Origin of the sequence: Planotetraspora kaengkrachanensis (assembly GCF_016862895.1) — a bacterium.
Lineage (GTDB): Bacteria > Actinomycetota > Actinomycetes > Streptosporangiales > Streptosporangiaceae > Planotetraspora > Planotetraspora kaengkrachanensis.
In genome coordinates this window covers 1-57671 of record NZ_BONV01000047.1, presented here as the reverse complement: position 1 = coordinate 57671, position 57671 = coordinate 1, and the positions used below count along the sequence as shown (strand labels likewise).

At 69.0% G+C, this 57671-nt stretch carries 46 protein-coding genes (1 of these 46 running past the window's edge); 27 read left to right on the top strand and 19 right to left on the bottom strand.

Annotated features, from left to right (window positions below; genetic code table 11):
* The 3 genes from Pka01_RS35455 to Pka01_RS35445 form a co-directional block, all read left to right on the top strand.
* Positions 1 to 222: the 3' portion of a TetR family transcriptional regulator gene (locus Pka01_RS35455; protein WP_203887361.1), read on the top strand. 444 nt of this gene lie to the left of the window's left edge; 222 of the gene's 666 nt are visible here — the last part of the coding sequence; its start codon lies beyond the left edge, outside the window; it ends in the stop codon at positions 220 to 222.
* A 360-nt stretch (positions 223 to 582) separates the two neighbouring features.
* The gene (locus Pka01_RS35450; protein ID WP_203887360.1) at positions 583 to 1881 is read left to right on the top strand and encodes an acetyl-CoA hydrolase/transferase family protein; all 1299 of its coding nucleotides are present in this window, start codon (positions 583 to 585) and stop codon (positions 1879 to 1881) included.
* Positions 1882 to 1908: 27 nt separating this feature from the next.
* Entirely contained in the window at positions 1909 to 3099 is a 1191-nt protein-coding gene (locus Pka01_RS35445; protein WP_203887359.1) for an acyl-CoA dehydrogenase family protein, read from the top strand.
* A gap of 319 nt (positions 3100 to 3418) precedes the next feature.
* On the opposite strand, the gene Pka01_RS35440 is transcribed toward Pka01_RS35445, so the two are convergent.
* The 3 genes from Pka01_RS35440 to Pka01_RS35430 all read right to left on the bottom strand — a co-directional run bounded on the left by Pka01_RS35440 (position 3419) and on the right by Pka01_RS35430 (position 7066).
* A complete protein-coding gene (locus Pka01_RS35440; RefSeq protein ID WP_203887358.1) occupies positions 3419 to 4762 on the bottom strand; it encodes an FAD-binding oxidoreductase in 1344 nt (447 codons plus the stop codon).
* 408 nt (positions 4763 to 5170) lie between these two features.
* Positions 5171 to 6166, bottom strand: coding sequence for an alpha/beta fold hydrolase (locus tag Pka01_RS35435; RefSeq protein WP_203887357.1), 996 nt, complete (start codon positions 6164 to 6166; stop codon positions 5171 to 5173).
* A 102-nt stretch (positions 6167 to 6268) separates the two neighbouring features.
* On the bottom strand, positions 6269 to 7066 hold the full coding sequence (locus Pka01_RS35430; protein ID WP_203887356.1) for an alpha/beta hydrolase: 798 nt from the start codon (positions 7064 to 7066) through the stop codon (positions 6269 to 6271).
* A gap of 192 nt (positions 7067 to 7258) precedes the next feature.
* Here Pka01_RS35430 and Pka01_RS35425 point away from each other — a divergent pair, with 192 nt between their 5' ends.
* From Pka01_RS35425 to Pka01_RS35395, 7 genes are all read left to right on the top strand, one after another.
* Positions 7259 to 10090, top strand: coding sequence for a helix-turn-helix transcriptional regulator (locus tag Pka01_RS35425; protein ID WP_203887355.1), 2832 nt, complete (start codon positions 7259 to 7261; stop codon positions 10088 to 10090).
* A gap of 145 nt (positions 10091 to 10235) precedes the next feature.
* Positions 10236 to 12521, top strand: a complete 2286-nt coding sequence (locus tag Pka01_RS35420) for an ATP-binding protein (protein ID WP_203887354.1) — start codon at positions 10236 to 10238, stop codon at positions 12519 to 12521.
* Positions 12522 to 12632: 111 nt separating this feature from the next.
* Entirely contained in the window at positions 12633 to 13313 is a 681-nt protein-coding gene (locus tag Pka01_RS35415; protein ID WP_203887353.1) for an alpha/beta fold hydrolase, read from the top strand.
* A complete protein-coding gene (locus Pka01_RS35410) occupies positions 13313 to 16153 on the top strand; it encodes an ATP-binding protein (protein WP_203887352.1) in 2841 nt (946 codons plus the stop codon). Before Pka01_RS35415 ends, Pka01_RS35410 begins: the two co-directional genes overlap by 1 nt.
* A 273-nt stretch (positions 16154 to 16426) precedes the next feature.
* Positions 16427 to 17230, top strand: a complete 804-nt coding sequence (locus Pka01_RS35405) for an alpha/beta fold hydrolase (protein ID WP_239115899.1) — start codon at positions 16427 to 16429, stop codon at positions 17228 to 17230.
* 55 nt (positions 17231 to 17285) lie between these two features.
* Positions 17286 to 18074, top strand: a complete 789-nt coding sequence (locus tag Pka01_RS35400) for an oxidoreductase (RefSeq protein ID WP_203887351.1) — start codon at positions 17286 to 17288, stop codon at positions 18072 to 18074.
* A gap of 159 nt (positions 18075 to 18233) precedes the next feature.
* Complete coding sequence (locus Pka01_RS35395; RefSeq protein ID WP_203887350.1) at positions 18234 to 18959, top strand: alpha/beta fold hydrolase; 726 nt, start codon at positions 18234 to 18236, stop codon at positions 18957 to 18959.
* Positions 18960 to 19289: 330 nt separating this feature from the next.
* Here Pka01_RS35395 and Pka01_RS35390 read toward each other — a convergent pair whose 3' ends face one another.
* Positions 19290 to 20087, bottom strand: coding sequence for an MBL fold metallo-hydrolase (locus Pka01_RS35390; RefSeq protein ID WP_203887349.1), 798 nt, complete (start codon positions 20085 to 20087; stop codon positions 19290 to 19292).
* 96 nt (positions 20088 to 20183) lie between these two features.
* Here Pka01_RS35390 and Pka01_RS35385 point away from each other — a divergent pair, with 96 nt between their 5' ends.
* Positions 20184 to 20792, top strand: a complete 609-nt coding sequence (locus Pka01_RS35385; protein ID WP_203887348.1) for an ABATE domain-containing protein — start codon at positions 20184 to 20186, stop codon at positions 20790 to 20792.
* Positions 20793 to 21031: 239 nt separating this feature from the next.
* On the opposite strand, the gene Pka01_RS35380 is transcribed toward Pka01_RS35385, so the two are convergent.
* Together Pka01_RS35380 and Pka01_RS35375 are read right to left on the bottom strand one after the other, a co-directional pair.
* Positions 21032 to 21670: a hypothetical protein gene (locus tag Pka01_RS35380; protein WP_203887347.1), complete on the bottom strand. Its 639-nt coding sequence runs from the start codon at positions 21668 to 21670 to the stop codon at positions 21032 to 21034.
* A gap of 43 nt (positions 21671 to 21713) precedes the next feature.
* A complete protein-coding gene (locus tag Pka01_RS35375; RefSeq protein WP_203887346.1) occupies positions 21714 to 22547 on the bottom strand; it encodes an NAD(P)H-binding protein in 834 nt (277 codons plus the stop codon).
* A 124-nt stretch (positions 22548 to 22671) separates the two neighbouring features.
* Between Pka01_RS35375 and Pka01_RS35370 the strand changes: the two genes are divergently transcribed.
* A complete protein-coding gene (locus Pka01_RS35370) occupies positions 22672 to 23694 on the top strand; it encodes a helix-turn-helix transcriptional regulator (RefSeq protein WP_203887345.1) in 1023 nt (340 codons plus the stop codon).
* Here the strand turns inward: Pka01_RS35370 and Pka01_RS35365 are convergent.
* Complete coding sequence (locus Pka01_RS35365) at positions 23691 to 24197, bottom strand: monooxygenase family protein (RefSeq protein ID WP_203887344.1); 507 nt, start codon at positions 24195 to 24197, stop codon at positions 23691 to 23693. The two genes, Pka01_RS35370 and Pka01_RS35365, sit on opposite strands and share 4 nt — an antisense overlap.
* Before the next feature lie 458 nt (positions 24198 to 24655).
* Between Pka01_RS35365 and Pka01_RS35360 the strand changes: the two genes are divergently transcribed.
* Positions 24656 to 27859, top strand: coding sequence for an ATP-binding protein (locus tag Pka01_RS35360; protein WP_203887343.1), 3204 nt, complete (start codon positions 24656 to 24658; stop codon positions 27857 to 27859).
* An 85-nt stretch (positions 27860 to 27944) separates the two neighbouring features.
* Here Pka01_RS35360 and Pka01_RS35355 read toward each other — a convergent pair whose 3' ends face one another.
* From Pka01_RS35355 to Pka01_RS35345, 3 genes are all read right to left on the bottom strand, one after another.
* Positions 27945 to 28820 carry a bile acid:sodium symporter family protein gene (locus Pka01_RS35355; RefSeq protein ID WP_203887342.1) on the bottom strand — a complete coding sequence of 292 codons (876 nt, stop codon included), beginning with the start codon at positions 28818 to 28820 and terminating at the stop codon, positions 27945 to 27947.
* A 74-nt stretch (positions 28821 to 28894) separates the two neighbouring features.
* Positions 28895 to 29473 (bottom strand): class I SAM-dependent methyltransferase, encoded by a 579-nt coding sequence (locus Pka01_RS35350; RefSeq protein ID WP_239115897.1) that lies wholly within the window; start codon positions 29471 to 29473, stop codon positions 28895 to 28897.
* Positions 29474 to 29476: 3 nt separating this feature from the next.
* On the bottom strand, positions 29477 to 29692 hold the full coding sequence (locus Pka01_RS35345) for a 2TM domain-containing protein (protein WP_203887341.1): 216 nt from the start codon (positions 29690 to 29692) through the stop codon (positions 29477 to 29479).
* Between the two features lie 109 nt (positions 29693 to 29801).
* On the opposite strand from Pka01_RS35345, the gene Pka01_RS35340 reads away from it, so the two are divergent.
* A complete protein-coding gene (locus tag Pka01_RS35340; protein WP_203887340.1) occupies positions 29802 to 30599 on the top strand; it encodes an alpha/beta fold hydrolase in 798 nt (265 codons plus the stop codon).
* A gap of 2 nt (positions 30600 to 30601) precedes the next feature.
* Complete coding sequence (locus tag Pka01_RS35335; RefSeq protein ID WP_203887339.1) at positions 30602 to 33421, top strand: MFS transporter; 2820 nt, start codon at positions 30602 to 30604, stop codon at positions 33419 to 33421.
* A 127-nt stretch (positions 33422 to 33548) separates the two neighbouring features.
* On the opposite strand, the gene Pka01_RS35330 is transcribed toward Pka01_RS35335, so the two are convergent.
* Entirely contained in the window at positions 33549 to 34118 is a 570-nt protein-coding gene (locus Pka01_RS35330; RefSeq protein ID WP_203887338.1) for a dihydrofolate reductase family protein, read from the bottom strand.
* A 222-nt stretch (positions 34119 to 34340) separates the two neighbouring features.
* On the opposite strand from Pka01_RS35330, the gene Pka01_RS35325 reads away from it, so the two are divergent.
* The 5 genes from Pka01_RS35325 (at position 34341) to Pka01_RS35305 (ending at position 40507) form a co-directional block, all read left to right on the top strand.
* Positions 34341 to 34814, top strand: a complete 474-nt coding sequence (locus tag Pka01_RS35325) for a carboxymuconolactone decarboxylase family protein (protein WP_203887337.1) — start codon at positions 34341 to 34343, stop codon at positions 34812 to 34814.
* Positions 34815 to 34970: 156 nt separating this feature from the next.
* Complete coding sequence (locus Pka01_RS35320; protein WP_203887336.1) at positions 34971 to 35894, top strand: RNA polymerase sigma-70 factor; 924 nt, start codon at positions 34971 to 34973, stop codon at positions 35892 to 35894.
* A gap of 142 nt (positions 35895 to 36036) precedes the next feature.
* Positions 36037 to 38334 carry an esterase-like activity of phytase family protein gene (locus Pka01_RS35315; protein ID WP_203887335.1) on the top strand — a complete coding sequence of 766 codons (2298 nt, stop codon included), beginning with the start codon at positions 36037 to 36039 and terminating at the stop codon, positions 38332 to 38334.
* A 209-nt stretch (positions 38335 to 38543) separates the two neighbouring features.
* Positions 38544 to 39818 carry an SMI1/KNR4 family protein gene (locus tag Pka01_RS35310; RefSeq protein ID WP_203887334.1) on the top strand — a complete coding sequence of 425 codons (1275 nt, stop codon included), beginning with the start codon at positions 38544 to 38546 and terminating at the stop codon, positions 39816 to 39818.
* A 116-nt stretch (positions 39819 to 39934) separates the two neighbouring features.
* Positions 39935 to 40507 (top strand): flavoprotein, encoded by a 573-nt coding sequence (locus tag Pka01_RS35305; protein ID WP_203887333.1) that lies wholly within the window; start codon positions 39935 to 39937, stop codon positions 40505 to 40507.
* Between the two features lie 55 nt (positions 40508 to 40562).
* On the opposite strand, the gene Pka01_RS35300 is transcribed toward Pka01_RS35305, so the two are convergent.
* Both Pka01_RS35300 and Pka01_RS35295 read right to left on the bottom strand, forming a co-directional pair.
* Positions 40563 to 41513, bottom strand: a complete 951-nt coding sequence (locus Pka01_RS35300) for an AraC-like ligand-binding domain-containing protein (protein WP_203887332.1) — start codon at positions 41511 to 41513, stop codon at positions 40563 to 40565.
* A 200-nt stretch (positions 41514 to 41713) separates the two neighbouring features.
* The gene (locus tag Pka01_RS35295) at positions 41714 to 41911 is read right to left on the bottom strand and encodes a hypothetical protein (RefSeq protein ID WP_203887331.1); all 198 of its coding nucleotides are present in this window, start codon (positions 41909 to 41911) and stop codon (positions 41714 to 41716) included.
* 446 nt (positions 41912 to 42357) lie between these two features.
* On the opposite strand from Pka01_RS35295, the gene Pka01_RS35290 reads away from it, so the two are divergent.
* Positions 42358 to 43743, top strand: a complete 1386-nt coding sequence (locus tag Pka01_RS35290; protein WP_203887330.1) for a DUF4241 domain-containing protein — start codon at positions 42358 to 42360, stop codon at positions 43741 to 43743.
* Positions 43744 to 43964: 221 nt separating this feature from the next.
* Here the strand turns inward: Pka01_RS35290 and Pka01_RS35285 are convergent, their stop codons facing one another.
* The 3 genes from Pka01_RS35285 to Pka01_RS35275 form a co-directional block, all read right to left on the bottom strand.
* Positions 43965 to 44381 carry an SbtR family transcriptional regulator gene (locus tag Pka01_RS35285; protein WP_203887329.1) on the bottom strand — a complete coding sequence of 139 codons (417 nt, stop codon included), beginning with the start codon at positions 44379 to 44381 and terminating at the stop codon, positions 43965 to 43967.
* A 102-nt stretch (positions 44382 to 44483) separates the two neighbouring features.
* Positions 44484 to 47537, bottom strand: coding sequence for an ExeM/NucH family extracellular endonuclease (locus Pka01_RS35280; protein WP_203887328.1), 3054 nt, complete (start codon positions 47535 to 47537; stop codon positions 44484 to 44486).
* Between the two features lie 432 nt (positions 47538 to 47969).
* The gene (locus tag Pka01_RS35275; RefSeq protein ID WP_275414529.1) at positions 47970 to 48605 is read right to left on the bottom strand and encodes a cysteine hydrolase family protein; all 636 of its coding nucleotides are present in this window, start codon (positions 48603 to 48605) and stop codon (positions 47970 to 47972) included.
* Here Pka01_RS35275 and Pka01_RS35270 point away from each other — a divergent pair.
* The 5 genes from Pka01_RS35270 (at position 48592) to Pka01_RS35245 (ending at position 52892) form a co-directional block, all read left to right on the top strand.
* On the top strand, positions 48592 to 48939 hold the full coding sequence (locus Pka01_RS35270; RefSeq protein WP_203887326.1) for a hypothetical protein: 348 nt from the start codon (positions 48592 to 48594) through the stop codon (positions 48937 to 48939). The two genes, Pka01_RS35275 and Pka01_RS35270, sit on opposite strands and share 14 nt — an antisense overlap.
* Positions 48940 to 49045: 106 nt before the next feature.
* Entirely contained in the window at positions 49046 to 49822 is a 777-nt protein-coding gene (locus Pka01_RS35265) for an LLM class F420-dependent oxidoreductase (protein WP_239115915.1), read from the top strand.
* 228 nt (positions 49823 to 50050) lie between these two features.
* Entirely contained in the window at positions 50051 to 50977 is a 927-nt protein-coding gene (locus tag Pka01_RS35255) for a helix-turn-helix domain-containing protein (RefSeq protein ID WP_308442314.1), read from the top strand.
* Between the two features lie 2 nt (positions 50978 to 50979).
* Entirely contained in the window at positions 50980 to 52002 is a 1023-nt protein-coding gene (locus Pka01_RS35250; RefSeq protein WP_203887323.1) for a helix-turn-helix domain-containing protein, read from the top strand.
* Between the two features lie 185 nt (positions 52003 to 52187).
* Positions 52188 to 52892 carry an alpha/beta hydrolase gene (locus tag Pka01_RS35245; RefSeq protein WP_203887322.1) on the top strand — a complete coding sequence of 235 codons (705 nt, stop codon included), beginning with the start codon at positions 52188 to 52190 and terminating at the stop codon, positions 52890 to 52892.
* A gap of 451 nt (positions 52893 to 53343) precedes the next feature.
* Here the strand turns inward: Pka01_RS35245 and Pka01_RS35240 are convergent, their stop codons facing one another.
* From Pka01_RS35240 to Pka01_RS35230, 3 genes are all read right to left on the bottom strand, one after another.
* Positions 53344 to 53724, bottom strand: a complete 381-nt coding sequence (locus Pka01_RS35240) for a VOC family protein (protein WP_203887321.1) — start codon at positions 53722 to 53724, stop codon at positions 53344 to 53346.
* Between the two features lie 80 nt (positions 53725 to 53804).
* Positions 53805 to 54860 carry a methyltransferase gene (locus tag Pka01_RS35235; RefSeq protein ID WP_203887320.1) on the bottom strand — a complete coding sequence of 352 codons (1056 nt, stop codon included), beginning with the start codon at positions 54858 to 54860 and terminating at the stop codon, positions 53805 to 53807.
* 156 nt (positions 54861 to 55016) lie between these two features.
* Positions 55017 to 55937: an NADP-dependent oxidoreductase gene (locus Pka01_RS35230; RefSeq protein ID WP_203887319.1), complete on the bottom strand. Its 921-nt coding sequence runs from the start codon at positions 55935 to 55937 to the stop codon at positions 55017 to 55019.
* Positions 55938 to 56333: 396 nt separating this feature from the next.
* Here Pka01_RS35230 and Pka01_RS35225 point away from each other — a divergent pair, with 396 nt between their 5' ends.
* The gene (locus Pka01_RS35225; RefSeq protein ID WP_239115894.1) at positions 56334 to 57308 is read left to right on the top strand and encodes a GlxA family transcriptional regulator; all 975 of its coding nucleotides are present in this window, start codon (positions 56334 to 56336) and stop codon (positions 57306 to 57308) included.
* Positions 57309 to 57671: the final 363 nt, after the last annotated feature.

Here is a 57671-nt window from a genome sequence, read left to right as displayed (position 1 = left end):
ACGATGTCGGCGAGCCAGTTGCAGTCGATGATCGCGGCCACGCTTCCGCTCGCCAGCGGGTTCTGGCAGGTCTCCCATCCGACGCCAACCCTGGCCAAGCTGTACGAGCAGGTTCCCTCCTGGGGGCACATCGCGCTCGACTTCGAACCCCGCCTCAAGCTCCTGCTCCGCGCGATGGCCGTGGGGCTCGCCGAAACGCTGCCCGTTTCCGACGCTGATTGAGCGGAAGACCCGGATCTCCTTCCGAACGGCCCTCGGCTTGCCACTGGATAGCCGCGCGGAGGTGACGGCAACAGTGACGGCAACGTCGGCCACCATAGGCACACGCTGGGCACCGTGGAGCACTGGAGTGCGGCTTCGCCTTCGCCCAGTAGGCGGTTCTGGAGAACGGAGCAAGCTCATACTGACGCTTGATGAGGGTTTGCCGTGACCCGCCATAGCCTGAAAAGAGGTAGATCTGCCCCGACCGCGATCGAGGTGGACCACTGAGGCGCCAGATAACCGGACTTGGACGTCCGGCATGGAGGATGACGCATCTTCGCGGTGGGCGATACCCGTGCGGTCTTTGCCAAAAGGGGGCGCATGATGGGGGAGCGCGGGCGGGCCGTGACGATGCGGCCGGGACGTCAGGAGGACGTGCTGGCGCTGGTGACACCAGGCGCCGACCTCATCGTGCCCTCGTATAGCGGTGAGCCGCAGACGGTGATCGACACTCTGGAAACGCACGCGAGCGATCTCGAAGGCGTACGGGTGCATCAGATGGATGCGCCGCGCCGGCGCCGCTACATCGACGGGGCCTATCCGGGCCGGCTGGAGCACGTCAGCTACTTCCTCGGACCGGGATCGCGTGACGGGTACGCGGCCGGCACGGTCGAGCTGGTCCCCGCGCACTTCAGCGAGGTGCCACTGCTGCTACGCCAGACGACCAAGCACGTGATCGTCCTAGCTGCGGCCAGCCCACCTGACCAGCACGGATACTTCAGCCTCGGCACAAACGCCGACTACGTCGCCTCGTTCATCGGTGAAGTCCCGTTCTTCCTCGAAGCGAACCCCCAGATGCCGCGCACCTACGGCGGCAACCAGGTGCACATCTCCCAGGTCGCCGGCTGGTGCACGGCGGACTACCCGCTGCCCGAGGTGAGATCGGCCGCCCCAGACGAACGAGACCGGCGGATCGCCGAGTTCATCGCCGAGCGGGTCCCCGACGGGGCCTGCCTGCAGATCGGAATCGGCAGCGTTCCCAACGCCCTGCTGCCCACGCTGCGCGACCATCGTCATCTCGGCGTCCACAGCGAACTGCTAGTCGACGGGATGGTGGATCTCGCGGAGGCGGGCGTGCTGACCGGTGGACACAAGCACCGGCGGGCTCGTAACAAGCACGTGGCCACACTCTGCCTGGGGACACGTCGCCTGTTCGACTGGATCGACGGCAACCTGTCCGTGGCGCTGCTGCCGGTCGAATGGGTCAACGACCCGCGCGTCATCGCCGGGGAGCCCAACATGATCTCGATCAGCGCCACCAGTGAGGTGGATCTGATGGGGCAGGCGGCGAGCGAGACGATCGCCGGGCGGTACTGGTCGGGGTCCGGCGGCCAGGCCGACTTCGCACGCGGCGCGCTGTATTCCGAAGGCGGCATGGGCTTCCTGGTGACGCACGCGAGCACCAGCAGCGGTGTCAGCCGGATCACCGCCACCCTCACTCCGGGCAGCGCGGTGACCAGCCTGAAGAACACCGTCGACCACGTCGTCACCGAGTACGGCGTGGCCTGCCTGCGAGGACGCAGCCTCTCCCAGCGCGCCGATGCGCTGATCCGGATCGCCCATCCCGACCACCGCGACCGTCTCCGCTGTGACGCCCGCTCCGCCGGGTTCCTGCACTGAGGAGCGACACACGGGAAGGAGGCCGATATGCCTGATCTGTCAGTGGATTACCTCGATCTCGACAGCCTGCTATCGGCGGAGGAGCTCAAGCTGCGAGACCACGTCCGCGAATTCGTACGCGCCCGGATCACGCCGAACATCGCGCGCTGGTATGAAGACGCGTACTTCCCGAAGGAGATCGCGCCCGACATGGGCGCGCTCGGCCTGCTCGGCATGCACCTGACCGGCTACGGCTGCCCCGGGCACAGCGCCGTCGAGTACGGCCTGGCCTGCATGGAGCTGGAAGCCGGCGACTCCGGCATGCGCACGTTCTCCAGCGTCCAGGGGTCGCTCACCATGACGGCGATCCACATGTTCGGCTCGGAGGAGCAGAAGCAGCGGTGGCTGCCCGGCATGGCCGCCGGTGACCTGATCGGCTGCTTCGGCCTCACCGAACCGACTGCGGGCAGCGACCCCGCCGAGATGCGCACCACGGCCGTACGGGACGGCGACGGCTGGGTGCTCAACGGCGGCAAACGGTGGATCGGGCTGGCCACGATCGCCGACGTCGCGGTCATCTGGGCCAAGACCGCCGACGGAATCAGCGGCTTCCTCGTTCCCACCGGCACCGCCGGGTTCACCGCAACGCCGATCCAGCCTAAGTTGGGCATGCGCGCCTCGATCCAGGCTGACATCACCCTGACCGGCGTACTCGTTGGCAACGAGGCCGTCCTGCCGGACGCCCACGGCCTTCGAGCCCCCTTCACCTGCCTCAACGAGGCGCGATACGGGATCATGTGGGGGGCGATGGGCGCGGCCCGCGACGCGTACGAGGCGGCGCTCAAGTACGCCTTGGAACGCCACCAGTTCGGCGCGCCGATCGCCGCGTACCAGCTCACCCAGCAGAAGCTCGTCGACATGGTGCTGGAGATCCAGAAAGGGACGCTGGTGGCGTTGCACACCGGCCGCTTGAAGGACGCCGGCATGCTGCGGCATGAGCAGGTCTCGTTCGGCAAGTTGAACAACGTCCGGCAGGCCATCGAGATCTGCAGGCAGGCCCGCACGATCTTCGGCGGCAACGGCATCACGCTCGACCACTCACCGCTGCGGCACGCGAACAATCTTGAGGCCGTACGGACGTACGAAGGCACCGACGAGATCCACGCCCTCATCATGGGCCAGGCGATCACCGGGCTGCCCGCGTTCGTCACCGCGCCCTGCCAGTCTGCAACCACATGAACACCGGCTGTTGTTGAGTTTGGAGCCTGCTGACGAAGGCCACTCCAAAGCTCTGCCGATCCCTGAGCAGAGCTGTTGCGCATCGGCCAGGTCGAACCGCCTCGTCACCCCTAACGGTGACCACGAGGTCTCCGGTGTTCGGTTTGTCTCGGTCGACCAACCACACCGGAGACCTCGCTCATTGTCGATCTATGACACGTCCGTAACCATCAGGCCGACCACTCACGCGCACGGACGCGAACTTCGATATCGGCCCTAACTGACGACGAGCCGCTCGACTCCGAGCACCGCATTAGCGTCTCGGCATCCGCAGCTCTCGTCAGTTCGTGGGCGGGATGTTGTGGTTGATCCGGAACAGGTTCGCTGGGTCGTACCGTCGCTTGATGTCGCGGAGCCGCGGGTAGGCCTCCTCCGACCAGCCCAGCGCCGCGGTCTGCGGTTCCGCGTCGCCCGCGAACATGAAGTTCAGATACCGGCGGCCGGTCGACCACGGTGCCAGGGCGTCGATCAGCGTCTGCTCGTAGGCGCGCAGGGCTTTGGCGTCGGGCGGGCCGCCCGCCGCCACGAGGAAGACGTTGTAGAGCGTCGCGTCGCGGTTGCCGACCGCGTTCGGCACCGCCGGCGGCCGGGCCAGCGCACCGCCCATGTGACGGATCTCGGCCAGGACCAGCGGCGAGGCCGCGTCCGGGCCGGCCAGCCGGAGGAACTCGTCCACCGCCTTGGCCGGCAACTCGCTCAGGAGGGCACCATGCTCGAACAACGGCAGCGGGTCGACCGGGTCGTTGTGTACCGCCGCGACCGCCGAGTACGGCATCTCTCCGACCGCGTCGATGATCGGCTCGCCCAGTGCCCGGAACGGCGCGACCAGCCGTTCGCCTTCCGCCGGGTCTCCGAGGTATGTGATCCGCAGATGGGCCACCAGCCGGTCGCGCAGCGGTTCCGGCACGAACGGCAACGCAGGGAGGTGCAACAACCCAACTGAGCCTGACATCTCCTCCGGCACGTCGGCCGTCCACTCGCGGAACAGGTGCAGCACCTTCCCGGACAGCTCGCCCGGGAAGAAGATGCCGCCGCCGTAGAAGCTGCGGATCGGGAACAGGTCGAACTCGATCGCCACCACGACCCCGAAGTTGCCTTTCCCGCCGCGCACCGCCCAGAACAGGTCGGGCTCGGATTCCGCGGTGACGCGCCGCAACTGGCCGTCCGCGGTCACGACCTCCAAAGCGGTGACGTGGTCGGCGGCGTACCCGTGTTTGCGGCCGAACGGTCCCAGACCTCCGCCCAGCGTGTAGGAGACGACTGTCACCGTCGGCGACGAACCGTTCAGCCCCGCCAGGCCCACCTTGCCTGCCTGCTCGATGAAGTCGGCCCACCGGACGCCCGCCTCGACTCGGGCCGTGCGAGCACCCTCGTCGATCGCCAGCGCGGTCAGGCGCCGCGTCGTGATCAGGACCGAGCCCGTCGACGGTACCGAGCTGCCGTGACCCGCGCCCAGCACCGCGACCGGCAGGTCATGAGCCGCGGCGAACTTCACTGCGGCCTGAACGTCGGCCGCGTTCTCGGCGCCGACCACGACGGACGGCTCGTGCACCACTGTCAGGTTGTAGGTGCGAAGCTCCCCCGCGTAGCCCTCGTCCTCCGGTAGGAGGACGGGACCGGTCACGTTCGCTCGAAGGTCACCAATGGGCAATTGCGTACTCATGGGAAAGCGGCCTTTCTGAGTGATACCGGACTGCTGGACCATCGAGCCCGGCACCCAATGAACAAGATGGGCAAAAGGTGCGCCGACCGCGCCTCTGGCGACGTCCTCCGGGGGCGGTCGCTCACATCGCCGACGTTTCGGCCACCCCGCCGGCGCCCAGCCACAGATCGGTCTCCACGGGTCCGAGCTGACCGTGTGGATCCGTACGCCGTGCGGACCGACCTCTTTCGACAGTGCTTCGCAGATGTCCGGCCGGCCACCGAGCAAAGCGGTCCGGCCACGACGAGGGTGGCCGGACCGTCCGGGGTGCTCAGGTCGGGGGTGACCCGGGAGTTCCTCCGAGGGCGAGGGACACCTGGCGATCGGCGGTTACTTGAAGAAGGTGAGCAGGCGCTGGGTCATCTCGTCGGGATGTTCTTCGTAGATCCAGTGGCCGGAATCGGGGACGACGAAGCCGGTGACGTTCTTCGCGTACCGCTTCACCTGGTCGGGCACGGAGGAGCCGAGGCTCCCGGAAGCGCCGATCGCGAGCACGGGCATGGTGAGCTTGTGCTTGCGGTAGACGGCGTTGTCCACCATGTCCTGCGGCAGTGTGCGGAACCACGCGAAGCTCGCTTCCAGGTGCGCCTTGTCCCGCAGATAACCGGCGAAGACCGAAACATCGTCCGAAGTGACGGCGCCCTTCTGGACCTCGAGATTATCGATGAATTTGCCGGTCCACGCGGTCTCGCGGCCGACGATGAGGTCTTCGGGCAGACCGTTGGCGAGTGCGAAGAAGCCGAAGTGCCACGCGCCGGGACCGTCCGCGGTCAGTGACGGGAAGGAGTAGATGCTGGAGTCGGGGATCGGTGCCTCGCTGAGCACCAGTTTGCGCACGTCCGCCGGATGTGCGGCGGCATAGGAGTACGCGACCATCGTGCCGATGTCGTGCCCGACGATGCGGAGATCCTTGTCCCGTCCGAGTCGCACCAGCAGCGCGTGTAGTTCCGCGGCCATCGTCTTCTTGTCGTAGCCGGCCGCCGGGGCGTCGCTGCGTCCGGCGCCGGGCAGGTCGGGGGCGATGACCGTGTAATGCTCGGCCAGTGCCGGCATGATGTGCCGCCACTCGTACCAGGTCTGCGGGTATCCGTGGATCAGGACCAGAGTCGGTCCGTGGCCGCCGATCACGTAGTCGATGCCGACCGAGCCGGCCTGCACCTTGTGCTCTGAGAATCCAGCGGGCAGCTGCTCTTTCACGGAGTGGGCGGACGTCGGCGAAGCGGCGCTCACCGGCCCGGTGGCGACGACGGATGTCAGTCCGACGGCCGCGGCCACGGCGAGCAGCGTCAGACGGCGCGGTTTGGACAAGCTAAGGGAAGGACGCATCGATGGCTCCAGGGTGAAGAGATATGGCGGTCGACGTCAGAGTGTGCTGACGAGACCGCCGTCGCGAGTCGCGCGGACGGCCGCCGGAAAGTTGGGACCGTCCTACAGGGACTGCCGACGCAGCCAGGTCAGCGTGGTGTCGGCGACGTCGCGCCAGCCCGCGTCGATGGTCAGCGAGTGGCCCCGGTCGGGGAACGCGGTGATGTCGGTGACGGCGTCAGAGTGCCGGTACTGCTTGAGCGTCGCGCGGACGACGGTCTCCGGGACGGTGTGGTCCTTGCCGCCGGTCATCAGCAGCAGCGGGCCGCGTGCCTGGTTGTCAGTGTCGACCTTGGCCGGCGAGTGCGGGTTGAAGTTGGCGGCGGCCGCCTCGAACAGCGGCTTGCCAGGTGCGGGGATCGTCCATCTCTCAAACAGCGCATCCGACTCGGCCTCGGAGATGGCGTTGCCGAACGCGAACTGGAACTGCTCGGCGGTCAGCGAGACCGCACGGTGCTTGTTGGCGGGGTTCTTGAACACCGGCAGAGTGGCGCGCAGCGCGGACAGTGGGAGCGGCAGGACGCCCTTGATCTGCGCGGCGTCGATCGCGACGGCGGCGCGGGCCAGGTCCTGTCCGAGCAGCTTCTGCGCGATCATTCCACCGAAGGAGTGGCCGACGAGGATGGGCGGGGTGTCCAGAGCGCGGATGATCCCGGCGAAGTGTTCCACGACGTCGTCGATGCCATGGTCGGCGATGCTTTCGGGGTTCTCGCGTGCCTCGGCCACGGTATCGGGGTCACCCGGCCAGCCGGGGGCGGACGGCGCGTAGCCCGCGTCGCCGAACATCTCGATCCAGGGGGTCCACGACGTGGCGTGCAGCCATAGGCCGTGAATGAAGATGACGGGGATCGGTGTCGTCATGGTGCCCTCCAAATGTGTTCTTGTCTGTCGCAGCAGGAGAACACCGGAACCGGAGGCTTCGTATCAGGGAAAGACCACAGTCCCTCCGCGTCGCTTGCCACAGGCGGTGTGGTTTCCTTACTTCGGAGCGCATGAGACCTTCCGCCCGTTTTCCGGCGGAATGCTCATGTCGGAGGCGACAAGCAGCGCTCCGTGACGACTGGCACTGGGGGGTTCGGGCACGTGGACCCTGATGCGGTGGACGAGTTGTTCGTCGGCCGTGCGCGTGAGTCCGACCGGCTTCGGTACTGTGCGGGCAAGGTCAGGGAAGGTGACTCCTGGCTGGCCGTCGTCGAGGGTGAGGCCGGGATCGGCAAGAGCGCCCTCGTACGCAGGTTCGCCGCGTCACTGGACGACTTCACGATCCTCCGGGCGATCGGCGACCCATCGGAGGCCGACCTGCCCTATGGCGTGATCGAACAGCTGACCCGGCATGTGGACCGAGCGGTGCTGGAACAGTTCCCCTTGCTGGCCGAAAGTCCGCCCGCGGGGACGAATCCGCACGTGGTCGGCGGGCAGTTGCTGCTCCTGTTGGGCGCGTTGCAGGAGGCCGGGAACCCCGTCGCTGTGATCGTGGACGACGTCCAGTGGGCGGACCGGTTGTCGGTCCAGATGCTGGGCTTCGTTCTGCGCCGTCTCTGGGCGGACCGGGTCCTGACGATTCTGGTGACCCGGCCGGAATCGGAGGCGTCCGGCGAAACGCTGGACAGGCTGCTGCGCTCGTCGGAGCGGACGGTGAAGGTCGATCTGGGCGGGCTCGGCGGCGGCGAGATCGAGCAGCTGGCGCAGTCCCTGATCGAAGGCCGGTTGGCGCCGGGCCTGGCCGACCGGCTGTACGCCTACACCCGGGGGCACCCGCTGTACGTCCGGACGGTGCTGGCGGAGATTCCCGCCGACGTGCTGCGAGACGGCATGCTGGAGCGCTGGCCCGTCCCGCGGTCGCTTCAGGTCGGGATCCGGGCGCAACTGGACCGTCTCCCACAGGAGTCCCGCGATCTCCTGGAGGCGATGGCGGTGCTGGACGCGCAGGTTCCGCTGTCGGCGGCCGGTCGGCTCGCCGACCTCCCGGACCCGGCGCGCGCACTCGGACCTGCTCTGGCCGCCGGGCTCGCGCTGTGGTGGCCCAAGGAACCTCAGAGCCCCGTCGCCCTGGTGCACGCGCTCCAGCGCGACACGATCTATGACTCGCTCGCCCCTGAACGGCGTCGCTTCCTGCACGCCGGGGCGGCTGCGCTCGTGGGCACGGCCGCCAGTTGGGCCCATCGGGTCGCGGCCGCCGCGACCACCGACGCCCGGCTCTCCGACGAGCTCGACCGGTCCGGAATGGAAGAGGCGGCGAGCGGACGCAACGCCGTGGCCGCCACCCGCCTCCTGTGGGCCTCGTCTCTGTCGGCCGACCGCGCGGATCGCGAACGACGGCTGCTCACCGCCTGTGCCCAGTCGCTGCTCACCATGCAGCCCGGCTGGGCCGCGAACCTGCGGCAGCAGGTGGAGGACTGCTCGCCGGGGCCGCTGCGCAGCTGCGTCCTGGGGACCCTGGACATGATGGCGGGCCGGTTCGCCACCGCCGAAGCGCACCTCACCCGGGCATGGCAGGAGGCCCTGTCACTCCCGGAGCCCGGCTGGGTCGCCGTACTGGCCGGCACCTTCCTGACCAACATCATGCTCTGGGGCGGGCGGGGCGCCGAGACGGTGGAGATCGCCCGCCGCACCCTGGCGATAGGCGATCTCGACCCGGCGACGACCGACTTCACCCGCGCGGCCCTGGCGACCGGCCGGCTCTGGCACGAAGGTCCGCGCGCGGCATTGCGGGACCTCGCGCATCTGCCGGTCCAGGGCACCACGGTGGGCAACCACAATCTCGACACGCTGGCCACGCGCGGCGTCCTGCGTCTGTTCCTGGGCGAGCTCTCCGCGGCGCGCGCTGATCTCCAGATCGTGGCGCAACGCGACCAGCAGGGAGCCGGATCCAAGTTCGGCCCCCTGACGATCTCCCTTCTGTCCGTCGTCCACTACGTCGCCGGTGACTGGGACGAGAGCGAGTCCACCGCGGAGCGGGCTCTGGCCGTCGCGTCGTCCCAGGACCATCTGGCGGGCGAGGCCCCGGCCCGTTTCGCGGCCATCTGCGTCAAGGCCGGCCGGGGCGAGTGGGACATCGCACAGCGACACCTCGACGACCTGGCGCGGATCGCGCAGTCCCTCGACTCGGCAGCCGAGATCGTCTACTCGTCTCTGGCGGCTGCGACCGTGGCACAGGCCAGGGCCGACTACCAGGCCTTGCTGCGCTCGCTCCGGCCGCTGCTCGACGGGACGGCGGAAGACGGCGGGTTCCGCCTGGTGGACAAGCCCTTCTGGCTGTGGCAGCAGTCGCTGCTCATCGAGGCGCTGACCGGCACCGGACGGGTGGACGCCGCAGCGGTGGCACTGCGTGAACTGCGGGCGGCCTACGACGGCGACGGCTATCTCGGGGTCGTCATCGCCAGACTCGGCGGTCAGCTCGCCGAAGCCCAGGGCCGTCCGCACGACGCCCTCGCGATCTATGAGCAGGCCGTCGCCGTCGCCGTCGCCGTCGCCGCCGACACCGACACCGACACCGCGCCCCTTTACCGGGCCATCGTGGAACAGGCCTACGGAAGGCTTCTCCTGGCCACTGGTTCCACGTCGCGACGGGAAGCGGCAGCGTGGCTCCACAAGGCTCACGGCCGTTTCAGCACGCTGCGCGCCGTGCCGTTCGTCCGGCGGTGCGAGGCCGATATGTCCGCGAGCGGGCTCACGGCCTTCGAACGGGATCCCAGCCGGCTGTCAGCGCTGACGGAACGCGAGCTCTCTGTGGCACACATCATCGCGAGCGGACGGACGAACCAGGCAGCCGCGGCGGAGCTCTACGTCAGCCAGAAGACGGTCGAATACCACCTGTCCCATATCTACGCCAAGCTCGGCATCTCCTCCCGCCACCAGCTCGCCGAGGCCCTTCGCTCTCTGTGAGCCTCGACCGGCCCAACCCTGGGATCGACGACTAGGGGCCGTCCCTAGTGTCCCGGTCGGGCACCGGTGCTTCCCTTGACCGAGGAGGTCACCCGCCTCAGCGGGCTCGCGAGTGGTTTCCGCTCGGACCGCAAGGGGGAAGGGAGTGGTCCCCATCACCGATCCACTCAGCTTCGCGGAGGTGCTGCGCCGCCATCGGCACGCGGCGCGTCTCACGTTGGAACAGCTCGCCGAAGCCTCGGGGGTGAGTGCTCGAAGTCTGTCCAACATGGAGCGGGGACGCAGCAGAGGACCTCAGCAGCGGACCGTCACCGCCATCGCCGACGCACTCGCTCTCGACGAGATTGTCCGCAAGCAGTTCGTCGGACTGGCGCGGGACGGCCGCCTGCGGGATCACTGGACCCGCCCGACCGGGCTGTGCGCGCTGCCCCGATCCGTCGGCGACTTCACCGGCCGGTCCGCCGAGCTGGCCTGGACGAACGATCTGGTGCACGCGGGCGCCTCGCCGGGTGCGGCCGGCGTCGGACTGATCACCGGCCCCGCCGGTCTGGGGAAGACCACGTTCGCCGTTCGCGCCGCCCATACCCTGCGGCCGGATTTCCCGGACGGGGTGTTCTTCCTCGATCTGTTCGGCATGTCCTCGCAGCCCGTCGGCGGCGGGGAGGCTCTGGCGCTGCTGCTTCGTGCGCTCGGCGTCGCGGATCACGAAATACCCAATGACGTCCCCGATCGTGCCTCCTTGTACCGGTCGTTGCTTGAGGGAAAGCGCGTTCTGGTCGTGCTCGACAATGCCGCCTCCGAGGAGCAGATCCGGCCGTTGTTGCCGAGCGGTGGCCACGGCCGGGTCCTGATCACCAGCCGTCGGCTGCTGGCCGGCCTGGAGGGGGTGCGCAGGCTCAGCCTGGGACCACTGCCCGTGGCGGAGGCCACCGAACTGCTGACCGGGATTGTGGGCGATCGCTCCGAATCGGACGGCGAACCGGCGCTGACGCAGCTCGCGCAGCTGTGCGGCGGCTTGCCTCTCGCGTTGCGGATCATCGGGAACCGGCTGGTCAGCCGTCCCGGCTGGAGCGCCGCCGAGCTCGCCGCCCGGCTGGCGAACGAGGAACGCCGGCTTGAGCAGCTCAGTGCCGGTGACCTCAAGATCGCCAATGCGTTCGGGATGTCGTATGAGCAGCTCGCGGCGTCCGCGCGACAGGTCTTCCGCCGGCTCGCCCTTGTGCCGGGCCGGGACTTCGACGCCGCTCTGGCCGCGGTCGCCGGTGGGATCTCGGCCGAGGACGCCTGGGACGCCCTCGACGAACTCGTCGACCTCGGTCTGCTGCAGGACGGCGCGTCGGGCCGGTATCGCTTCCACGACCTGGTCCGGCTGTTCGCCCGCGACAGGCTTCAGGCGGAGGACACCGCGGCCGAGCGCGATGCTCTGATCGAGACGGTGACGTCGTGGCTGTTGCGGATGGCCACCACCGCCGGGCGGTGGTTCGAACCCGCCTACGGCCGTCCCGACCGGCCTGACGCCGACCTCGCCGACCTGTCCTCCCCGGAGCAGGCTGACCGCTGGCTGCGCGTGAACGTGGACAACTGGCTGGGCGCGCTGCGCCACGCGGCGAGCGGTGGCCTGCACTCCGCCGTCCTCGACTGCGCCGAGTCGATGTACTGGTTCTCCGACCGGTGGATGCACGCGCCGTACTGGCAGGAGGTCTTCACCCTCGGCGCGGAGGCCGCCGCCGCCCTGGGCGATCCGGCCCGCCAGGCCACGCAGATGAACTTGCTGGCCTGGGTCCATCTGGTGCCGCGAGACGACCCGGAGACCACACTGCGGTACACAGCCCGGGCGATCGACCTGGCTACCCGCAGTGGCGCCACGACGCAGATCGCCTCGGCCCACCACCACGCGGGAGGCGCGCTCCGACGGCTCAGGCGGCTCGATGAGGCCATCGCGGCGGAAACCCAGGCGGCGCAGATCCACAAGGCCAACGGCGACATGGACCGGTACTGCCACTCTCTCGCCAGTCTCGGCACCTGCCTTCTCGACGCCGGAGATCACACCAAGGCACTGGAGCAGTACCTCGACGTGCTGACCCTGCTGAACGACGACCGCTCGGGGATAACGCCGAGCGTCGCGGCGTTCAACCGGCCGATCGTGCTTGCCCGCGTCGGGGAGTGTCTGGGACTGCTCGGCCACCGGGCCGAAGCGATCACCAAGCTCACCGAGGCGATCGGCCTCATGGAGCAGGCAAAGCTGCCCGTCCCGCAGGCACGCTCCCTGAAGACACTGGCGGCCCTGCTGGCCGACGAGGGCCGGACCGGCGAGAGCCGCGATGCCTACGCGCGGGCGGCCGAGGTGTACGAGGCCATCGGCGACGCCGAGGCGAGCAGCCGCTGCCGCGAGCTTGCGGCCGCTTCTTCTCAGCCGCCGAGAGCCGGTTGAGGGCGGAACTTCTTCGTGCTGTTGTGCGTGGTCTGGTTCCTTCCACGCGACTTGGATTGAAGGCACAGGACAGGTGTTAAGCCTGTCCGTTTATCAAGGTCAGGAGCGACCATGACGACAATCGAGAACGTCGTGCTGGTGCATGGCGCCTTCGTGGACGGATCCGGCTGGCAGGGCGTCTACGACGAGCTCGCGAGAGACGGTTTCCGCGTCCGGGTCGTGCAGAACCCGACGGTGTCGCTCGCTGGTGACGTCGCCGCGACCCGCCACGTGCTCGACGCCCTCGACGGCCCGGCCGTCCTGGTCGGCCACTCCTACGGTGGGGCCGTCATCAGCGAGGCCGGCACGCACGCCAACGTGGCGGCGTTGGTGTATGTCGCCGCTTTCGCCCCTGACAAGGGCGAGTCGGTCGGCACCCTCATCGCCGACCCGCCGCCCGGGGCGCCGGTGCCGCCGATCCTGCCGCCGCGCGACGGTTTCCTCCATCTCGACCGGGACAGGTTCCACGGCGCGTTCGCCGCCGATCTGCCCGCACAGTTGGCCGCGTTCATGGCCGACGCCCAGGTCCCCTGGGGTGTGGACGCCCTCGCCGGGGCGGTCACGGAACCAGCCTGGCGGCACAGGCCCAGCTGGTACCTCGTCGCCACCGAGGACCGCATGATCCCGCCACCGGCCCAGCGCGCCATGGCCGAACGCGCCGGATCGTTCGTCGTGGAGGCGATCGGCAGCCACGCCGTCCACGTCTCCCAGCCCGCCGCGGTCGCCGAGCTCATCCGCCAGGCAGCCGCCTGATGACGGTCGCAACGCACGACGTGCTCGCGCTTGTCACGGAGGGCCTGTCCGACCGTCCCGTCACGGCGCGGCCGACCACCGCCGAGCACCTGCCGGTCGGCGCCGGCGACCGGCCTCTCATCGGCCGCATCGAGGAACAACGCGTCCTGGCCGGCCTTCTGGCAGGCGTCCAGGAAGGGCTGAGCGGCGTGCTGGTGCTGGTCGGTGAACCCGGGACCGGCAAGACCCGGCTTCTTGACCAGGCCGTGACGGGCTGTCCGGAAGTCCGCGTCGTCAGGATCGTCGGTGTGGAGTCCGAGGCGCATCTCGGCTTCGCGGCGCTGCACCGCCTGCTGCGCCCGTGGTCGCCTCGTATCGAGAGCCTTCCCACCCCGCAGCGCGACGCGTTGCGCTCGGCGTTCGGCCAGGTGGCCGGAGTCGCGGCCGACCGGTACCTCGTCGGCATGGCGGCTCTGACGCTTCTCGCAGATGCCGCCTTGGTCCAGCCCCTGTTGTGCGTGGTGGAGGACGTGCAGTGGCTGGACCGGGAATCGGCCGAAGCCCTGGCGTTCGTCGCTCGCCGCCTCCATGCCGAAGCCGTGGGGCTCCTGTTCGCCACTCGTCCGCGCTCTGACGGTTCGGCCCTCTTCGACGGGCTACCCGTGATGACGGTGTCCGGGCTGCCCGACCGCGATGCCGGGAGGCTGCTGTCGACGAGCGTCGCCGGACGTCTCGACGACGCGGTGGCCACGAAGATCGTCACCGGCACCGGCGGCAACCCGCTGGCGTTGATCGAGATCGCCCGCACGCTCACCGCTGAGCAGTTGTCGGGCCGCGCCCCCTTGCCCAGCCCTCTCCCGGTCGGCCGGCTCCTCGAAACGCATTTCCTGCAGCAGATCCAGGCCCTCCCCGCGGACACCCGGACCCTGCTTCTCGTCGTCGCCGCCGCGCCGCCTGGAGACCAGTCGCTGCTCTGGCGGGCCGCCGGTCACCTGGGGATCGCCGCGAGCGCGGCGGACACCGCGCTGGCCGCGGGCGTTCTGACCCACCACGGCTCCCTGGACTTCCGGCATCCGTTGATCCGCTCCGCCGTCTACCGGGGCGCCGACGCGGTGGAGCGGCGCAGCGTCCACGCCGCCCTCGCCGCCGTGAGCGATCCGGATCGAGACCGGGACCTCCGCGCGTGGCATCGCGCGCACGCCACGATCGGCCTCGACGAAGAGGTCGCGGCGGAGCTCGAACGAGCCTCGGAGCACGCACGTGCCCGCGGCGGCCACGCGGAACAGGCCGCCTTCCTGTCCCGCGCGGCGGAGCTCACTCCCGATGCCCGCGATCAGGCCGCTCGGCTCGTCGCGGCCGCACAGGCCTACGTCATGGTCGGGGAGTCGGTCGCGGCGCGGAAGATGCTCGGCCGTGCCGAGCTGGGCCTGGACCGTCCCGTGCTGCGCGCCCGTGCGCGGCAGATCGGGGCGACGGCCGAGCTGTACCTCGGTCAAGTCGCCGCCGCCCCGGCGACTCTCCTGGAGGCCGCCGAGTCGATCGCGGACCTGGATCCCCGCCTGTCGCGGAAAATGATGTTCGAAGCACTCCAGGTGGCTCTGATCACCTACGACCGCTCCGTCGGAGTCACCCCACAGGGCCTCGCTCGCGCGGTGCTGGCGTCACCTGCGATGGAGTCGACGGAATCGACCTTCTCCGACCTGCTGCTCGAGGCCTACGCCACACGCATCGCCGTCGGCCACCGGCCTGCCGTGCCGTTGCTGCGCGGCGCGCTGGAAGCCCTGCACACGGACGCAAGTCTCGCCGAGGACGGCCTTCCGCTGGCGGCCGTCAGCATGTTCGCGTCCGAAGACGTGTGGGACGACGAGGGAGGATGGCGGGCCTGGAAGCGGCTCGAAGCCTTCGATCGCGAGAACGGAGCACTGGGCGCTCTGCGGACCACACTCATGGTCGGATCCATGTGGGAACTTCGCGCGGGCCGGTTCTCAGCGGCGGGCGCGCTCCAGGACGAGCTCGCTGATCTGTCCAGCATGATCGGACAACCGTCCTCCGGGGACATCCAACGGATCGAGCTCCTGGCATGGAGTGGTGAAGAGGCCGAGACACGGGCGCTGGCGGGCGCCGCGCGGACCGGCTCGACCGTCGGTCTCGTCGACTTCGCCAGGAACAGCCTGGCGGTGCTGGAGCTGAGCCTCGGCCGCTACGCCGATGCACTGGCCTGCGTCCTTCCGTCATTCGAGGCCGACAGGCCGGGCACGGGCACCAGGTCGTTGCCCGAGATCGTCGAGGCAGGAATGCGGAGCGGCGACCACGTCGCCGCGAAGGCGGCCCTCACCCGTCTGGAGGAGCGCGCCCTGGCCGCCGGCACCGCCTGGGGCCTCGGCCTGCTCACCCGCTGCAGGGCGCTGATGGTCGACGACGAGCACGCCGAGCGGCGCTACCGCGAGTCGATCGAGCTGCTCGGCCAAACGCGGATCACGACCGAGATCGCGCGAAGCCACCTCCTGCTCGGCGAATGGCTCCTGCGGCACAAGCGCCGCAGCGACGCGCGCCTTGAGCTGCGAAGGGCCTACGAGATGTTCACGGGAATGGGCGCCGGGGCGTTCGCCGAACGAGCCCGAGCCGAACTGTCGGCGACCGGCGAGCACCTCCGCAAACGAACCGCACCCGACGCCAACGCCCTGACCCCCCGCGAAAAGCAGATCGCGACCCTCGCCGCTTCCGGAGCCACCAACGGCGAAATCGCCGCCCGCCTGTTCCTCAGCACCTCGACCGTCGAATACCACCTCAACAAGATCTTCCGAAAACTCGACATCACCTCCCGCCGCAAACTCGCTCCTCTTTTGGAAGATGCGTCCTGACCAGCCTGAACGCCCCCGCACGTTCCTCGATCGGGACCCGGGGTGATGCTCCGGGAGGCGTGGAGACCACCATCGTTGCGCCCGCCGTCTGACCCCCGGCCTGTGGACACACTGGGGTGTTTCCCTGATTCGGCGACCCGCCTCGGCGCGGTTCCATGAGGACGACCGGTCAAGGCGACGTGATCGCGGACTCCGGCCACTGGATCTCGAAGAACATCCGGCCGAACTCACCCGACGCCTGCTCGCCCTCCTCGACTGAGAGCTGGATCCATCATGATGAACCCCCTCCGCCGGCGCGGTGCGATGATCGCGCTGGCCGTTCTCGCCCTGTTCGCGCTCGTCGCCCCGGCGTCGGCCGCCAGCCGTCCCGATCACCCGAAGCCGACCATCGTTCTCGTGCACGGCGCCTGGGCCGACGCGTCGAGCTGGTCGGACGTGACCGGCCGGCTGCAACGGCTCGGGTACACCGTGCTCGCCGCGCCCAACCCACTGCGCGGGCTCAGCGGCGACGCCGCGTACCTGTCGGCGTTCCTCGCCCAGCGGACCAGCGGTCCGGTCGTCCTGGTCGGCCACTCCTACGGCGGAGCGGTCGTGACCAACGCGGCCGGCACCGACCCCGACGTGAAGGCGCTCGTCTACGTCAACGCGTTCGCGCCCGACGAGGGCGAGACGGTCCTCGGGCTGCAGGGCGGTGGCGACCCCAGCGCGCTGTTCGACGTCGTGGCCTACCCTGGGGCGCCGGCCGGAGACGTCGACCTCTACATCAAGCAGGCGGTGTTCCCGCAGGCGTTCGCCGGTGATCTGCCGGCCGCCACGGCCGCCCGGCTGGCCGCCGAGCAGCGCCCGATCGCACTGAGCGCGCTGCAGGAGCCGTCCGGGCCGCCCGCCTGGAAGAAGCTGCCGAGCTGGTACCTGGTGGGCACGAAGGACGGCATCCTGCCGCCGTCGCTGCAGGTCACCATGGCGAAGCGGGCGCACAGCCACGTCACCGAGGTCGCCGCGTCGCACCTGTCGATGTTGTCCCGGCCGCAGGCCGTGGTGGACGTCATCGTCGCCGCCGCCAAGTCCATCCGCTGAACCCGCACGCGGCCCCGTCGCGGGGGCGGGGCCGCGTGCCGCAGAAAGGTCCGTCATGGAGCTGAACCTGTCAGGCAAGACAGCCGTGGTCACCGGCGCGAGCAAGGGCATCGGGCTGGCGATCACCCGGGCGCTCGCCGCGGAGGGCGTCAGCGTGACCGCCGGAGCGCGGCACGTCAGCGCCGAGCTGTCCGAGCTGGCGGCGGGGGGCCGCGTCCGCCCGGTCGCGGTGGACCTCGCCACCCCGGACGGCCCGGCCGAGCTGGTCGAGGCAGCAGGCGCCGCCTTCGGCGGCCTGGACATCCTGGTCAACAACGTCGGCGCGGTAAGCCCGCGCCCCGGCGGCTTCGCGTCCGTCACCGACGTGGACTGGCTCGCCACCCTGACCGTCAACTTCCTGTCCGCGGTGCGGGCCACCCGCGAGGCGCTGCCGCTCATGCTCGGCCGCGGCGCCGGCACGATCGTGTCCGTCAGCTCGGTCAACGCGTCGCTGCCGGACCCGCTGGTGATCGACTACAGCGCCGCGAAGGCGGCTCTGGCCAGTTTCAGCAAGTCCCTGTCGAAGGAGCTGGGCCCGCACGGGATCCGGGTCAACACCGTCAGCCCCGGGCCGGTCGCCACCGACCTGTGGCTCGGCGCGGACGGCGTCGCCGCCACGCTCGCCCGCCACAACGGCGGCGAGTCGCAAGCGGTGGCGAAGCAGGCCGCCGCCGACTCGGTCACCGGCCGGTTCACCCGCCCGGACGAGGTCGCCGACCTCGTGGTCCTGCTCGCCAGCGAGCGCGCCGGCAACGTCACCGGCGCGGACTTCGTCATCGACGGCGGCCTGATCGGCACCCTGTGACCCGGGCGGACTGCGGCGCTCACCTCAGCGTCCGCTACAACGGCACCTGCACGACTTCATGATGCTCAACCCCGTCCGCTCGACCGCGGCGGCAGGCGCCGCCGTCATCCAGGCCATCGAGGTACTCGAGGCCGCCCTGACCTCCGGAAAGGCGAACTCATGACCACCACAGAACAGCCCGCCGTCGTCCTCGTCCACGGCGCCTTCGCCGAGTCGGCGAGCTGGAACCGCGTCATCCAGCGCCTGCACGGCCGCGGGCTGACCGCCGTCGCGGCGGCCAACCCGCTGCGGAGCGTGGAGGGCGACGCCGCCTACGTGCGCGACGTGATCGCCGGCATCGGACGGCCGGTCGTCCTGGTCGGCCACTCCTATGGCGGCATGGTGATCAGCCAGGCGGCGTCCGGCAACGACGCCGTGCAGGCACTCGTGTACGTCGCCGCCTTCGCACCCGAGCTCGGAGAGAGCGCACTGGTGCTGTCCGGCAAGTTCGAGGGCAGCAGCCTGGGTGGCGCACTGGTCGCCTACCCGGTCTCCTCCGGCGGCAACGAGTTCCGGATCGCCGAGGACAGGTTCCACCACCAGTTCTGCGCCGATCTCGACGCTGATGAGGCCGCCCTGATGGCGGCGACCCAGCGCCCGGTCACCGAGCAGGCGCTGACCGACGGGCTGACGGTGAGCGAGCCGGGTTGGCGTGCCAAGCCGTCCTGGTTCGTCCACGGTGATGGCGACCTCAACATTCCGGCCGAGGCGCTGAGGTTCATGGCCGAACGCGCGGGCTCGCGCGGAACCCGCGAGATCGCGGGCGCCTCCCACGCCGTCGGGGCGTCCCAGCCCGACGCCGTGACCGCCTCCATCCTCGACGCCGTCGGCCACGTACAGGCCTGACCGAAGGCGGGCGTGGTCGGGCACGCGGCGAATGAGAACCTGCCCGACCACGGCTGCTCGCGCTCGCGGTTCATGGCGCTGGACGATCGCTGACGCGGCCCCCCTCCGTCAGGCCTTGCCACTGGACAGCCGCGCGAGGTGACGACAACGCTGACCACAATGTCGACCACCACGGCCACACGCTGGGCACCGTAGAGCACCGTCCAGCCCGAGGTCATGGGCGGTCAGCTCAAGGGCCTGGTAGAAGCAGGGCACGAGGCCGGCATCGGTTCCGGTGGACATGTGATCGGCTCGTTCTCTGTCGTTCTGGCACGGCGCCGTGGCGGCGGTTCAGGCTGAGGAGCGCTGCGTCCAGTCCTGGTCCAGGCGGTCGGCCAGGCCCGCGGCGGTGAAGGCGGCCTCCAGGTCCTCGCGGCCCTCGGTGAAGTGGGCCCAGCTGTCGTGGTGGGCCGGGACGACACGGCGGGCGTCGAGGATCCGGGCGGCCTCGGCGGCCTGCGCGCTGTCCAGGACGATCAGGTTGCCGTCGAAAAGCGTGGGAAAACGAGGTGCGCCGGCGAACAGGATGGCGGTGTCCACCGGGGCGAAGCGCTCGGCGATCTCCCTGACGGCGTCGAGGGAGGCGTTGTCGCCGCTGACGTAGACCGTCGGCAGGCCCTCTCCGGTCAGGACGAAGCCGACGACCTGGCCGGTGAAGGGCTCAACCTCCGCGCGCGGGCCGGGGCCGTGGATGGCGGGAACACCGGTGACGGTGACAGTGCCGCCGCCTGGGCGCTCCAACTCGACCGTCTCCCAGTCGGCCAGGCCCTTGACCTTCTGCCCGAGGCGCTCGCCGCCGCTGGGGGTGGTCAGGGTGAGGGGGACGTCGGCGAGTAGGGCACGGCCGGAGGTGTCGAGATTGTCGGCGTGCTCGTCGTGGGAGAGCAGGACCACGTCGATGGGGCCGAGATCGGCGGGGGTGCCGGTGGAGGGGGCGGTCTTGGTCAGGACCGGACGACCGGGCCGGCCGTAATCGCCGGGGCCGTCGAACGTCGGGTCGGTCAAAAACCGCAGGCCGCCGTACTCGAACAAGGCGGTCGGGCCGCCGTACGTGCGGACCGGGAACTGATCGGCATTGAGCTGGGACATCACGTCTCCCTCATTTCTCACGAAAAAAATCTGTGTTTAACGTGACACCAGCCTAGGCGGGCATCACGGAAAAATGCAATCGCTACCATGAGAGGCATGGACGACACCCTGGCCACCGACACGGCGCAGACCGCTCTGCCCCCAGCTCCAGGTGCCGACCAGTACCGCTCCCTGGACTTCGCCGACACCGCCGCGACCCTGCCCGCCGGCCAGAGCTACGACCTGCTCGCCACCCCCGGATCCGCCATGCGCTGGCTCGCCGCCCACGACCTGACCACCCCGGACGTGCAGCTGTACGAGGTGTGCGCACAGCGGATGCGCGCGCTTCGCGCGCACGTACGCGTCCTGTTCGCCGCCCGAGTCGACGGCACCACCCCGCCCGAAGACTCCCTGCGCGCGGTGAACGAGGCACTCACGGCTGTACCCACCGCACCCCTCCTCGCCTGGGACGGGGCCCAGGGACTGCGCCGCATCCAGGCACACCCCATCGACCGGGCCGTCAACCACGCACTGGCGACCCTCGCCGCCGACGCCGCCGACCTGCTCACCGGTCCCGACGCCGGCATCCTCGCCGCCTGCGGCTCCGCCCCCTGCGACCGGTTCCTCATACGCACCCATGGCCGGCGCCACTGGTGCTCCACCCGCTGCGGCGACCGCGCCCGCGCCGCCCGTGCCTACGCCCGGCGCAGCGGGAGCACTGGTTAGGTCGACCCTGCCCCTGACCACAGCACCTGAACAGCCCGAACGCCCCGAGCCGATCACGGCCGGGGCGTTTTGTTTGGTTTGACGACAACGTCCGTGAGAGATGGGCACAGGCGGCGCCCTCGGTGCCGTTCGGCCTGTTCAGCCACATCGAGGCGATTGCGACCTTGTTGGATCAGTGGCGAGGCCGCACCCATGATGTGCGGCCGGATTCTCGCGCTGACGATGATCGTTTTCCCAGTTCACTGGGACTTGTCTTGGATCTCCCAGACGTGGTCGAGGACGTGCCAGGCGAAGCGGCGGGCGGCGTAGGCCGGCGGCCAGCCTCCTGCGGCGAGTGGCATGCCGTCGGCGGGGTTGCCGAGGATGTCGATGACGGCGTCGCGGAGGGCTGCCACGGCGTCATGGTCGTCGGAAGTGAACGGCCTGTGGCGGATGCCGATCTTGCGGGCGTAGACGCGTTCGGTGTCGATGACATGGGTGACGATCTCGTCGCGGTCGCGTCCTCCGCCGCGGGGACCCTTGCGCAAGACGGGAGAGGCGGATACGGCCAGGTGGTCGAGGCAGGCCCAGGCGGCGCGCAGGATCGCGGCGGTCCGCGCGGCGGCCTGGGTGGTGTAGGGCTTCGCGTCCTCGTCGACGGCGACGGCGGGGGCGCCCCAGTCGGTGGTGTTGACACCCGCCACTCGCGCGACGACCTCCGGGGTGCCGGGGTCGAAGGACAGCCCGGCCTGTTCGGTGATGAGCCGGTAGCGGTCGGCGTAGGCGGTCAGCGTAGCCACCGCGTTGTCCTCGGTGGTGCCGATCCGTGCCCAGCCGGGCCAGTCCAGCGAGCAGGCGACGATCTTCTTGGTGCCTTTTTCCACGTAGATGCGGGTCATGGGGAGGCTGTCTCCTTGGTTCCGGGGCGGCGGGTCAGGGGTCTTAGAAGGCGGTCGCGCGGTCGAGCACCCATTCGCGGTAGCTGCGCGCCGGGCGGCCGGTGACCTTCTCGACGTCGGTGGTGGTCGGCGCGGCGCGGCCGACGGATTCCGACCAGACTTTGAAGATCCCGTCGAGGATCGGGGCCGGAACGTGCGCGCTCATCGCCTGCCGCACCGTCTCGGCGGGCAGTTCGGCGAACCGGATCGGCCGGCCGAGCACCTCGCCGAGGATCCGGGCCTGCTCGGCATGGGTCAGCGACTCCGGCCCGGTCAGCTCGTAGACGCGGCCCGCATGCCCGTCCTGGGTCAGTGCCGCGGCGGCGACGGCGGCGATGTCGGCCTCGTGGACCGGCGCGGCTGCCGCCTCGGCGTAGGCGCCGCGCACCACGTCGCCGGACTTGGTCTGCCCGGCCCACATCAGGGTGTTGGCGGCGAAGACGTCCGGCCGCAGGAAGGTCCACTCCAGGCCGGAGGCTCGCAGGGCCTGCTCGATCTCGGCGTGGTACGAGGCGATCGGCCCGTCCTGGACCTCATCGTCGTCGGAGACGGCGCCGGAGGACAGCAGCACCACGCGGCGCACTCCGGCCTGTCGCGCGGCGGCGACGAAACCCGGTCCGCTGCCGGGGACGGCGAACAAGAACACTGTGTCCGCGCCGGCCAAAGCCGTGCCCAGCGACGCGGCGTCGGCCAGGTCACCGGCGACGACGTCGACTTCGGCCGGCCATACCGCGTTCTGCGGGCGACGGGTCAGCACACGGACCGCGCGGCCGTCCTCGACCAGCAGGTCCAGCACGTGGCGGCCGACGTTTCCGGTGGCTCCGGTGACGAGGATCATGACGTTCTCCCTTGGCTTGCGCGGTTCTGCCATGGCCTGTTCGGGCCGGCAAGGGAGACACTAGGAAACCCTGAGGACAGGTTCTGTCCTCGATTGACGGCGATTCCCAAGGAGTTTTCCGCGAATGCTGGAGACCTCGGCGCGGCTGCTACGCCTGCTGTCCATGCTGCAGTCCCGGCCCGACTGGCCTGGTCCGGAACTGGCCGACCGGTTGGGAGTGACGACGCGCACGGTTCGGCGGGACGTCGATCGGCTGCGCGAACTGGGTTATCCGGTCGAGTCCGCCACCGGTACGGCGGGCGGCTACCGTCTCGGCGTCGGCGCTGCCCTCCCACCGCTGCTCCTGGAGGACGAGGAGGCCGTTGCCGTGGCCGTCGGGCTCCGTGCCGCCGTCACCGGCTCGGTCTCGGGGATCGAGGAGACGTCGCTGCGCGCGCTGGCCAAACTCGAACAGGTCCTGCCCTCGCGCCTGCGCCACCGGGTGGCGGCGATGCAGTCCGCGATCCTGCCGCTGACCGGCCCTGGACCGGCGGTGGACGCGAACCTGCTGGCAGCCTTGGCCGCCTCCTGCCGCGCCCATGAGGGGATCCGTTTCGGCTACCGGCAAAGCACGCGCCGCGTCGAGCCCTACCGTCTGGTCCACACCGGCCGCCGCTGGTACCTGCTGGCCTTCGACCTGGACCGCGATGACTGGCGCACCTTCCGTGTCGACCGCATCGACGCCGCACCACAACCCGGTCCACGCTTCGCCCCCAGACCGGAGCCGGGCACGGACCTGGTCGCCTTCGTCTCCGATGCCCTGTCCTCAGCCCCCTACCGCTTCCAGGCGAAGATCTTGTTCCACGCTCCGATCGAAGTTGTCGCCGAGCACACCTCACCCACCGCCGGGCGCCTGGAGAAACACGACGACCGCTCCTGCCTTTTCTACGCCGGCGCCGCCTCATTGGACCAGATCGCTGTCTACGTGGCGCTCAAAGGCATCGATTTCCAGGTCCTGGAGCCGCCCGAACTCAGAGACCATGTTCGGACGCTGGCAGCGCGTCTGAGCCGCGCCGGCGAAGAACTCTCAGTCGACGATGTACCGGATCTCCGGCAGGAGAGTGACTCATCCGCTGTGAAAGAAAAGCCCTGTATGAGACACAGCTAGGACTCGTAGAGGTCGGTCTCGCTCAGGACCGGGCTGCCGTGCTCGGTGCGTCCCAGGCGAGCCGCGGAACCGAACATGGGTCCACGAGCGCGCCGGATCCCGGCGAACCGTCCGAACCCGAGCGGCTTGGGCACGTCGTCGTAGACGGCCTCCATGCCGCCCCTGATCGAGTACGTCTCGTGCCAGAAACCGGTCCCGCCCGAGTCCCGCAGGAAGTCCAGCCACCACTCCCGATGCGGCTCGGACCGGGCAAAGGCGAGCAGCGACGGCAGGTCCCGCCAGTACTGGCGCATCCCCATGTTCATCGGGAAGAACGAGTAGTACACGGGCTCGTGCAGCAGCAGCCCGTCCGGCTTGCCCGCGACCGACTCACTGATCTTCCGGCCGAAGCTGAAGAAGGTCCTGATCCCGTACAGACGATTCACCCGCATGCCGAGGTACAGGACAATGAGGTCGGGATAGGCGGATAGATCGACGGTCTGCCGGTTCACGCGAGTCGGCATCCAACGCTCCTTATGGCTCGGTTACGCAGGGGCTGGTGTGGGAGGCAGGTCATGTACCTGCGCGGACGGGTCGTCGCTTTCAAGGAGGTCACGGCGAGCGTAGGACCGCCTCATCGGCGCCCCAGCCTCAACATACGAATGCGGACTTGACTACTACTGAACGAATATCGGAAGTAGTGAACGGCGACTTCCCTGTCGCCCGAACGGCCGCCCGGGTCGCAGCCGTTGCCGCCCACAAACGTACGCATCTAAAGGTCGGCACCACCTGGTGCTCGCCGCGACAGACGTGCTCGATCACGCCTTTCCGGCAGTTCCGCTCGTGCCTTCAACCCGGCCTGGGTGGCGTGTCCGCCGCCCCTTCTGCGACCAATCCTGGACCAGTAGACTCGGTGCGCACTGCGGTCCGAAGCGGGTCGCAGGCGGACAAATTTGTACTGCCCATCCGGGAGTCGACAGACGTGACTGGGCCGGCCCGTCCCGTTAGGCCCGACGGCGAAGGTCTGTTGGTCGGCGCCGGTTCGCTGCGCCTGCAGATCCTCGGTCCGTTGCGGTTGTGGCGCGATGGCGTCGAACTGGACGCCGGCCCCCGACAGCAGGCGCAGCTGTTGGCCCTGCTCCTGGCGCGCGTGGGCCGTCCCGTCAGCACGAGAGAATTGATCGACCTGATCTGGGCCGAGGACGCCCCCGCCAGCGCGCTCAACATCATCCAGAAGTACGTCGGGGCGTTGCGGCGGGTGCTCGAACCCGCGGTCCCCGCCCGGGCAGCCGGTACGTACCTGCACCGCCGCGGCGACGCGTACGTGTTCAGCGCCGGACCCGGCACGCTCGACCTCGTCACGTTCCGGGAACTCCTCGAAGCCGCCCAGGCCGCCCTCGCCGAGCAAGCTCGCGAAGTGGCGCTCGACCACTACGTCACAGCGCTCGGCCTCTGGCAGGGACCCGCGGGGGACGGACTTTCCTATGGATCGATCGCGATGCCGGTCTTGGCCGCCCTCGACGACGAGTTCCACGTCGCCTGCGCGGCAGCGGCCGAACTGGCCGTGGCGTTACATCGACCGGAGCGAGTGATCCCGCCGTTGCAGTTGGCCGCGTCGATGGCGCTGTTCCACGAACCCGTACATGCCGGCCTCATCACCACCCTCGGCGCAGCTGGACGGCAGGCGGAGGCGCTGTCAGCGTTTCACGCGGTCCGTGACCGCCTCGCCGAGGAGCTCGGCATCGACCCCGGCCCGGCGCTGCAGGCCGCGCACCTGCGTGTGCTGACGCAGGCCTCAAGTCCGCCGGTGGCGACGAGCACGGAGAATGACGGTGACCGGGCGCCGGCGAGGCAGGCGGCCGGACTGGTCGGCAGGGGCGAGGAACTCGGCGTACTGCGGCAGGCCATCGAGGCGGCGCTCACCGGCCGGACCGGGCTCGCCATCGTCGAAGGCGAACCGGGCTCGGGGAAGACGCGCCTGCTGGAAGAGGCCGCCGCCGTCGCGGACCGGCGCGGCGCGCTCGTCGTCTGGGCTTCCTGTTTGGAGGGCGACGGAACACCGTCGATGTGGCCATGGGAGCAGGCACTCACCGTTGTCGTCGACAGCCTGCCCGCGTCGGCGCGTGAGAAGTGGCGGGCCGGCGAACTCGGTCGTCTCCTCGAATCCGGAGACGATGACGCCGCGCCGCCGGTTGCCGGCAGCCGTGCCCAGTTCCGCCTGTTCGAGCAGGTCGTCACTGTCATCGGCCAGGCTTCGGCCGAACAGCCGATGCTACTGGTCATGGACGATCTTCAATGGATCGATGCCGCCTCGCTCCAGCTGTTCAGCCACATGGTGGGCCGGCTACCCACCGGCACCGCGATCATCGGCGCCCTTCGCGACCGCGCACCGACACCCGGCTCCGACCTTTCGCGGGCACTGGCCGCCGCCAGCCGGCTGCCCAGCCACCGCAGGATCCGGCTCGGCCCGCTCGGTCTGACCGCCGTGGCCGAACTCATCCGCCGCGAGACCGGCCACGAACCCAGCACGGACATCGCCCACAACATCCACGTCCGCACCGCCGGCAATCCCTTCTTCGTCCGCGAACTGGCGCGGCTTCTCAGCGACCGTGGCGCGCTCGGTGACGGTGACGCGTCGGCCCGTGCCGGGGTGCCGTCCACCGTGCGAGACGTCGTCCGCGATCGCATGGCCGGCCTCGACGACAACGCTCGCGACCTCTTGCAGGTCGCGGCGCTGATCGGCCGCGACGTCGACCTCGGCTTACTCGCCCGAGCCGCCGGCGCCGACGTCGCGGACTGTCTCGAACGCCTCGAACCGCTGCGCGCGCTCGGCCTGCTCGAATCGGAGCCGGAGGACCCGTTCGCGTGGCGCTTCGCGCACGACCTGGTTCGCGAATCGGTCACGGAGACCACGGCGCACGGGCGGGCAATCCGGCTGCACCTGCGGGTCGCGGACGCGCTCGAAGAAGGCCAGGCGGACGACGAGTCCATCACCGAACGCCTCGCCTTCCACCTGTGGGCCGCCAGGCCCCTCGCCGACCCGGTTCGTACCGCGGAGGCGCTGAAGCGCGCAGGTCGCCGCGCGGCGGCCAAGCTCGCTTTCGCCGCCGCAGATCGGCACCTGGAATCAGCCGCCCAGATCGCGCGGACCGCCGGGCTCCCGGAACTCGAGCTCTCCGCCCTCTCGCTCCTCGCCATCGCCCCGCGTCGGCAGGCCGGGTTCGGCGGCACGACTTTCGATCTGCTGGAGCGAGCGGAACTTCTGGCCCGCCAACTCGGCCGGGAGGTAGACGCCGCGGGCCTCCTGTTCGCTCGCCTGTTCGGGGCCTACACCTTCCTCGAGTGGGACCGGGTTCGTCTGGTCCGCCGGCTGTACGACCAAGGGGAGGCGTCCTCCGATCCGGTCGTCCGGGTGTACGGCCGGCAAGCCTGGGGCCTGCATCAGTGGGACATCGGCAACATCGGCGTGGCATACCGGTGCTTCAGCGAGAACGACCCCGCCCTTCTCGACGGGGTCGTCTCCTCGCACAGCGAGACCCCGATCCGGCGTGACGTCTCGGGTGAGTGGCCCGGCTGGCTGGCCGTCGTGACGGCGCTACACGGTGACGTCGAGACGGCGGGGGCCATGATCGACGAGTGGAACGGCCCCGACGACTCGTATGCGGTCGCGACCTGGGCCTACTACATCACCATCATCGCCTCGATGGCCGGTGACGCGGGCTGGGTGATACGCACGATCGACCGGTGGACGGCCGTGGGCACCGGCCGCGCCGCCATTCAGCAGGAGCACTACATCCGGCTGAACTGGTACTGGGCCCGTGCCCTCGCCGGTGACGACCCGGCCGGTATCGCGGCGGAGGCCGAACAGCTCGTGGCCGGGACGCTGGTCGACCCGCCGCGGTGGGGCGTCGCGTACCACCACGGACTGCTCGCCGAGATGTGGTTGGCCGCCGGTAGGCCGGACAAGGCGGCCATCGCCCTCGACCGAGCGGACCAGGCACTGGAGGCCTACGGCCAACGCTACGCCGAAGGACTTGTCCTGCTGCTGCGGGCGCGCCTGCTCCACGCCCGCGGCGAACCCGCCGAAGTCGTACGAGCCGCTGCCGAAAAAGCCCGCGACCAGTCCAGCGAACGCGGGTCTCACCTCTTCGCCCGCCGCGCAGAGAGGTTCCTTGCCGAGCTTTGATCGCACTGATCAGCACGAGCGACACCGTCGGCGGAGCCGCCTTCGGTGTCGGATCACGACATCAGGCCACACGGGCCGAGAAGGGTCACAGGGCGGACCTCGTTCGCGTTCGACGGCTGATCAACCAGCCGAACCCGGGCGCCGTGAAGAACATGACAATGCCGTACACCGCGCCCGGGATGGCGATCTCGGCACTGTTCAACAGCGCCGGGCTCAGCGCGATCGTGATGGCGAGCGCGGTGTTGTGGATGCCGATCTCGAACCCGGCCGCGGTGGCCGCGCCGTGGTCGACGCCGGCCAGGCGCGGCACGCCGTAGCCGATCAGCAGGCTCACGATGTTGAAAGCCAGCACGGCCAGCCCCACCGAGACGAAATAGTCGACGAGGTTCTCCCGCTCCCCGTACAGCACTGCGGAGATGACCGTGACGAGGACCACGACTGACAGCACCCGGACGGGGAGGTTGAGCCGCTGCGCCACCCGCGGTGCCAGCGCGCGCACGAGCATCCCGATCGCGACCGGCCCGAGCACCATCACGAAGACCTGCTGCAACTTGTCGAACTGCAGCCCGAGGGTGGCCCCGCCGGGGAGGAAGTACCCGGCCGAGAGGTTCACCACGATCGGCAGGGTGACCACGACCAGCACCGAGTTGACCGCGGTGAGCGTGACGTTCAGCGCGACGTTCCCGCCGAACAGGTGACTGAACAGGTTGGCCGTGGGGCCACCGGGCGACGCCGCGACCACCATCATCCCGACCGCCAGTTCCGGCGGGAGCCGGAACGCCACCACCAGGCCGAAGCAGATCGCCGGCAGCAGCACGACCTGGCACAGCAGCGCGACCACGGCCGCCTTCGGATACTGGCCCACCCGCCGGAAGTCGTCCAGAGTCAGGCCGAGACCCAGGCCGAGCATGACGATGCCGAGGGCGAAAGGCAGACTGGCCAGGACCAAGGGGGAATCCATGGCGGACATTCTGGGGCCTACCGACAAGTTCTGGCAGTCTGTGCGGAAGAGCGACTGCTCGCCGACCTGACCGTTCAGCGGGTGTTGGGGCGACGGCAGTAGTAGACCAGCGCGGGCGGGAGGTTGGCCCACACCGTCCGGCTGACGACGACCTCGTCGAAGCGTGACCGCAGTGATCGCAGCAGCACCCGCGCGGGTGGTGCCCATCGGGCGTGCACGTACGCGAAGGTGGTGAACACGCCGTGCGGCGGCAGCGCGGCGGACACCGAGGACAGCACGTCACGCTGCCTCTTCTCGGAGAACGCCGCCCACGGAAGGCCGCTGACCACGACATCGGCCTCGTTGAGCCCGCGCTGCGTGAGCACCGTGGCAAGGCCGGCCGCGTCCGCGGTCACGACGTCGACCGCCGGATGGAGTTCGGCCAGCCGCCATGCGAACCGCGGGTTGATCTCGACGGCGATGTGCCGGCCGCGACCCGCGAGGCGCCGCTGGATGGCGCCGGTGAAGGCGCCGGTGCCCGGACCGAGTTCCACCACGACCGGGGAACCGGTCCGGGGCACCACCGCCGTCGCGGCCATGGCCAGCGCCGGACCGCTCGGCGCGACCGCACCGACCGTCATGGGGGCGCGCACGAACTCGGCGAAGAACGACACGGCTCAGTACTCGGTTCTGGATTTGGGCGGCGAGTAGACACCCCAGAAATGGAAGGCCAGCCCGATGCCCCAGAAGACGATCGACCACAGGGGCCAGAAAAAGTGGTCGGGGTCGTAGACCCACCACACGATGACCTGAGCCAGATTGCTCAGGACGTAGAAGAGCAGGTGGAACCGCAGGCCCCAGATCCGGGTGCTTTCACTTTTCGCCGATTTCATGGCCGCAGGCTAAATCGGCGTACTGGACGACGATTGAATCGCTCGTTCAGTGATCGTCAAGTGCCTGGAATCAACATTGACCGCAATTCGAGGTGAAAGGTACAACATCATGACGACGACTCGCCGAGCTGTGCTGGCCGGATCCGCCGCGGTCGCGACCGGCGCGCTGCTGGGAACGTCCGAGGCGCAGGCGCATTCCCGGACGGAAGCCAAGCCCAAACCCACGGTGGTCCTCGTGCACGGCGCGTTCGCCGACGCCTCCGGGTGGAACGACGTCGCCGCCAAGCTCATCCGCGACGGCCATCCGGTCATCGCGCCCGCGAACCCGCTGCGCAGCGTGGCCACCGACTCGGCCTACCTGGCCAGTGTTCTCGCCACCCTCAGCGGCCCGATCGTCGTGGCCGCTCACTCCTACGGCGGGATCGTCGCCACGAACGCCGCAGCCGACAACCCGAACGTGAAGGCACTGGTCTACGTGGCCGCGTTCGCCCCCGACGAGGGTGAGTCGCTGCTGGAACTGCAGACGAGGTTCCCGGGCAGCAAGCTCAACGAGGCGGCGCTGGACTTCCGCCCCTACGGTGGGGGCCTCGTCGACGGCTACATAAAGAAGGAGTTCTTCCACGACGTCTTCGCCGGTGACGTACCGAAATCCACCACCGACCTGATGCACGCCGGCCAGCGGCCCGCCGACGCCCGCACCCTCGGGGAGCCCTCCGGAGCCCCGGCGTGGAAGACCGTTCCCTCCTACTACCTCGTCGCCAGGAACGACCAGGTGCTGCCCGCCGAGGCGCAGCGGTTCATGGCGCGGCGGGCCGGGTCGCAGGTGCGCGAGGTAGGTGCCTCGCACGTCGCGATGATCTCCCAACCCGCCGTGGCCGCCGACCTCATCAAGCACGCGGCCCGCTGACCATGTTCGTCCGCGCGTACGAAGGTCAGTGCGCTGCCGAGGAGAAGCGGCACACCTCCGCCGAGAAGCCCGCCGTCAACCCCAGGCTCGCTCTGTTCGCGCTGGCGCTGGGCACCTTCGCGATCGGCACCGGCGAGTTCGGCAGCAACGGCATCATCCAGCTCTTCGCCGCCGACCTGGACGTGTCGATCCCGGTCGCCACGTATGCGATCACCGCCTACGCCTTCGGGGTGGTGATCGGTTCTCCGCTGATCACTCTGCTCGCCGCCCGGGTCAACCGGCGCACGCTGTTGCTCGGCCTTGTCGTGCTCTTCCTGGTGGGCAATGGGCTGTCCGCGCTGGCGCCGAATGTCGTGCTGCTCGTCGTCTTCCGCTTCGTCGCGGGCAGCGTGCAGGGGGCGTTCTTCGGCGCCGGGTCGGTCGTCGCCGCTTACGTGTACGGGCCGGGCAAGGGCGGCAAGGCGTTCGCCACCGTGATGGGGGGACTCACCGTCGCCACCATCGCCGGGTCGCCGCTCGGCACCTTCGTCGGCCAGCACGCCGGGTGGCGTGTCATGTACTGGACCGTGGTCGCCGTCGGCCTGCTGGCCGGCATCGCCCTGGTGGCCTGGTTGCCCCGTACCGACGACCTGCACGGCAGCCCCGTCAGTAGCGAGCTGAACGGCCTGCGCCGGATCAACGTCTGGCTGATGGTCGCCGTCGCCTCGCTCGGCATCTCCAGCATCTTCGCCGTCTACACGTTCATCGGCCCCTTCGTCACCGACGCGGCGCGGCGGGACGCCGCGCTCATCCCGGTCGCCCTGGCCGTCTTCGGCCTCGGCATGGCGGTCGGCAACCACCTCGGCGGGCGCGTCGCGGACCGGTACGAGCACCGGGGCCTGATCTGGGGGTACGGCGGTGTCCTGGCGCTGTTGGTGCTGATCGGCGTGGCGGGCGGCGATTTGCTGGTCCTGCTGCCGTGCCTTTTCGGCGTCGGCGTGACCATGATGTTCGCGATCCCCACCATCCAGGTCAGGCTGACCGGCTTCGCGCCGGACGCCCCGACCCTGATGGGCGCGCTCAACCTGGCCGCCCTCAACCTCGCCAACTCCCTCGGCGCGATCGGCGGCGCGGTCACCCTGGAGGCCGGTTGGGGCACCTTGTCCACTGTCTGGGCCGGTTTCGTCCTCACGTCGGCGGGTTTGCTCTTGTACGTCGTGACCGTCGCCCGGCCGAAGCGCCGCCGTCCGACCGGACCGGCCCTCGACGACGAGCAGTTCCGCCGCCTTGCCGGATACGGCGAGGAGGAGCATGTCGAGGCCGGCCGGAACCTGTACACCTCCGGCGACGACTCCTACGACTTCTTCCTGCTCCGGACGGCGACGGTGGACATTGTCCGGGACGCGACGGCGATCGAGCCGGAACGCCTGATCTACCGAGGCGGCCCCGGAGACTTCCTCGGCGAGCTCAACCTTCTGACCGGACAGCAGGTCTACCTGACCGCCCGGGTGACGTCCGCGGGGGCGGTCATCCGGATCGGGGCGGCGCGACTGCGCCGGGCCCTTGCTGAGCAGGACGACATCGCCGGACTGCTGCTCGCGGCGTTCCAGGAGCGGCGCGAGGTCTTCCGCGCGGCGGCGGGCGGCGCTCTGGAGATCGTCGGCCGGCCGGACTCCGCGGAGACCCTGGAACTGCGCGGCTACGTGACGCAGATGCTGCTGCCCCACACCTGGCGCAGCGCCACCTCACCCACCGGGCGCTCCCTGATGACCTCGGCCGGGCTGACGGAGGCCGACCTCCCGGCGGCCGTCGCCAACGGATCGGTGGTGCGGCGCGCGACGCCGGGAACGGTCGCGCAGACGCTCGGCCTCACGTACCGGGACGGCGGAGGACCGGTCGACCTCGTCGTCGTGGGTGCCGGTCCCGCGGGCCTGGCCGCCGCCGTGTACGGGGCGTCCGAGGGCCTGGTCACCGTGCTGCTGGACCGGAGCGGGCTCGGCGGCCAGGCCGCCACGAGCGCCCGCATCGAGAACTACCTGGGCTTCCCGGACGGGGTCAGCGGCGTGAACCTGACCCACCTGGCCATGGTCCAGGCCCTCAAGTTCGGTGTACGCATCCACTCGCCCTGCGCTGCGAAGGGCCTCGACCTCTCCGACGAGCGGCGGCCGGTCGTCGTCCTGGAGGACGGGGTCCGCGTCGAGTGCCGCGCGGTGATCGCCGCCACCGGCGCCCGATACCGGCGTCTGGACATCCCCGGATGGGCGGCGTTCGAGCAGTCCGGCTGCATCCGGTACGCCGCGACCGAGCCGGACGTCCGGGGCTACGAGGGCCGGCCGGTGACCGTCGTCGGCGGCGCCAACTCGGCCGGGCAGGCGGCCCTGTCCCTCGCCGCCCGCGGCGCGACGGTCGATCTGGTCGTCCGCGGCCACGACCTCGCAGCCCGCATGTCGTCCTACCTGACCGACCGGATCCAGGCCCATTCCCGGATCCGAGTCCACACCGGCAGCACGGTCAGCGAACTGGCCGGCGGCGACACCCTCACGTCGGTCGTCGTCGAACGGCCCGGCGAGCGGCCGCAACGGCTGGCCAGCCGTGCGCTGTTCTGCTTCGTCGGCGCCGACCCGGTGTCGGGCTGGCTGACCGGAGTGGCCAAGGCAGAGGACGGGTTCGTGCTCACCGACGTCGGACTGCCCGCCGGATCGGCCTTGCCGTACCAGACGAGCGCACCCCGGGTCTTCGCGGTCGGCGACCTGCGCTCGGGTTCGACGAAACGCGTGGCCACGGCCGTCGGCGACGGCGCGAGCGCGGTCTCGTCCGTCCACGCTGCGCTCGCGGGAGATTGACGTACGCAGCTGCCACACCAGACACCGGTGACCGAACTCATCCAACATCCCCTCGACGGAGGCGACAGGCCTCGTTGGAAATGAAATCAGGGCAGTGTCCGCTCCGCATACGCCGTGCCGCAGGCCGTTACTTCACGATCCGGAACCGCAGGTGCGTGACCGCGTCGGAGGCGACCACCTGCGTGCGCATCAACTCGATGTGGCCAAGGTCTTCCAGCAGCCGGCTTCCAGAGCCCAGCACGACCGGTACCAGGTTGATCAGCAACTCATCCAGCAGTCCGCCACGCAGGAACTGCCGTCCTGTCTGGGCACCCATCACGATCACGTCCTTGTCGCCGGCAGCGTCCCGTGCGGTCTTCAGGGCAGCCTCGATGCCGTCGGTGACGAAGGTGAACGTCGCGCTCCTCATGACGAGTTCGTCGCGGGACCGGTGGGTGAGCACGACGGTCGGTGCCGGATAAGGGGTGTCCTGCCAGTGCGGCAGGCCGACGTCGAACGTGCGCCTGCCGACCACTACCGCGCCGACCGAAGCGGACATCGAAGCGAGGACCTCCTTGTCTCGCGGGTCGGGCTGGTCGGTGAACATCCACTCGTGCAGTCGCATGCCGCCCTTACCCATGGGATGCTCCGCACCGATGTCTGGACCGGCGACGAATCCGTCCAACGACATGCTCTTGTACAGCACCACGGCGCCCATTGAGACCTCCTGAACGTTGTCCTCAGGAGTTGGACCACCCGGCCTCCCACAACTCATCGGCGCAGAGTGGGAGCGGACTCCGCAATCCGGAATCCGCAAAGTCCGCCCCTGCCGGCCGGGCTCGGCGGCCGGGAGACGCAGGTCGTATTTCGTCCATGTCACAGGGGGGCGGGCTACCCCGTCTCAGGGGTGTAGCCACCGACGACCACAAAGGAGCACACCATGGACGCGCGACTGAACTACTTCGCCGACCCGACCGCCGGCAAGGCCCTCAAGCACTTCATGTCGGCAGGCAGGGCGCTCAAGGACTCGACGCTGCCGGCCGCCACTCAGGAGCTGGTGGCGCTTCGCGTCAGTCAGATCAACGGCTGCGCCGTCTGCATCGACATGCACACCAAAGAGGCCGCCGCTGCCGGCGAGACCCCGGTGCGGCTGAACCTGGTCGCGGCGTGGCGGGAGGCCACGGTCTTCACCGCGGCCGAGCGTGCCGCGCTGGAGCTGGCGGAAAAGGGAACCCGGGTCGCGGACGCGGCCGGTGGGGTCAGCGACGAGGTGTGGGCGTACGCCGCCAAGCACTACAACGAGGAGCAGCTCACCGCCCTGGTGATCCTGATCTCCTTCATGAACACGGTGAACCGGCTGAACATCATCACCCGTCAGCCGGCCGGCGACTACGAGCCCGGGCAGTTCCACTGAACGGCATCAGCGACTGGCTCGGGATCCGGACGCGGGCTCCGGGCCCCCGGGCTCGGGGGCGTTACTGTGGCCTGCCGATGGTCCGGATGATCACAGGAGATGCCTGCGCCGGCACGTACGGCCGGGTGGGCGGGCTTCAAGGGGAGGGGACTGGGCGTGAGCAAGGTCGAGGAGTTCGAGGAGCTGCGCCCGCTGCTGTTTTCGATCGCCTATCGGATTTTGGGCAGTGTGGGTGAGGCCGAGGACGCGGTCCAGGAGACATGGCTGCGCTTTGACGGCTCGGCGACTCAGCCCACGTCGACCAAGGCTCTTCTGTCGGCCGCGGTGACGCGGATCTCGATCGATGTGCTGCGCTCCGCGCGGGTGCGGCGGGAGCAGTACGTGGGCCCGTGGTTTCCCGAGCCGCTGCTGAGCGATCCGTATCAGGATCCGGCGCGGTCGGTGGAGCTGGCCGACTCGGTGTCGATGGCGGCGCTGCTGCTGCTGGAGCGGCTCAGCCCGCTGGAGCGGGCGGTTTTTGTGCTGCGGGAGGTGTTCGGCTTCGGGTTCGACGAGGTCGCCGCGGCGGTCGGGCGGTCGGAGGCGGCGTGCCGGCAGCTGCTGGTTCGGGCCCGGCGGCATATGGAGGCCGGGCGGCCGCGCTTCGAGGCGGTCCGCGAAGAGCGGGAGGAACTGGCGTCGCGGTTCTTCGACGCCCTCCGCGAAGGCGATGTCGCCGGCCTGCGGGAACTGCTCGCCGCCGACGTATCGATGGTCGGCGACGGCGGCGGCAAGGCCCCGCAACTGGCCAGGGCTGTCATCGGCGCCGAGAACGTGGCCCGGCTGCTTGCCTCCGTCTTCCCCCAGATGGCCCGGATCGACGTGACGTTCGAGCCGCACGAGGTGAACGGCCAGCCGGGCGCGATCTTCCGCGACCGGGATGGCAAGGTGCTCCACACCCTGGCGCTCGATGTACTCGACGGGCAGATCCAGACGATCCGCTCGGTGATCAACCCGGACAAGCTTCGGCACGTGGGCCCAGTAGCGGACGCCTGGGCAATCGACCGCGAAGTACGACGGGCACGCAGGCCCACGGAATGACCGCAACAGCCGACCAGAAGCCGCCGCTCAGGGACGCCCCGATGACGGGGATGATCTTCGGCGACTGTTCACCTGGGTGCCGCATGGAGATTGCCCGCAGATGTGACGATCGTGTCTCCCATGTGAGCGTAACGGAGAGTCGATGTCACCCAAGAGAACCTACGCCGCGCTGTCGGCTGCGGCCGTCGCTGCCGTCACGCTGGTCGGTACGAGTCCGGCGAGTGCCCACTCGCATGTGCCGCCGGCCTTCCAGCGCACGGCCACGTATCCGGTCTTCCAGAACCGGCCGGCCGGTGAGGGCCCTGCCTCGGCGACCGTCGCCGAGATCTCGGCAGTCAGCGAGGACGGCCGGACCCTGATCTACACCGACGCGCTGGCCCGGCGGATCGGCTTCCTCGACATCAGCAAGCCCGGCAGCCCGCGTGGGCTCGGCACGCTGTCGCTGGCCGCGCTCGGCGACGCCGAGGACGAGCCGACCTCGGTGGCCGTGTTCGGCCAGTACGTCCTGGTCGTGGTGAACACCAGCGCCGGCTACTCCACCCCGTCGGGGCGGCTCGACGTCATATCGCTGCGCGACCGCAAGCGGGTCACCAGCTTCGACCTCGGCGGTCAGCCGGACTCCATCACGATCTCCAAGGACAAGCGGTACGCCGCCATCGCGATCGAGAACGAGCGCGACGAGGAAGCGACCCCGCCCGGGGGCGAGGAGGGCGACCTGCCTCAGGCCCCGGCCGGTTTCGTGCAGATCGTCGACTTCAAGGGCTCGTCGCCGCAGCAGTGGCGCACCCGGGCCGTGCCGCTGACCCGGTCCAACGGCACCGCGCTGCCCGTGCTGGCCGACGGCGGAATCGTCGAGCCCACCGACCCGGAGCCGGAGTACGTCTCCATCAGCAGCGGCAACCAGTTGGCCGTGACGCTGCAGGAGAACAACGGCATCGTCCTGGTGGACCTGCCGACGGGCCGGATCACCAAGGCCTTCAGCGCCGGCACGGACACGGTCCACGGCATCGACACCGTCGATGACGGCGTGATCGACCAGACGGGCTCGATCACCGACGTGCGGCGCGAGCCCGACGCCATCAGCTGGATCGACGACCGCTACCTCGCCACCGCCAACGAGGGCGACTGGAAGGGCGGCACCCGGGGCTGGTCCATCTTCGACAGCCGCACCGGCAAGGTCGCCTGGGACGCGGGCAACAGCTTCGAGCGGATCGCCGTCCGCTATGGCCTGCACAACGAGGACCGCGCGGGCAAGAAGGGCACCGAGCCGGAGGGTGTGGTCGTCGCCACCTTCCACGGTGTGCGGTACGCCTTCGTCGGCTCCGAGCGGAGCAACTTCGTCGCGGTCTACGACCTGAGCCGGCCGACCAGCCCGGTTTTCCGCCAGGTGCTGGCCACCACCAACGGCCCCGAGGGACTGCTGCCGATCCCGTCGCGCGACCTGCTCGCGGTCTCCAGCGAGGAGGATGACGCCACGGTCAACGTGCGGGCCTCGGTGAGCCTGTTCCAGTTGGGCAAGGGCACCCCCTCGTTCCCGAGCATCGTGTCGGCCTCGGACTCCTCCGGCGCGCCGATCGGCTGGGGCGCGCTCGGCGCGCTGTCCGCCGTCCCCGGCGAGTCGCACGAGCTGTACACCGTCACCGACGCGGCGTACTCCGTCACCAAGATCATGACCATCGACACCTCGCGCCAGCCGGCGGTCATCACTCGGGCGCTCACCGTCAAGGACGCCGGCGGCAAGCCGGTCGGCTACGACGCCGAAGGCATCTTCGGCCGGCCCCAGGGCGGCTTCTGGCTCGCCGTCGAGGGTGCCACCGGCGCCGGCAACGAGCTGGTCAGGCTCGACCGCGATGGCGTGACCCGGCAAGTCGTCCCGCTCCCGGCGGACGTCGCCGCGGGCCTGGCCAAGCAGGGCTTCGAAGGCGTCACCGCCACCACCGACCGCAACGGCCGTGAGATCGTCTGGGCCACCCTGCAGCGCGAGGTCACGGGCGACCCGGCCGGGATCGTCCGGCTCGGCCGCTACGACGTGCAGGCCGGCACCTGGAGCTGGTACGGCTACCAGATCGGCACCACCGACACCCCCGGCGACTGGATCGGCCTGTCCGAGATCACCGCGGTCGGCGACAAGCTCGCCCTCATCGAGCGGGACAAGCTGAACGGCCCGGCCGCCAAGATCAAGCGTGTGTACACGGTCGACATGCCGAAGTCCGCCGCCCCGTCAGGCTCGCTGCAGGTCCTGCCCAAGCGGCTCGCCCACGACGTGCTCCCCGACCTGCGCGCGACGGACGGCTGGACCCAGGAGAAGCTCGAAGGGCTGACCGTGGGCGGCGACGGCCAGGTCTACGCCGTGACGGACAACGACGCCCTGACTGACGCGACCGGCGAGACGGTCTTCCTCCGCCTCGGCTCCAGCAAGAAGATGTTCGGCCACCACTGAACCATCGCGGCGCTCGCCCGAGCAGCCGCAGACAGCTGAATCCCGAACGGCCGCCGGCACATCGCCGGCGGCCGTCCGCATGCCGTCCGCATGCCATCCGCGGCGTGCGTCGAGGAGCGGCCGGGGCCCGATCGGCGGGCCGGCGCTACCGCTGGTGCGCGGGCAGGATCTTCCTGAAACGTCGTAGGGCGATGGCAAACTCACCAGTCATGGACGCGAATGCTCACCTCGGCCTCCTTTCTCGTGTGGAAGCCGACCCGATCGAGGTTGATTGGGAGGTGGTGGAGTCTCACGTCGGCATCGCGCTGCCCTCGGACTACAAGGCTCTCGCTGCCTACGGCCCGCTCGACATCGGCGACTTCGTCTGGCTGTACACGCCATGCGTTCAGGAGTACGAGTTCAACCGGCTCGGCGCCTTTGACTACGTCGGGTGGTTGCAGGAGACGCACCGCCACTGCCGCATCGCCGCGCGAGACGTACCGCCGCACGCGCCGCCGCCATTCCACCCCCTGGAAGGTGGGCTGCTCGCCTGGGGAAGTACGCGACGCAGCTCTTACCTGTTCTGGGACACCTCCGCGTCCGAGGATCCGGACCGATGGCCCGTCGTGGTCTTCGAACAGGACTCCGCCCTCAAGGGCGAAAACCCCTGGCTCACCCTCGACACCCCCCTGCTCGAGACCTTGACGCTCATCCTCAGCGAGGGGATCCGTCTGCCGAGCGGCCAGATGCTCGGCCCGCTTCCGCCGACTGCGCGCAGGACCGCCTTCCTACGGGCGGCCACGCCCTGGACCCCAGCCGAGAAGTCGCCCGAACGGGTCCCGGAAAACGAGCGCCGGGCCGCACTCACCGAGGGAGCCGGCCTCGCAGCTCTCCGCCTCCTTGCCCCGCCGCCCGAAGATCCCTACCTCGGCGAGCTCACCTGGGAAGAGGTGTTCGCGGCCCTCGGTACGCGGCTGCCGTCCGAGTACGTCGAGCTGATGGACGTCTACGGAACCGGCTGCTTCAGCAGCTGGATGCGGTTCGTCGCACCCCTGCGCGGCGACCGGTACGGTCTCATCCAGACGGCGTCCGTGGTCAGCGACGGCTACCGCGACCTCCGAGAATCGTTCCCTGAGAACTATCCACTGGCCGCCTGGCCGGAGCCCGGAGGCTTCCTGGCGTTCGCCAACTCCATCGACGGCGACGAACTCGGATGGCTGACCCAGGGAGACCCCGACCAATGGCCGGTCATCGTCTACCCGCGCCACGCTGACCAGGGCTCGCCGCTGCCCGGTACTCTCACCGAGACCCTCCTCGACTGGATGCGCGGCCGCCTCGAAGAAGCAGGCTTCGCGGCCCTCGACCCGGACGACGACCCGCTCGAGTTCCTCGGATTCGTCCCGAACACCGCCGACGACTTCGCCGAGCTGGAACGAGAACTCCGGGAGTGGCAGAGCCGATTCACGGCTGACACACCGGAGCCACCAGCGCAAGGGACCGCGTGACCGCACCTCGTGTGGCGGCTCGGTGACGAAGTCGCCTCCGATGCCCTGGCACGACTGGTCAGTTGCCTTGGCACGGTCGGTCACTCGCTCCTCGGATGGGGTTTTAGCGTTCGGGTATGAGTGATACCGAAGTTTCCTCTTTTGGTGGCCGCCTGCTGATCGGTGCCACCGGCTCAGCCGCGGTCGCGTCGCTTCCGACGTACATCAGTGCGCTGCGCACCGCGTTCACCGGCACCGTCACGGTGCTGATGACACATACAGCAGCCACTTTCCTCCCGCCGCATACGGTCGCCCTCTTCGCGGACAGGGTGGTGACCGGCGCGACGGCCGCCGCATGGCCGCGAGACAACCATGCGACCCTGGCTGCGCAACACGACCTGATGGCGGTACTGCCCACGACAGCCAACATGCTCTCCGTGACCGCGACCGGCGGCGCACCGAATCTGCTGTCCACCACCATCCTGGCTGCGACCTTTCCCGTCGTGTTCTTTCCGGTGATGACCGGCGAGATGTGGGAGAGCCCTGCGGTCACGCGCAATGTCCGGCAGATCCGCGAGGACGGATATCACGTCGTCGACCCGTCGTGGGGGTCGCGCTACGACGTCGCGCTCGGCGAGTTCGTCAAGAGCCCCATGCCGCCGGCGCCGCCGCGGTTCATCGAGGTGATCAGGGACCTCATGCCGTCCTGATGACCCGCCGGCGGCGAGGCGATCCGCGCGCCGCGGGACCTTCGGTGTGACGCGCTCAACCCACCCCGCTCCCGCCGGATCGGTAGGTTCCCGGCGTGATGCCCGTCACGGCCTTGAATGCCCGGTGCAGCTGAGCCTCGCCGCCGAAGCCGCACTCGTGTGCCACCACTGTCAGAGGGCGGCCAGGAGCAGCCCGAAGGATCTGCTGGGCACGGGCGACTCGCAGACGGCGGATCAGTGCGGTGAGTGACTCCCCGTCGGCCGCCAGGGCGCGGAACAAGGTGCGCTTGGAGAGGCCGCAGCCCGCGGCCACCGCAGCGGCGTCCAGGTACGGATCATGGACGTGGCGGCGTACGAACCGATGGACTCGCTCGCGCGTCAGGGCGGCGGCCGAGGCGTTCGTCGGCGTCTCGCCGGCAGTCCAGTCCAGTGCCGAGTCCAGCAGTGCGACCGCATGGGGGACAAGGGCGGCTGCGGCTTTCGGGTTCAGGCTCTGCTGGCGGTTCAGGCCCAGGAGGAAATCGGTGACCAGCCGGCCGGGTCCGGTGGCGCTCAGTTCCACCGCTGTCGATTCGGGGAGTGAGCGCCGCGGCAGCAACGACCGTGGAACCTTGACGACCAGTTGGGAGAAGGCGCCGGAAAAGCTCAGCGAGTACGGACGGCTGCTGTCGACGAAGGCCATCGCCCCGGCGGAGAGCGCAGTGACCCGGCCGTTCTGACGCACCTGGGCCTGGCCCTCGATCTGGATGTTGGCCAGCACGAAGTCCTCGTGATCGCGGGCGATCATACGACGGGTCCTGGCTACCTGCTGGGCGAACGAGGACACCACCGTGAAGCCGATCCCGTCCAGAACGGCGTGATCGACCCGACCCTCGAAGTGCACGTCTGCCGAAGGCCGTACGGACACCCCCACGAAGGCCTCACAGATGGCGTCGGACCAGTAGCCGAAAGCGTCTGTGTCCCCGACATCCGCAGTAGACCAGGCATTGCGTACGAACTCCTCCACCCCTGGAATGATGCATCAGCGCAGGTAAGGCCTTCCGTTCGGGGCCAGACACCCGCGGTATGGCTTCATCTCGGCGCCTGCCGGCCGAGGCTCCTCGGCCTGACCGCGCGGTTGGCCGTCTTACCGGCTGTGGCCGACCATGTCGCGGACGACGTCTGCCGCCGGAACATCGCCCGCCCCCTTGATGGAGGTCGTCGGCATTACGGGCCATGGCTGTCGAGGCAGATGCCGCATGCTCGGTAGCCGGCCGCCTCAGCCAGGGCAGCGGACGCGAACCGGTGGACCTCATGCAAGGTGTGGTCCTGGGTCTCCCCACTGGCCAGGCCTGCACGAAGCGCCCAGCAGTCCTCGCCTGCGTGATAGACGTCGCCGGCGCCGGTGGCTATCAACTCGTCCATGGCTGGTCTCCTCCTATGCCGAGAGGCCCGGCACTCAGGCCGAGTATCTGCCTGTGCGTCTTCTCCGGCATCCCACTTCGGGGAAGACCAGACCATCGTGCGGTCGCCGCCTCGGGCGGCGTTCAGGCACAGCCTGTATTCGCACACGTCCTGTGTCCTGCTTCGGTTGATGCTTGCCACTGCGGCCTCGGTGGCCGGAGGCCCCATGGGATCATGACGTCGTGACCCAGCACGACGCCGGCGACGCTCGGGCGAACCGGGCCCGAGGAACTCCAGATCGTGGGGGCATGGGAAGTCTGCGGAAGTACCGTTCGGCGGGCGGGGCTTTCCGTCGCCGGCGATCCGGTCTGGTGTTCCTGACCTGCCTAGCGTTGGTAAGCGGTCTGTCGCTGTCGGCGGATACTGTCCGGATCGGCTGGTCAGTGAACGGAAGGGCGGAGCAGAGCGTGGCCGAGGAAAGCACGGTCGAGCTCACCTACTGCGCGGGATGGGATCCGCAGGCCCGCAAGTGTGTTGGCGCGATGAGTGTGGAGAGGGCGCGGAAGCGAGATTCGGCAGGGGATCCTTACGCGGTGCTGCTCACCGCAGGCGCGCAGCCCAGGGCGCTGCTGCAGATCGACTGGGGGCGCCATTACCTCGGCCTGTTCCTCTTCGACGAGCACGGCCGCCGCGACCGTGCGTATGACTACCGCGAACTCGAGCCGGGCCTACTGCATCTGCGCCAATACGAGCAGTGGCGCTACGCATCTGCGGACGAGTCGGAATTCCCCGAGCGCGGCTGGCACTTCACCCTCACGGCCCAGCCGGACACCGACAGAGCCAATGTGGAACTGGACCATGATGGCCTGTTCCAGACCACCCACGCCATCCCTGAGCGGCACCGCACCCTGCGCAGGGCCCCGTTCGGCGACTGGACGGCGTACGCGGACGGCCCGATGCTCGGTTTCAAACGCAGTGCCGGCGACGTGACGCTCGTACCCGCCAGGCACAAGGAAGACCAGGGGCACCGGGAGGCCGTGACGCCGCTGTGGAAGGCTCCGTCGGGTCTACGACCACGCAATCTGAACGCGCTGTTCACGCCGGGCAGTCGCTTCTCAGACACCGAGTTGGGCGTCGCGATCGTTACCGAACCCGAACCCGCCGGAATGTTGCGGCTGCCTACCGGCGCGGTGATCGCCGCCGACCCCGGCACCCTCTACAGCAGCGACGAGCCGTTCACGGTGATGGTCCCGGCTGGGAACTACCCTGTGCTGATCGCCGGGATGCGGTGGGAGAGCGAAGCCTGGAACGAGACGACCGCCGCGATGGTGCGGATCCACGACAAGCCCACCGCGAGCTGGGAACTCGCGGTCCGTCCCGGGCAGGACATACGGCTGCTCGGTGACGGCGAGTTCTACGGCTTCGGAGTGGACAGCGGCATGGGCGCATTCCTGGACGCGTCAGGGCGGGACGTTCTCGCCGCAGCGTACGAGCAACGGCAACAGGGCGACGACGCCTGGGACCATGACACGGCGCTGGAGGCCGCCGACCCGGCCACCGGCACCAATCTGATCGCCTATTCGAGCGGGAGAGGCGACGGCTCCTATCCGGTCTGGATCGGCCGCACCGCCGACGGCGAGGTCACCTGCCTGGTGGCCGACATGCTCATCCTCCATGACATGAAGCCCCTGCCGCCCACCGCACCCGACACGGCCGTCTTCCGCACCTCCACCCCGACGGGCGGCAGCGTGCGGCCGGAGCCGAAGCCGGCAGACCCCGAGTCGACCGCCGAGTTCCTGGCCGGCGTCGCTGCCGACCTCGAGGCCATGAAGGAACAGTTCGGCCGTCGCTGACGCACCGCTCGCGGGGGTGTAGGCCGACACACCGGCCCAGCCCGCAGCATCGGTTACCCGTGGTTCACGGATCCGGCCACCCGGGCCCTGTACCATCCCGACGATCACGCGCTGCACTGCCGCGTCTTCGCCTCCGGGCTCCGCAGATTGGTCACACTTCGCGGGCCCGACATCTCACTTCGCGGACGCTGCCGAACGCGTGAAGACCATCACCACCGACCTCACCGCACGGCGGTTCTCAGCCCGTCCATGGTGAGGTCGAGGAGGCGTTCTGCCTGCTCGCGTTGCTCGGACTTGCCGGACGCGAGGGCGATGCCGGTGAGAGCGGCGAACATGTCGGTCGCGGTGATGTCCGGCCGGATGGTCCCGGCCTTGACGCTGGCGTCCAGGAGTGAGGTCAGGGCGGCCGGCATCATCTCGTGACTCTGGGCGTACGGGTTGACGCCCGATTCGACGAGGGCGCGCAGCGCGTCGGCCATGCCCAGTTTCGCGGTCGCGTAGTCGATGAAGCGGCCCATCCACGCGCGCAGGGCCTGGTGTGGCGGCATCGTGGCCAGCAGGTCGGGGGCGGAGTCGCACAGCTTGACCATTGAGCAACCGGCCGAGGTCGACGTGAACGAGGTCGTCGTCCGGCCCACCGCGCAGAGCTGAACCCTCTCTCCAGTGGACCGACCACCCGGAATGCGACAGGGCCGCCTTCGATCTGCATCGGAAGGCGGCCCCGTCTTCATTGCCTCTGGTCAGCTGACGGGCTGCCAGGGGCCGTAGGGCTGGCCGGGCGCCTGGTTACGGGTCCACCACTGCGCCTTGTACTTCTTGTCCTTGTAGATGACGACGTCGCCGGTGTTGAAGACCCGGGACGGGGTCCAGATGGCGGTGCCGTCGGCCGCGGTCTGCATCTGCTCCCAGGGGCCGTTGGGGTCGCCCGGCTTCTGGTTCTGCGTCCACCACATGGCCTGCCAGGTCGAGCCCTGGTACGTCACCGTGTCGCCGTTGTTGTAGACCTTCGAGGCGACCCAGGCCGGAGCGGTGGGCGTGACCGGAAGGTTCAGCCCGACGATCACCGGGTCGTGGTCGGAGGCCGCGAAGGGGTCGGTGCCGTTGAACAGCTGGGTGGCGTTGTAGTTGTAGCGGCTGTAGCCGTAGGCCACGGACTCCTGCGCGTTGATCTGCCACACGTCCGCGCCGGTCGCCATCGCCTTCGCGGCCGGGCTGGCCAGCACGTGGTCGAGGGAGCCCTGCAGGCCGTTGAAGGAGTACGTCGACTCCGACGGGTCGAACATGCTGCCCAGGTCGGTGTATCCGGCGGCGTACAGGACCTGCATCGGGTCCTCGTGCGTGTAGGCGTTGAAGTCGCCGAGCAGGAAGATCCGGTCGGTGCCGAGGCCGGTCGCCGCCTGCGACGCGAACGCGGAGAGGTCCTGGGCCTGGCGGACCCGGGTCGCGTTGTACGCGCCCTGGTCGACGGCCGGGGACGAGGTGTCCTCGATGTCGCCGTCGTAGAGCGGGGTGCCCGCACCCTTCGACTTCAGGTGGTTGGCCACGACGAGGAACGCGTCCTTGTCGGTGGCGCCGGCCTTCTTGAAGCCCTGGGCCAGCGGCTGACGGGCGATCGAGAACGGCTGGCCTGGGCCGGAGTCGCCGGTCAGCACGGTCGACGGTCCGACCAGGGCGACGTCGGCCGGCTTGTAGATGAAGGCGGTACGGATGACATCCTGCTGGGACAGCGGCGGCAGCTTGTCGGCGGACGGCGACGGCGCGTAGGCCCAGACGTTCGAGCCGGCGGCCGCGTTGAGCGCGTCGACGAGGCCGGCCAGCGCGGTGTCCCGCGGCTCACCGAACTTGACGGAGTTCTCGATCTCCTCCAGCGACACGATGCTCGCGCCGAGCCGGTTGATACCGGTGACGATCTTCGCCTGCTGGCGGGCGAAGTTGGCGTCGTCGGCCGCGCCGCGCGGGCCGGAGCCGCCGTCCGTGCCGGTGCACGTGTTGACCGCGATCCGGTTGCCCTGCCGGTCCGTGTAGTACGTGCAGGTGCCCAGTCCCTTGGCGACGTAGTCCTCGCCGGTCATGGGGAAGTAGTTCTCGACGTTGAACGTGGCCAGGCGGACGTCGCCGCTGACGGCCGCCGGCCGCTGGTTGCCGGTACGGAGGTCGCTGAAGGTGGCGACCGCCGAGCCGTCGTCGGTGACCTGCTGCCTCGGCTGGAAGTTCCACAGCGAGAACCGGTACTCGAGGATCACCGGCTCGTGGAAGGTGACCTTCGAGCCCACCGTGACCGGGTGGGTCGTGGTCAGCCACGGCAGCGGAACGTTGCGGGAGTTGCCGGTGCTGTAGTTCGTGCTGGAGCCGTCGTCGAGCGTCACCATCCGGGCGGCGTTGTCGGCCGCGACGGCCTTCGCCTCGGCGCTGCCCGCGGTTCCGGCGTCGGTCGGCTGGCGCAGCGGCTTGTCGCCCGCGGCCAGCGTGAAGGAGCCGTAGAAGTTCGCGTCGTAGTTGTCCGACACCGTGAAGTCGCCCTGCGGGGTGATCAGCTCACCCTCGTGCGCCTCCTTCGCGGCGTCGGTCGCCAGGTCCGACCACGTGATCTGGTCCGGGACGACGGCCGGCAGCGCGGTGGCGAGCTTGGTCACCGTCGGGAACTGGATCTCGGTCTCGCCCTGGAACTCGGTGACCTCGCCGGTCACCTGGACGCTGTCGCCGATCGTGACCTGGCCGGCCGACGCCGACCCGTAGACGAACACCGCGTCGGAGGCGTCCGGGGTCTTGTCGTCGGCCTTGGTGCCGCCGGCGCCGCCGGTCTCCAGGAAGAAGCCGTTGAAGCCGCCGGTCGCGTAGACAGCGGTCACGACACCCTCGGTCGTGACGGTCTGCCCATTGTACGGCGAGGTATCGGTGTTCGTGCCCTGGATCGACGCGATCGGGGTGATGGTCGAAGCGGCCTCGGTGACTTTGAAGCCGAAGGTCGCCGAACCGGTCGCACCGGTCGAGTCGGCGGCGGTCACCGTCACCGACGACGTGCCGGCCGAGGTGGGAGTGCCCGAGACGGTGCCGTCCGAGGAGATCGTCAGCCCGGCGGGCAGTCCGGTCGCCGTCCAGGTGTACGGCGCGGTGCCGCCGGAGGCCTGCAGGTCGATCGGTGTGATCGCCGTGCCGGAGACGGCGCTCTGCGCGCCGGGGCTCGTGACCGTGATCGTCCCGGTGCCGCCACCGGGGTTCCCGGCGTCGGAGGCGGCGTTCTGGGGGTTCGGCGCGGCGACGTGGAAGTCGGCGGCGTTGTCATCGGTGTCCGCGCCGTCCGCGCCACGCTGGTAGCTCAGGGTCAGCGAGTTACCCGTCGGAGCGTTCGCCTCCGGAGAGTTGCTGGTTCCCCATCCGATCTTGTCGATCACCGTGCTGTCGGTGGGAAGCACACCCGAGGTGCTGGCGGCGATGAACAACGTGCCGCCGCCCGCGCCCGGGTTGACGCTCCCGCCGGTGCTCAGGTCGGGCGTGGGCAGCGGTGCACCAGGGTTGGTGCTCGCGTTGTTGCTCGGCAACTGGATGAGGAAGTGGCCGTGGCCGGCGACCGTCCCGGAAAGCGGGAACACCTGCGAACCGCTCGGGACCACGGTGCTCGTGGGCGCACGGTACTGGAGGGTGTCGCCGGTGAGGGAGATGGCGTTCGACGTCGGGTTGTAGAGCTCGACGAACTTGTTGAGGTAGCTCGCGCCGGACGAGCCTCCGTTGACGTAGGTCTCGCTGATGACCAGACCGGTCCCGGCTGAATCGGCGGACGCCGGGGCGGTGAACAACGAGCAGGCGGCGCCTGCCGTCGACAGTGTTAAAGCGGCGATGCTGAGTCGCCGGAAAAGCGGCGTAGACAAAGACCGCACCTCCAAATGGATCGCTTGCGTGCTGTGGTCCGCTGTCTCAGCAGGGCCAGCAGAGCAGGCTAAGCGGCGGTCTTTGATCGCATGCGGACGGAATCTGAACGGCGTGTTACGGGGGGCTGGGGATCTGGGGCCGCATTGTGGGGCGGTTCCGACCGCGCCGGTCTCGCCGGCCGCTCATGCCCATCAGAAGTACGGCATGGGAGTACTACTTCCGTGCTCCTGGAGTCGGGGACCTACGTGGTGGACCCGGAACCTTCCGCCCGCCGCGGCGGCCGTGGAGGAGGGCGGTGCGGAGGAGGTCGGTGCGGAGGAGGCGACAGCCTATGGCGTGTACGCCCGGCAGGCTTGCCTTCAGCCAGAATGGACGCTCTTGTCACTCGCGGCGAGGAACTCCTCGACGTCGAGCGTGGCATGGGAGATCAACCGGTAGCGCTCCACCATCGCCTCGTGGGCGGCCTCGCCACCGATGGTGGCAGTGGCGTCGGTGAACGTCGTCACGTGGTAGCCGCGCTCCATCGCACTGCGCGCCGTCGACTCCACGCACAGGGTCCCGATCATCCCGCCGATCGCGACGTACTCGACGCCGTGCTGACGTAGCTGGACGTCGAGATCGGTGTTCGCGATCACGTCGATGTTCTTGTGCGGGATGATTGTGATCTCGCCGGGACGCGGCCTCAGCCGAGGATGGAAATCAGCGCCCCAACTGCCGGCCTCGAACATCCGCTTCGTATACATCTCCTGGTGGATGCCGGACAGGTGCTTCCAGGTCGTGAAGTCCTCTTCGGTGTAGGACATCGGGCAGAAGAAGATCGGCATCTGTCGCTCACGTGCCCCGGCGAGCAGGCGTACGAGGTTCTCCAGAACGCCGATCCGCGCGAACTCCTCCTTGAAGAGGGGATAGCCTTTTCCGTTCTCGGAAAAGATATCGTTCACGGTGTCAATCAGGACCAAACCCGTTGCCTTCGGTTCATATATGAAGCGCGACATGGCGTGTCCTCATGGTTTCGATATCGCAAATTCCAGTGATTCCCATCATGCACATGCACTGTCTGCAGCACTGTTCCCCCGGGAGCCGCCCGAGAACGCGTTCTCGGTAAAGTGTCGTCGTCGCGCCGGTTGTGCTCGGGTCGATGATTTCGCCCTCAAACGCCCGCACCGGTACGGAACAATCTCGCTGGACATGGCCACCGGCAAGGCGATCGACCTGCTGGACGGGCAGGGACGCAGAACCCCTGGCCACGTGCCCGAAGGCTCATCCCGGAGCCGCGGCGAGCTGCCGGGAGGACTGCGCGCTGCGCCGGTTCTGCGTCGAGTGGTGTGACTTTCGGCTCACCCTGGTAATCGGCGGGCGCGGGGAGCGTGCTTCACTCATAAACATGAAGGTTGGTGTCACGACGTTCACGACGGACGAGGGCATCCGGCCCGCCGTGCTGGCCAAAGCGTTGGAGGAGCGCGGTTTCGATTCGCTTTTCCTGCACGAGCACAGCCATGTTCCAGTGAAGCGAGAGACGCCGTTCATCATGGGTGGCGAGTTGCCTCGGGTGTATTACCGAACGCTCGACCCATTCGTCACATTGACGGCGGCCGCGACGGTGACCGACAACCTGCTGCTGGGAACCGGAGTGGCTCTGCTGGCCCAGCGCGATGTGATTCAAACCGCCAAGGAGGTCGCCAGCCTGGACCTGGTGTCAGGCGGCCGGGTGATCTTCGGCGTGGGCACGGGCTGGAACCGTGAGGAGATGCGCAATCACGGTACGGATCCGCGCACGCGGGGCACGCTGCTGAACGAACAGCTGGGCGCGATCAAGGAGATCTGGACCAAGGAGAAGGCCGAGTTCCACGGCGAGTGCGTCGACTTCGACCCGATCTACTCGTGGCCCAAGCCGGTACAACGCCCGCATCCGCCCATTTACATCGGTGGCGACGGCCAGGCGGCCCTGGCCAGGGTGGCGGCGCACGGCGATGGTTGGATGCCGCACTCGGTGGACGACCCGGCCCAGGCCCGGCCCCAGTTGAACCGGTTGGCGGAGGTCGACGGGGACGTGCCGGTGATTGTGGCGTCCGTGCCCCCCAGCGCCGAACTCGTCGCCGCCTACGCGGAGGCGGGGGCCGACCGGGTGGCACTCACACTGCCGACCGAACCCGAGGCCGAGACTTTGCGCCTGCTGGACGCGTTCGCCGCGTTCGTCAGCGACTATCGCTAGCGGCTGCGGCGATCTCGGCGAGCGTGTTGATCGCCCGGCCGAAGGGCTGTCGGGCTGCGAAGGATTTCGTTCCCTGCCCTGCTCCAGGTGGACGTAGTAGTCGGTGCTGACCCCGGCCAGCATGGCGACTTCCTCTCGCCGCAATCCGGGTGCGTCGAAGCCCAGGAGGCAAGGCTTTGCGCGAGATCTTTGCCAGACCGCCGACCCGGGCGCGTCGGGGGCTACGACATGACGCGAAGCCCGCGAGTCGCCCGCGGCAGAGGTCGTTGCATGCGTTTGACCCGGTACTTCCTAGCATGGAGAGGGATGGATAGTTCGCTGGGAGAGTTCCTCCGTGCTCGTCGCCGGCTCGTCACCCTTGATCAGGCGGGGTTGACCCGTACGGGTGGCCTTCGCCGGACTCCGGGGTTACGCCGCGAGGAGATCGCGATGCTGGCCGGTGTCAGCGTCGATTACTACTCGCGGCTGGAGCAGGGACGGGAACGCAACCCTTCGGATCAGGTGCTCCGCGCACTGGCGCGGGCCCTGCGGCTCGATGCCGCGGCCACTGAGCACCTGTACGCGTTGGCGCACCCGCTGGTATCTGCGAACAAGGGTGTCTGTGAGGCCGATCAAGTCAGCACACACGTGCTGCGCCTCATCGAGAACATGGAACCCATGTCGGCGTTCGTGGTGAACCACCGGTTGGACATACTGGCCACGAACCGGGTCGCCCACGCCATCTTCGAGGGGTTCGAGTACAACACGAATCTCATCCGGCTCACCTTCCTCGACCCGGGGGCACACGAGTTCTGGCGGAACTGGGACGAGGAGGCCGTGGGCAACGTGGCCCACCTGCGAGCCGCGGCGGGCGCGAACCATGACGACCCAGCCCTGCGAGAGCTCATCGAAGAGCTCTCGCGCGGAAGTGATGAATTCCGCCGCCTATGGGAACGCCACGACGTACAGGTCAGGACCTCGGGATTCATACGCCTGTACCGAAGTGAAGTCGGCGAGTTCGACTTGTGGCATGAGGCGTTGCGCTGCGAGAGCGTCCCTGATCTGCGGATCTTCAGCGCCGCACCCGAACCCGGCAGCCCGTCCGAGAGCAATCTGGCCAGGCTGTGCGCAGCCAAGCAGGCTGATGCGACTTCAAAGAACGAGCACGCAACCTGATCATGAAAAGATTCGACGTGGGGTCCCTGCCTCCAAATGATCGTGCGGAGGCGATCCGTGAAGTCTCGCGGATGTTGAATGGCCGATCAGAGGTGGAATTTCCTTCGAATCCGGACCGTATCAGGGCCGTCACGACGACCAGCGCGCTGGGCGCGATGGAAATCTCAAGCATCCACTGGAACGTGGCTGCCCTTCGGCGGACCGCCGGGCCGACGACTGATGACGTTGAGCCGCACATTTTCGTCGGTCTTCAGAAATCAGGGGTCTCCCGATTCGCCCAGGGCGGCAGGCAGGCGGAAATACGGCCAGGAGATCTGGTTCTGCTTCAGAACGTGAATCCCTACGATGTCTTCTTTCACGACACCGTGACCACGTTCACCGTTCGTGTCCCCAATCACCTCCTCGGTCTCCCATCGTCCCTGCTCAGCCGGATCACCTCTGTGCGGCTCGGCTTCGAACGCCCGGTTGTGGATACCGCGGCGGCCTTCATCTCCCGGTTGGTCCGCAACCAGGCGACTATCGGCGAGACTGACGCCGGCCTGCTTGCGCAGCCCTGTATCGAATTGATCAGGGCTATGGTCACCACGGGCCTTGGGCGTGACGATCTGGCCAGGGAGCCTCTGCATCACACCCTCCTGCAACGCGTCATGAGTTACATACTTCTCCATCTGGCGGAGCGCGATCTGAGTGCCGAGCGAATCGCCGCCGAGCACCACATTTCCGTGCGCCAGCTCTACCTGACCTTGTCTCAGGCCGGCATCTCACTGGGCGACTGGGTCAGGTCTCAGCGCTTGGAGAAATGCAAACTGGAACTGGCCTCGCCCGCATATCAGTTCACGACGATCGAGGCGATCGCGTATCGGTGGGGGTTCGCCAGCGCGCCCCATTTCAGCCGTGTATTCAAGGCCGCCTACGGTGTAAGCCCCCGCGAGTGGCGCCACGGGAGCCGTCGGCTTCTGACCGGAACAGAGCGCCGGCCGGACTCACTGGAAGCCGTCAAAGAACCCCTTCGAGAAGATCGGTGATGTTCGGGGTGTCGGGCCTTGCACAGGAAGGCAAGGAGCCTTGCACGGCAAGACAAGTTACCGCGCGGTACAAAACCTATATTTGCCGCTGATCCCACGAGGTCACGCCCTTCGGCGTCGGCGGCGGATGTAAGTCGACGGGCGCGACTCCTGGGCCACTTTCCCCAGAGCACTGATGAGGGCCTATGAGCACGCAACCGACACTCCTTCTCGTGCATGGCGCGTATCACCGTCCGTGGGTATGGGACCGGGTGATCGAGCAGCTCCCCGACGTGGACGTGCGCACGGTCGCCTGTCCCAGTAGCGGGAGCGACGTCGCGGCACTCGGCACGCTCCAGGACGACGCCGATACGGTTGCCGCCGCGGTGGCCGCGATCGACGGACCTGTCGTCGTCGTGGCGCACTCCTACGCCGGATCCGTCGTCACCGAGGCGCTGGCCGGAGCGGATGACGTCAAGCGAATCGTCTACCTCGCCGCCGCGATGGTCGACGAGGGAGAGTCCCTGTTGGGAAGCGCGGGCGGTGTGCCGCCGTCCTGGTGGCTGATCAGCAAGGACGAGGGCCCCGAGGGCGGCGTCATCAGGGTGGCCGAGGACGAGGCCAAGGACGTCTTCTACGGTGACGTGGATTCCGACCTCGCCGCGGAGGCGATAGGGAAACTGGTTCCCGCGTCGTACTCCTCGCAGACCGGACCGGTCTCCAGGGCCGCCTGGCACACCATCCCCAGCACTTACATCATCTGCACGGCGGACAACGCCATCCCCCCGTTCGCTCAGGAGGCGATGGCTCAGCGGGCGGAGCGGGTGCATCGCCTGGATTCCTCCCACAGCCCGTTCCTGTCGATGCCGTCGGAGCTGGCGGCGCTGCTCAAGGGTGAACTTGCATCTTGACCGGCGCATGGTCATGCCGTGCGGGTAGGACTCACGCCCGGCATGACCAAGCCGCAAGCCCCGACGATCGGGCACGGACGGTCGGGGATTGCGGCACCTCACTTCAGCTGTGCACGGTCCTGCCGGCGCACCCACTCGAGCACCGTTTCGGCCACCTCCCGCCAGCCTCTGTCGAACACGAGGGAGTGCCCGCCGGCCGGGAACGCGCCGATACTCGGTGTTGGTCCCCCGCCGGTAAAGCGCTGCGGCCTGACGTGCGACGATCTCCGGAACCGTGTGGTCGCGTAGCCCACCTGAACCCCGAAGCCGGTCACCCGCTCCGGTGCTTCCCGTGTCTGTGCCCGCTGCGCCGCCGGCCTTCCCTAGTGTGCTGCGCCAGAAACGATCACCGGGTTTGAACAGACAGAACGCCCCGAGCCGAGCACGGCCGGGGCGTTCGATTGGGAGTGTCCTACTCCGGTTGGGTCAGCTGCTGGACCGACCGGGACAGTAGGCAGAACTCGTTGCCCTCCGGATCGGCCAGCACCACCCAGCTCGCGTCGGACGACTGTCCGACGTCCACTTGTCGCGCCCCCAGCGCCAGCAGGCGGTCGAGCTCGTCGGAGGTCGACAGCCCGTCAGCACGCAGGTCGAAGTGCAAGCGGTTCTTGACCGTCTTGCTCTCGGGTACGGCGAAGATGTCGATCATCGGCCACGACCGCTCGTTGTCGCCGATGGTGATGCCGCCGGGTTCTCGCCCGAGGATGGTCCAGCCGAGCACGGCACACCAGAAATCGGCTACAACGTCAGGGTCGACGGCATCGATCGCGATGACGGCGAGTCGGCTCGGCATTCGCTCATTGTCTCGCCGTGGTCAGCTCGACGTAGACGGGACCCCTGTGGTTCTGCACGCGAGGGCGGCTGAGCCGGTCGTCAGGCGGCCTCGAGTTCTATGATCCAAAGCGCTGAGCGGGTGGGTCGGGCAGAGACCCGACGCCATCCCCCGGCCGTGAACAGGGCGTCGTACTCGTGCAGGTGCCGCTCCCGGCCCCCGTCGGTGACGGACAACATGTTCATGTCCGCCACGGCACCGAAGTCCGGCGTACCGACCTCGCCGAGCACGAGTTCGAAGACGACGGCACGCGCTCCGGGCCGGGCGGCGGCGCGGCAGTTTCGAAGAAGACGAACGCATGCCTCGTCGTCCCAGTCGTGCAGGATCCACTTCAGCAGGTACAGATCCGCTGCGGGCACCTCCTTGAAGAAGTCGCCCTCCATCGCAGTGAAGCGGTTGGAAAGGCCGAGTTCCTTGGCGGCACGGGCCGCCGCGACGGTCACATGCGGCATGTCCAGGACGATGCCGTGCAGTGCGGGATTGGCCTGCATCAGGCCGAGCACGAGCCGGCCGTTGGCACCGCCCACGTCGACGGCCGACGAGACGCCCGAGATGTCGAGAATGGTCGCCGCTTCGGCGGCAACGATCTCGGACATGCTCGACCCGCTGGAGGTGAAGGCGTCGCCCTCCTCCGGATGCCGGGAGAAGTAGGTGAACTGGTCCGTGCCCAGTGCCTTGTACACCTGCGTTCTGCCCTCGCGCACGGCTTCGGGAAGGTGCGCCCAGCTCACCCAGGTCGAGTAGCCCGCCAGGTGGAGGGTGGTGTCGCGCAGTGAACCCGGAACCCCTTCGCGCAGCAGTTCTCCCATCGGGGTGGTGGCGAACCTGCCGTCCCCTTCGTATGCGAGCAGCCCGATCGAGGCGCACGCCCGCATCAGGCGAAAGGTCGTGGCCGGATGGGTGGATGCCCGTTCGGCGACCTCGTCGGCCGTACGTGCCCCGGCGGCGACATGGTCGGCGATCGAGAGGGACGCCGCCGTCCGGACGATCTGGGCCACCGCGTGGCCGTTGATCATCTGGAACAGCCTGCCGAAGTCGCGCTCCTGCTCAAGGGCCGCATCCTCGTGTCCTGGCGCCGTTTCGGGTGGTTTATTCATGATGCTCCGTACGTAATTCACCGGCTGCCGGGATGGGCATCGGCTTCCGTCCGTGTCGTTGGCCACGGAACAGCTGATCTGAGGGGTTGTGCTGCGAAAACCAGGCGGCCGGCCTGGTCTGCCGGCGACTCGCACACTGGTCACGAGCGCTGCGCTTTACTCGTCCGCGACCTGAATGATCGTCTTGCCGGGCGTGCGGCGGTGGCGGGCGAACGCGTCAGCCGTTTCGGAAAGCGGTCGCACGGCGCCGACGATGGGGTTGAGCCGCCCGTCCCGGAGGCGGTGGGCGAGATCGGTCAGCCGGGCGCGGTCGGGTTCGACGACGAAGAAGACGGCTCGTCCGTCCTTGGGCTGCACGGTGGGCGGCATGGCGATGGTGACGAGAGTCCCGCCCGGGCGTACCAGTTCGGTCGATCGCTCGAGGATGCCGCCGCCGATGACGTCGAACACCACATCCACCTCGCCGGCGTGCCGCAAATCGTCGGCGCCCAGGTCGAGGAAGGTCTGCGCGCCGAGGCCGAGCGCGACATCACGGTCGTCGGCTCGTCCGGTGCCGATCACGCGGGCGCCCACCTCTCGCGCGAGTTGGACGGCGATCGAGCCGACGCCGCCCGCGGCGCCGTGAATGAGGACGGTCTGGCCGGTCGTGAGGTGGGCGTGGTCGAACAGGCCCTGCCATGCGGTCAGGCCGGAAATGGGCAGCCCGGCGGCCACGGTGTGATCGATGTCGGCCGCGAGGGGGGCGAGGTTGCGTGCCTCCACCGCGGTGTATTCGGCCAGGGATCCGTCGCGGGCCCAGTCGGTCAGTCCGAACACCCGCTGGCCAACGGTGAGGCCGGTGGTTCCGTAGCCGAGCTCGACCACGACTCCGGACAGCTCGTGCCCGGGGATGCTGGGTGTCCGGTCGCGGCCGGCACGATCGGACCACGTTGCCGGCCAGTCGAGCTCACCGGGGGTGAAGCCCGCGGCGTGTACGCGCACGATGACGTCGTTTTCCGCAGCGTGGGGGTAGGGCACGTCGGTCAGGGTGAGGCCGCAGACACCCGCGTCACGCTCTCGCACGGTGATCGCTCGCATGCTCGAGTCCTTTCAAGAGGGTTCGTCGGTGGTCTGGCGGCTCAGCACGGGGGTGTCCGACTTCTAGGCTCTCCACCGATCGGCGTGCGGCGCCGCCTTCGTCCGGCCAGGAACCACCCATATCTGGACATGGCGAAATCGCAGCCGTGTGCTGACTCTCGTGACGACCCGCACCCCGCCACGGCACGCCGAAGCCACCCGGGGCGGTCGCAGGGGCGGCTTCGGCGCCCGCTGCCGGTTGAGCAACCCCGCCCTGGAGGCACTCCGTGATCTCCGGTGACGGTGTGCTACCAATGAATGGTGTCCATGCCTTCTGCGTCGCCGGACCCGACGGCGGTCGGTGCCGCCGGGTCCGGCCGGTCACCGCGCGGATCCGGCTGCGGAGGGACCGGAGTGGTGAACGCCGCCCCCCATGGCGTCGCGATCCTCGTCTATGACGGAGTGACGTTGCTGGACGTCGCCGGTCCCGCGGAGGTGTTCAAGGAGGCGAACCGGTTCGGTGCCGACTACCGGATCGTGCTGCTGTCGCCGACCGGTGCGGGCGTCACGTCGAACCTCGGGGTCCGGATCGCGGTCGACGGCGCCGTCTCCTCGGAGCCGGCTTTCGACACGTTACTGGTGGCCGGGTCCGACCTCTATCCGCGAGCTCGTGTCCCCGGCGACCTGGCGGACGCCGCGCGGATACCGGCGGCCGTGGCCGGCCGGGTCGCGTCGATCTGCACCGGCGCGTTCGTCCTCGCCGCCGCCGGACTCCTCGACGGCAAGCGCGCGACCACGCACTGGAAGGTCGCGCACGAGCTCGCCGCCCGGTGCCCGACGTGCCGCGTCGATCCCGACGCGATCTACGTTCGCGATGGCGCCACCTACACGTCGGCAGGGGTGACGGCCGGCATCGATCTGGCGCTCGCTCTCGTCGAAGACGACCACGGGCCTGACCTGACGCGTGACGTCGCCCGCGCCTTGGTGGTGTACATGCAGCGTGCGGGCGGCCAGTCCCAGTTCTCCGCACCGCTGCAGGGATCGCCGCCCCGCTCGCCGGCTCTCCGTAAGATCACCGACTTGGTGACGGCGGATCCCTGCGCGGACCACTCGCTCGGTGAACTCGCGAAACACCTCAACGTGAGCACCCGGCACCTCACCCGGCTCTTCCGCGACGAACTGTCCACGACGCCGGCCCGCTACGTGGAGAACATCCGGTTCGACTTGGCCAGGGCTCTGCTCGATCAAGGACACACCGCGACGCAGGCCGCGACTCTCGCCGGGTTCCCCAGTTACGAAAGCATGCGACGGGTTTTCGGCAGGCAGCTGTCGATCAGCCCCGCCGCCTACCAACGCCGGTTCAGTACGGCCCGCCGCGCCAACGTGGGTTAGGCGTAAGCCGGGCGGCGCCGCCGGATCGGCTTCTGGCGATCTCGCTGAAGCTCTGAGCGCGGCACGCTTCCAGCAAGTTCTTCACCTCTCACCTCGGATTCCGCGAGACCCTGATCGACGCGGACTTCATCGCACTGGGCCGCGACGACGCGGCCGTCGACCTCGTCCTGAGGCGGCACGACCCCGAGACGGACCTGCCCGGCCTCCGGCCGACCGGTGTGATCGTGTCGTTCACGATCGAGCTTGTCGAATGGGAGCCGCCGGGCGGCATTTAGCCACCCCGGGGTGCCCGCCGACCAACGGTGGCACCAACCGCCAAACACGACCGCAACACCTGAACAGCCAGAACGCCCCTAGCGATCA

Bases quoted from the DNA above. Each gene is read 5' to 3' on its own strand.
- Pka01_RS35390 (WP_203887349.1), bottom strand. From the start codon at position 20,087: ATGTCCCAGCTCAATGCCGATCAGTTCCCGGTCCGCACGTACGGCGGC.
- Pka01_RS35380 (WP_203887347.1), bottom strand. From the start codon at position 21,670: ATGACCCGCATCTACGTGGAAAAAGGCACCAAGAAGATCGTCGCCTGC.
- Pka01_RS35315 (WP_203887335.1), top strand. From the start codon at position 36,037: ATGTCACCCAAGAGAACCTACGCCGCGCTGTCGGCTGCGGCCGTCGCT.
- Pka01_RS35375 (WP_203887346.1), bottom strand. From the start codon at position 22,547: ATGATCCTCGTCACCGGAGCCACCGGAAACGTCGGCCGCCACGTGCTG.
- Pka01_RS35365 (WP_203887344.1), bottom strand. From the start codon at position 24,197: ATGCCGACTCGCGTGAACCGGCAGACCGTCGATCTATCCGCCTATCCC.
- Pka01_RS35255 (WP_308442314.1), top strand. From the start codon at position 50,051: ATGACGCGAAGCCCGCGAGTCGCCCGCGGCAGAGGTCGTTGCATGCGT.
- Pka01_RS35445 (WP_203887359.1), top strand. From the start codon at position 1,909: ATGCCTGATCTGTCAGTGGATTACCTCGATCTCGACAGCCTGCTATCG.
- Pka01_RS35345 (WP_203887341.1), bottom strand. From the start codon at position 29,692: ATGAAATCGGCGAAAAGTGAAAGCACCCGGATCTGGGGCCTGCGGTTC.
- Pka01_RS35400 (WP_203887351.1), top strand. From the start codon at position 17,286: ATGGAGCTGAACCTGTCAGGCAAGACAGCCGTGGTCACCGGCGCGAGC.
- Pka01_RS35235 (WP_203887320.1), bottom strand. From the start codon at position 54,860: ATGAATAAACCACCCGAAACGGCGCCAGGACACGAGGATGCGGCCCTT.
- Pka01_RS35335 (WP_203887339.1), top strand. From the start codon at position 30,602: ATGTTCGTCCGCGCGTACGAAGGTCAGTGCGCTGCCGAGGAGAAGCGG.
- Pka01_RS35325 (WP_203887337.1), top strand. From the start codon at position 34,341: ATGGACGCGCGACTGAACTACTTCGCCGACCCGACCGCCGGCAAGGCC.
- Pka01_RS35415 (WP_203887353.1), top strand. From the start codon at position 12,633: ATGACGACAATCGAGAACGTCGTGCTGGTGCATGGCGCCTTCGTGGAC.
- Pka01_RS35430 (WP_203887356.1), bottom strand. From the start codon at position 7,066: ATGACGACACCGATCCCCGTCATCTTCATTCACGGCCTATGGCTGCAC.
- Pka01_RS35230 (WP_203887319.1), bottom strand. From the start codon at position 55,937: ATGCGAGCGATCACCGTGCGAGAGCGTGACGCGGGTGTCTGCGGCCTC.
- Pka01_RS35435 (WP_203887357.1), bottom strand. From the start codon at position 6,166: ATGCGTCCTTCCCTTAGCTTGTCCAAACCGCGCCGTCTGACGCTGCTC.
- Pka01_RS35450 (WP_203887360.1), top strand. From the start codon at position 583: ATGATGGGGGAGCGCGGGCGGGCCGTGACGATGCGGCCGGGACGTCAG.
- Pka01_RS35250 (WP_203887323.1), top strand. From the start codon at position 50,980: ATGAAAAGATTCGACGTGGGGTCCCTGCCTCCAAATGATCGTGCGGAG.
- Pka01_RS35340 (WP_203887340.1), top strand. From the start codon at position 29,802: ATGACGACGACTCGCCGAGCTGTGCTGGCCGGATCCGCCGCGGTCGCG.
- Pka01_RS35355 (WP_203887342.1), bottom strand. From the start codon at position 28,820: ATGGATTCCCCCTTGGTCCTGGCCAGTCTGCCTTTCGCCCTCGGCATC.
- Pka01_RS35245 (WP_203887322.1), top strand. From the start codon at position 52,188: ATGAGCACGCAACCGACACTCCTTCTCGTGCATGGCGCGTATCACCGT.
- Pka01_RS35330 (WP_203887338.1), bottom strand. From the start codon at position 34,118: ATGGGCGCCGTGGTGCTGTACAAGAGCATGTCGTTGGACGGATTCGTC.
- Pka01_RS35310 (WP_203887334.1), top strand. From the start codon at position 38,544: ATGGACGCGAATGCTCACCTCGGCCTCCTTTCTCGTGTGGAAGCCGAC.
- Pka01_RS35305 (WP_203887333.1), top strand. From the start codon at position 39,935: ATGAGTGATACCGAAGTTTCCTCTTTTGGTGGCCGCCTGCTGATCGGT.
- Pka01_RS35240 (WP_203887321.1), bottom strand. From the start codon at position 53,724: ATGCCGAGCCGACTCGCCGTCATCGCGATCGATGCCGTCGACCCTGAC.
- Pka01_RS35295 (WP_203887331.1), bottom strand. From the start codon at position 41,911: ATGGACGAGTTGATAGCCACCGGCGCCGGCGACGTCTATCACGCAGGC.
- Pka01_RS35370 (WP_203887345.1), top strand. From the start codon at position 22,672: ATGCTGGAGACCTCGGCGCGGCTGCTACGCCTGCTGTCCATGCTGCAG.
- Pka01_RS35405 (WP_239115899.1), top strand. From the start codon at position 16,427: ATGATGAACCCCCTCCGCCGGCGCGGTGCGATGATCGCGCTGGCCGTT.
- Pka01_RS35410 (WP_203887352.1), top strand. From the start codon at position 13,313: ATGACGGTCGCAACGCACGACGTGCTCGCGCTTGTCACGGAGGGCCTG.
- Pka01_RS35395 (WP_203887350.1), top strand. From the start codon at position 18,234: ATGACCACCACAGAACAGCCCGCCGTCGTCCTCGTCCACGGCGCCTTC.
- Pka01_RS35270 (WP_203887326.1), top strand. From the start codon at position 48,592: ATGAAGCGCGACATGGCGTGTCCTCATGGTTTCGATATCGCAAATTCC.
- Pka01_RS35385 (WP_203887348.1), top strand. From the start codon at position 20,184: ATGGACGACACCCTGGCCACCGACACGGCGCAGACCGCTCTGCCCCCA.
- Pka01_RS35275 (WP_275414529.1), bottom strand. From the start codon at position 48,605: ATGTCGCGCTTCATATATGAACCGAAGGCAACGGGTTTGGTCCTGATT.